Genomic DNA, 57,671 nt, shown 5'->3' on the forward strand with positions numbered 1-57,671 from the left:
TGCCGATCCACCGAAGACCGTCGGTCACCGAGCAATCGGTTGAAGGTCCGGGAGCATCCCGGCGGCCCACGCAGGAGGACGAGGCAGCAGCGCCGGCACGCGCCGGCGTTTTTCACGCCCCGGCCGCATCCTGCGCCGGGGCGTTCGTCGTTTTCGGGTGATCACAGACGACACGTCGCATGGCTTTCATTTCAGGAGGTACGCATGGCTAAGGCTGACAAAGCCACCGCCGTCGCCGACATCGCCGAGCAGTTCAGGGAGGCGACCGCCACCCTGATCACCGAGTACCGCGGTCTGACCGTGGCCAACCTGGCCGAGCTGCGCCGCTCGCTGAGCGGGTCGGCCACGTACTCGGTCGCCAAGAACACGCTGATCAAGCGGGCGGCGTCGGAGGCCGGCGTCGAGGGTCTCGACGAATTGTTCGCCGGGCCGACCGCCATCGCGTTCGTCACCGGCGAGCCCGTCGACGCCGCCAAGGCCATCAAGACCTTCGCCAAGGACAACAAGGCGCTGGTCATCAAGGGTGGCTACATGGACGGTCGCGCGTTGACCGTCGCCGAGGTCGAGCGCATCGCCGACCTGGAGTCGCGCGAGGTGCTGCTGGCCAAGCTGGCCGGCGCCATGAAGGGCAACCTCGCCAAGGCGGCCGGCCTGTTCAACGCCCCGGCCTCGCAGGTCGCCCGCCTGGCGGCCGCGCTGCAGGAAAAGAAGGCCGCTGAAGCCCCGGCAGCCCCGGCAGCCCCGGCAGCGACTGCGGCCCCCGAGGCGGCGGAGCCCGCCCCGGAACCAGCTTCGGAAGCGCCCACGGAATCTTCTGAAACCCCGGCCGAAGCCGAATAACCCCAAACCCAAACCAGGAAGGACCCACACACCATGGCGAAAATGTCTACCGACGACCTGCTCGACGCCTTCAAGGAAATGACCCTGTTGGAGCTCTCCGACTTCGTCAAGAAGTTCGAGGAGACCTTCGAGGTCACCGCGGCCGCTCCGGTCGCCGTCGCCGCGGCCGGCCCGGCCGCCGGTGGCGCGCCCGCCGAGGCCGCCGAGGAGCAGTCCGAGTTCGACGTCATCCTCGAGGCCGCCGGCGACAAGAAGATCGGCGTCATCAAGGTGGTCCGCGAGATCGTCTCCGGCCTGGGCCTCAAGGAGGCCAAGGACCTGGTCGACGGCGCGCCCAAGCCGCTGCTGGAGAAGGTGGCCAAGGAGGCCGCCGACGAGGCCAAGACCAAGCTCGAGGCCGCCGGCGCCACCGTCACCGTCAAGTAGCCCGACGTCACGAAACCCCCGGAAGCGACCTTCCGGGGGTTTCGTGCGCTCAGCCCAGCCGCAGGGACCGTTTCGCGCGTTCGGGTGAATCGCCCAGGGCGACAAGCAGATTCGACTTCATCGAGCCGAGCACCGAGCCGACCGCCGCGCCGTCGTCGCCGTAGAAGCCGGCGAGCTCGAGCATGACGAACCCGTGCACCAGCGCCCAGAACTGGGCCGCCGTGCTGACCACCGCGAGGTCGTCGTCGGCGGTGCCGACGGTGATCCGGCCCGCCCGCATCGATCGCTGCACCGCCCGCACGACGTGGGCGAAGCTGGGGATGTCCCGCTCGATCTCGGCGACCGTCAGCGCCAACACGTTGCCCGCCGGCGCGTTGATGCCGTGCGCGCTGGTGCTGCCGAACATCAGCCGATACATGTGCGGGTGCTCGATCGCGTAGCGCCGGTAGGCGGCACCGGTGGCGAACAGGTCCGCGACCGGGTCGGCGGTCTGCGGCACCGTCAGCGCGGCGTCGAACTGGCGCAGGCCTTCCTCGGCCACCTCGGCGATCAGCCCGCGCATCCCGCCGAAATGGGTGTACAGCGCCATCGTCGAGGTTCCCGCCGCGCCGGCGATCTTGCGGGTCTGCAACGCGTCGGGGCCGTGTTCGTGCAGCAGGTCGACCGCGGCGGACAGCATCTCGTCGCGCACATTGCGCTGCGGCTGTGCAACCTCTGCGGTCATCGTTGCCATCTTCCCATCGGCGGCGTACGGTTCCTATAACAACGTCATATCAATGTTATAGGAGCTCGGAGATGACGTCCACGCAAACCGCCGAAGCCCGGAACCCCTATCTCGAGGGCCTGCTGGCGCCGGTGGCCGCCGAGGTCACCGCGACCGACCTGCCGGTCACCGGGCGCATCCCGGAACACCTCGACGGGCGCTACCTGCGCAACGGACCCAACCCCGCCGAAGAGGTCGACCCCGCCACGTATCACTGGTTCAGCGGCGACGGGATGGTGCACGGCGTGGCGCTGAGCGACGGCAAGGCCCGCTGGTACCGCAACCGCTGGGTGCGCAGCCTGTCGCTGTGCGCCGCCCTGGGCGAGCGGGCGCCGGGCCGGCTCGACCCCCGCGCGGGCATGCTGTCGCTGGGTGCCAACACCGACGTCCTCACCCACGCCGGGCGGACCCTGGCGCTGGTCGAGGGCGGGGTGGCCAACTACGAGCTCACCGACGAGCTGGACACCGTCGGGACGTGCGACTTCGACGGCACCCTGGCCGGCGGCTACACCGCCCACCCGCACCGCGACCCGCGCACCGGCGAATTGCACGCCGTCTCTTACTCATTCGCGCGCGGGCGGACCGTGCAGTATTCGGTGATCGACACCCGGGGGCGGGCCCGTCGCACCGTCGACATCGAGGTGTCAGGCTCGCCGATGATGCACGACTTCTCGCTGACCGACAAATACGTTGTGATCTACGACCTGCCGGTGACCTTCGACCCGATCCAGGTGTTGCCGGTGCACATGCCGCGCTGGCTGAGCGCGCCGGCCCGGCTGGCCATGCAGTCGCTGATCGGGCGCGTGCGGCTGCCGAGCCCGGTCACGGTAGCGACCAACCGCAGCCCCAAGCACTCCGACCGGATGCCGTATGCCTGGAACCCGAATTACCCGGCGCGCATCGGGGTGATGCCGCGCGAGGGCGCCAACAAGGACATTCGCTGGTTCGACATCGAACCCTGCTACGTCTACCACCCGCTCAACGCCTACTCCGAGATGCGGGGCGGGGCCGAGGTTTTGGTGCTCGACGTGGTGCGCTACGAGCGGATGTTCGACCGCGACCGGCGCGGTCCCGGCGAGGCCCCGCCCACGCTGGACCGCTGGACCATCAACCTGGCGACTGGGGCCGTGGCCACCGAATGCCGCGACGATGAGCCGCAGGAGTTTCCCCGCATCAACGAGGACCTGCTGGGCGCGCCGCACCGGTTCGGCTACACCGTCGGTGCGTACTTCGCCGGTGGCGCGTCCGCGCTGTACAAGCACGACTACGCGACCGGCGCCCGCGAGGTCGCGCCGCTGGATCCCGACCTTTTGCTCGGCGAGATGTCCTTTGTGCCCAACCCCGGCGCCGCCGAAAAACAAGCAGCCGAGGACGACGGCATTCTGATGGGCTACGGGTATCACCGCGGCCGCGACGAGGGTCAGCTGGTGTTGCTGGACGCGGGGACGCTCGAGGCCGTGGCCACGGTGCATCTGCCGCAGCGGGTGCCGATGGGGTTCCACGGCAACTGGGCGCCCACTGGCTAACGCGCGTCGAATAGTTCGTCGGACCGTCGGAGACGGCCGGATCTCAGGTCAGCCAATTTTTCCCGGCTGTGCCACGCAACCCTGATGCCGCGTAGCAAGCGTGCGCTACAGTGACTCATGCCACACAAAAGGGCAGGTGGCGGGCATGAGCGTCGACGGAAGGATCTCCCATGGGTGTCGCTATTGAGGTGAACGGCCTCACCAAGTCCTTCGGATCGTCGAGAATTTGGGAAGACGTGACCCTGGAGATCCCCGCCGGGGAGGTCAGCGTCCTGCTGGGGCCGTCGGGTACCGGCAAATCGGTGTTCCTGAAGTCCCTGATCGGTCTGCTGCGTCCCGAGCGCGGCTCGGTCGTCATCGACGGCACCGACATCCTGCAGTGTTCGGCCAAGGAGCTCTACGAGATCCGCACGCTCTTCGGCGTCATGTTCCAGGACGGTGCCCTGTTCGGTTCGATGAACCTGTTCGACAACGCCGCCTTCCCGCTGCGCGAGCACACCAAGAAGAAGGAAGGCGAAATCCGTGACATCGTCATGGAGAAGCTGCAGATGGTGGGCCTCGGCGGCGACGAGAAGAAGTTCCCCGGTGAGATCTCCGGCGGTATGCGCAAGCGCGCCAGCCTGGCCCGTGCCCTGGTGATGGACCCGCAGATCATCCTCTGCGACGAGCCCGACTCCGGTCTGGACCCGGTCCGCACCGCCTACCTGAGCCAGCTGATCCTCGACATCAACGCCCAGATCGACGCCACCGTCCTGATCGTCACGCACAACATCAACATCGCCCGGACCGTGCCGGACAACATGGGCATGCTGTTCCGGCGCAAGCTGGTCATGTTCGGCCCCCGCGAGGTGCTGCTGACCAGCGACGAGCCGGTCGTGCGGCAGTTCCTCAACGGCCGCCGCATCGGCCCGATCGGCATGTCCGAGGAGAAGGACGAGGCCACCATGGCCGAGGAGCAGGCCGCCCTCGAGGCCGGTCAGCACGCCGGCGGTGTGGAGGAGATCGAGGGCGTGCCGCCGCAGATCGTCGCGTCGCCCGGAATGCCGGAGCGCAAGGCGGTCGGCCGCCGCCAGGCGCGGGTGCGCGAGATCCTGCACACCCTGCCGCAGAAGGCCCAGGCCGCGATCATCGACGACATGGAGGGCACCCACAAGTACCGGGCGCACGAGGTCGGCGACTAGCGCGCCCGGCCCGAGTTTTCGCGCAAACTCCGCGTTAACTCGGCGGCCCGCCCTCTTGACGACGGGCCGTAAACGGGCCAGTCTGTTGGGCAGCATGTATCCAGCGGAAAGTCGAGATGCCAGCCAGCGCCGATGTCCCTGGATGTGTTGTGCTGGACAGTTGAGGAATGCGCCGCCCTGCGCTATTGTTGGACGTTGCGCTGGCTACCTCCTGCCCACCTCACCCGCCACCTGACACCGTGGTCTAAGCCTGAGCCCCTCCTAGCGGCTTAGTTCTTTAATCGTGCGCGTGAGATACGGACAGTTCGTTCGCCGGCCTAACCGACACAATTCGCGGCGAACGCCACCGGTGGTTCCGGTATTCGTGAGTCGCACGAGGTGCTGGAAGGATGCATCTTGGCTGATTCCCGCCAGAGCAAAACGGATCGCCCAACAAGTTCCTCTAATGGAAGTTCCCTAAACGGCTCCGTGCCCGGAGCGCCCAACCGAGTTTCCTTCGCCAAGCTCCGCGAACCGCTCGAGGTTCCCGGCCTGCTCGACGTGCAGATCGACTCCTTCGAGTGGTTGATCGGCTCGCCGCGCTGGCGCCAGGCCGCCACCGATCGTGGCGAGCCCAGCCCGGTGGGCGGCCTCGAAGAGGTGCTCTACGAGCTCTCGCCGATCGAGGACTTCTCCGGCTCGATGTCGCTGTCGTTCTCCGACCCGCGTTTCGACGAGGTCAAGGCGCCGGTCGACGAGTGCAAAGACAAGGACATGACGTACGCGGCCCCGCTGTTCGTCACGGCCGAGTTCATCAACAACAACACCGGCGAGATCAAGAGCCAGACGGTGTTCATGGGTGACTTCCCGATGATGACCGAAAAGGGCACCTTCATCATCAACGGGACCGAGCGCGTGGTCGTCAGCCAGCTGGTGCGTTCGCCCGGCGTGTACTTCGACGAGACCATCGACAAGTCCACCGAGAAGCTGCTGCACAGCGTCAAGGTGATCCCCAGCCGCGGCGCGTGGCTGGAGTTCGACGTCGACAAGCGCGACACCGTTGGCGTGCGCATCGACCGCAAGCGCCGCCAGCCCGTCACCGTGCTGCTCAAGGCGCTGGGCTGGACCAACGAGCAGATCCACGAGCGGTTCGGCTTCTCCGAGATCATGATGGGCACGCTGGAGAAGGACAACACCGCCGGCACCGACGAGGCGCTGCTGGACATCTACCGCAAGCTGCGCCCGGGCGAGCCGCCGACCAAGGAGTCGGCGCAGACCCTGCTGGAGAACCTGTTCTTCAAGGAGAAGCGCTACGACCTGGCCCGCGTCGGCCGCTACAAGGTCAACAAGAAGCTCGGCCTGCACGCCGGCGAGCCGATCACCAGCTCGACGCTGACCGAGGAAGACGTGGTCGCCACCATCGAGTACCTGGTGCGCCTGCACCATGCCCGGACGGATGGCCAGCCCGCGGTCATGACCGTCCCCGGCGGCATCGAGGTGCCGGTGGAGACCGACGACATCGACCACTTCGGCAACCGGCGGCTGCGCACGGTCGGCGAGTTGATCCAGAACCAGATCCGGGTCGGCATGTCCCGGATGGAGCGCGTCGTCCGCGAGCGGATGACGACCCAGGACGTCGAGGCGATCACGCCGCAGACGCTGATCAACATCCGGCCGGTGGTCGCCGCGATCAAGGAGTTCTTCGGCACCAGCCAGCTCTCCCAGTTCATGGACCAGAACAACCCGCTGTCGGGTCTGACCCACAAGCGCCGCCTGTCGGCGCTGGGCCCCGGCGGTCTGTCCCGTGAGCGGGCCGGGCTGGAGGTCCGCGACGTGCACCCGTCGCACTACGGCCGGATGTGCCCGATCGAGACCCCGGAGGGTCCGAACATCGGTCTGATCGGTTCGCTGTCGGTGTACGCCCGGGTCAACCCGTTCGGGTTCATCGAGACGCCGTACCGCAAGGTGGTCGACGGTGTGGTCACCGACGAGATCCACTACCTGACGGCCGACGAGGAGGACCGCCACGTGGTGGCGCAGGCCAACTCGCCGATCGACGCGAAGGGCCGGTTCGAGGAGTCGCGCGTCCTGGTCCGCCGGAAGGCGGGCGAGGTCGAGTACGTGCCGTCGTCCGAGGTGGACTACATGGACGTGTCGCCGCGCCAGATGGTGTCGGTGGCCACGGCCATGATCCCGTTCCTCGAGCACGACGACGCCAACCGTGCCCTGATGGGCGCCAACATGCAGCGCCAGGCGGTTCCGCTGGTGCGCAGCGAGGCGCCGCTGGTGGGCACCGGGATGGAGCTGCGCGCCGCGATCGACGCCGGCGACGTCGTCGTCGCGGACAAGGCCGGGGTGATCGAGGAGGTCTCCGCCGACTACATCACCGTGATGGCCGACGACGGCACCCGGCACACCTACCGGATGCGTAAGTTCGAGCGCTCCAACCACGGCACCTGCGCCAACCAGTCGCCGATCGTGGACGCCGGGGACCGGGTCGAGGCCGGCCAGGTCATCGCCGACGGCCCGTGCACCGAGAACGGTGAGATGGCGCTGGGCAAGAACCTGCTGGTGGCGATCATGCCGTGGGAGGGCCACAACTACGAGGACGCGATCATCCTGTCCAACCGCCTGGTTGAAGAGGACGTGCTCACCTCGATCCACATCGAGGAGCACGAGATCGACGCGCGCGACACCAAGCTGGGCGCCGAGGAGATCACCCGGGACATCCCGAACGTCTCCGACGAGGTGCTCGCCGACCTCGACGAGCGCGGCATCGTCCGCATCGGCGCCGAGGTGCGCGACGGCGACATCCTGGTCGGCAAGGTCACCCCGAAGGGGGAGACCGAGCTGACCCCGGAGGAGCGGCTGCTGCGGGCGATCTTCGGCGAGAAGGCCCGCGAGGTCCGCGACACCTCGCTGAAGGTGCCGCACGGCGAGTCCGGCAAGGTCATCGGCATCCGGGTGTTCTCCCGCGAGGACGACGACGAGCTGCCGGCCGGTGTCAACGAGCTGGTCCGCGTCTACGTGGCCCAGAAGCGCAAGATCTCCGACGGTGACAAGCTCGCCGGCCGGCACGGCAACAAGGGCGTGATCGGCAAGATCCTGCCCGTCGAGGACATGCCGTTCCTGCCGGACGGCACCCCGGTGGACATCATCCTGAACACGCACGGTGTGCCGCGACGGATGAACATCGGCCAGATCCTGGAGACCCACCTCGGGTGGGTGGCCAAGTCCGGCTGGAACATTCAGGGTTCGCCCGACTGGGCCGCCAACCTGCCCAAGGAGCTGCAGAGCGCGGAGCCGAACGCGATCGTCTCGACGCCGGTGTTCGACGGCGCCCGGGAGGCGGAGCTGCAGGGGCTGCTGTCCTGCACGCTGCCGAACCGGGACAACGAGGTGATGGTCGACGGCGACGGCAAGGCGGTGCTCTTCGACGGCCGCAGCGGTGAGCCGTTCCCGTACCCGGTGACGGTTGGCTTCATGTACATCATGAAGCTGCACCACCTGGTGGACGACAAGATCCACGCCCGCTCCACCGGCCCGTACTCGATGATCACCCAGCAGCCGCTGGGTGGTAAGGCGCAGTTCGGTGGCCAGCGGTTCGGTGAGATGGAGTGCTGGGCCATGCAGGCCTACGGCGCGGCGTACACGCTGCAGGAGCTGTTGACCATCAAGTCCGACGACACGGTCGGCCGGGTCAAGGTGTACGAGGCGATCGTCAAGGGCGAGAACATCCCCGAGCCGGGCATCCCCGAGTCGTTCAAGGTGTTGCTCAAGGAGCTGCAGTCGCTCTGCCTGAACGTCGAGGTGCTCTCGTCGGACGGCGCGGCGATCGAACTGCGCGAAGGCGAGGACGAGGATCTCGAGCGGGCCGCGGCCAACTTGGGAATCAACCTGTCCCGCAACGAATCCGCGTCCGTCGAGGACCTGGCTTAATCACTTTTAGGTATCTAAACCCGCAAGGGGAAAGGGAGTTACGTGCTCGACGTCAACTTCTTCGATGAACTCCGTATCGGCCTGGCCACCGCGGAGGACATCAGGCAATGGTCTTACGGCGAGGTCAAGAAGCCGGAGACGATCAACTACCGCACGCTCAAGCCCGAGAAGGACGGCCTGTTCTGCGAGAAGATCTTCGGACCGACTCGCGACTGGGAGTGCTACTGCGGCAAGTACAAGCGCGTCCGCTTCAAGGGCATCATCTGTGAGCGCTGCGGCGTCGAGGTGACCCGCGCCAAGGTGCGCCGCGAGCGGATGGGCCACATCGAACTGGCCGCGCCCGTCACGCACATCTGGTACTTCAAGGGTGTGCCGAGCCGGCTCGGTTACCTGCTCGACCTCGCCCCGAAGGATCTCGAGAAGATCATCTACTTCGCGGCGTACGTGATCACGTCGGTCGACGACGAGATGCGGCACAACGAGCTGTCCACGCTCGAGGCCGAAATGATGGTGGAGCGCAAGGCCGTTGAGGACCAGCGCGACGCCGACCTGGAGGCCCGCGCGCAGAAGCTGGAGGCCGACCTGGCCGAGCTGGAGGCCGAGGGCGCCAAGGCCGACGCGCGGCGCAAGGTGCGCGACGGCGGCGAGCGCGAGATGCGCCAGCTCCGCGACCGTGCCCAGCGCGAGCTGGACCGGCTGGAGGACATCTGGAGCACCTTCACCAAGCTGGCCCCCAAGCAGCTGATCGTCGACGAGAACCTCTACCGCGAGCTCGTCGACCGCTACGGCGAGTACTTCACCGGCGCCATGGGTGCGGAGTCGATCCAGAAGCTGATCGAGAACTTCGACATCGACGCCGAGGCCGACTCGCTGCGGGACGTTATTCGAAACGGCAAGGGGCAGAAGAAGCTTCGCGCCCTCAAGCGCCTCAAGGTGGTCGCCGCCTTCCAGCAGTCGGGCAACTCGCCGATGGGCATGGTGCTAGACGCCGTCCCGGTGATCCCGCCGGAGCTGCGCCCGATGGTGCAGCTGGACGGTGGCCGGTTCGCCACCAGCGACCTGAACGACCTGTACCGCCGGGTCATCAACCGCAACAACCGCCTCAAGAGGCTGATCGACCTCGGCGCGCCCGAGATCATCGTCAACAACGAGAAGCGGATGCTGCAGGAGTCGGTGGACGCCCTGTTCGACAACGGCCGCCGCGGCCGCCCGGTCACCGGGCCGGGCAACCGCCCGCTGAAGTCGCTGTCGGACCTGTTGAAGGGCAAGCAGGGCCGGTTCCGTCAGAACCTGCTCGGTAAGCGCGTCGACTACTCGGGCCGTTCGGTCATCGTGGTCGGCCCGCAGCTCAAGCTGCACCAGTGCGGCCTGCCCAAGCTGATGGCCCTCGAGCTGTTCAAGCCGTTCGTGATGAAGCGGCTGGTCGACCTCAACCACGCGCAGAACATCAAGAGCGCCAAGCGCATGGTGGAGCGGCAGCGCCCCCAGGTGTGGGACGTCCTCGAAGAGGTCATCGCCGAGCACCCGGTGTTGCTGAACCGCGCACCCACCCTGCACCGGCTGGGCATCCAGGCCTTCGAGCCGATGCTGGTGGAGGGCAAGGCGATTCAGCTGCACCCGCTGGTGTGTGAGGCGTTCAACGCCGACTTCGACGGTGACCAGATGGCCGTGCACCTGCCGCTGAGCGCGGAGGCGCAGGCCGAGGCCCGCATCCTGATGCTGTCCTCGAACAACATCCTGTCGCCGGCCTCCGGCCGGCCGCTGGCCATGCCGCGTCTGGACATGGTGACCGGCCTGTACTACCTGACCACCGAGGTCGACGGTGACAAGGGTGAATTCCAGGCCGCCGCAAAGGATTCCCCGGAGGTGGGCGTGTACTCCTCGCCGGCCGAGGCGATCATGGCCGCCGACCGCGGCGTGCTGTCGGTGCGGGCGAAGATCAAGGTGCGGCTGACGCAGTTGCGTCCGCCCACCGAGATCGAGGCCGAGCTGTTCGGTGCCAACGGCTGGCAGCCGGGCGACGCCTGGATGGCCGAGACCACGCTGGGCCGGGTGCTGTTCAACGAGCTGCTGCCGGTGGGCTACCCGTTCGTGAACAAGCAGATGCACAAGAAGGTGCAGGCCGCGATCATCAACGACCTGGCCGAGCGCTACCCGATGATCGTCGTCGCGCAGACCGTCGACAAGCTCAAGGACGCCGGCTTCTACTGGGCCACCCGCAGCGGTGTCACCGTGTCGATGGCCGACGTGCTGGTCCCGCCGCGCAAGAAGGAGATCCTCGACCAGTACGAGGAGCGGGCCGAGAAGGTCGAAAAGCAGTTCCAGCGAGGCGCTTTGAACCACGACGAGCGCAACGAGGCACTGGTGGAGATCTGGAAGGAAGCCACCGACGAGGTCGGTCAGGCGCTGCGGGAGCACTACCCCAGCGACAACCCGATCATCACGATCGTCGACTCGGGTGCCACGGGTAACTTCACCCAGACCCGAACGCTGGCCGGCATGAAGGGCCTGGTGACCAACCCGAAGGGTGAGTTCATCCCGCGTCCGGTCAAGTCGTCGTTCCGCGAGGGCCTGACCGTGCTGGAGTACTTCATCAACACGCACGGCGCCCGAAAGGGCTTGGCGGACACCGCGTTGCGCACCGCCGACTCGGGTTACCTGACCCGTCGTCTGGTGGACGTGAGCCAGGACGTCATCGTCCGCGAGCACGACTGCGAGACCGAGCGCGGCATCATCGTCGAGCTCGCCGAGCGTCAGGCCGACGGCACCCTGATTCGCGACCCGTACATCGAAACCTCGGCGTACGCGCGGACTTTGGGCACCGACGCGGTCGACGAGGCCGGCAACGTCGTCGTCGCGCGCGGCGAGGACCTGGGCGACCCGGAGATCGACGCCCTGCTGGCGGCCGGCATCACGCAGGTCAAGGTGCGCTCGGTGCTGACGTGCACCACGGGCACCGGCGTGTGCGCGACCTGTTACGGCCGCTCGATGGCGACCGGCAAGCTGGTCGACATCGGCGAGGCGGTCGGCATCGTCGCGGCCCAGTCCATCGGTGAGCCCGGCACGCAGCTGACCATGCGTACCTTCCACCAGGGTGGTGTCGGTGAGGACATCACCGGCGGTCTGCCCCGGGTCCAGGAGCTGTTCGAGGCCCGCGTCCCGCGCGGCAAGGCGCCGATCGCCGACGTCACCGGGCGGGTGCAGCTGGAGGAGGGTGAGCGCTTCTACAAGATCACCATCGTTCCTGACGACGGGAGCGAGGAGGTCGTGTACGACAAGCTCTCCAAGCGCCAGCGGCTGCGGGTGTTCAAGCACGACGACGGCTCGGAGCGGGTGCTGTCCGACGGCGACCACGTCGAGGTGGGCCAGCAGCTGATGGAGGGCTCGGCCGACCCGCACGAGGTGCTGCGCGTGCAGGGCCCCCGCGAGGTGCAGATCCACCTGGTCCGCGAGGTCCAGGAGGTCTACCGCGCCCAGGGTGTGTCGATCCACGACAAGCACATCGAGGTGATCGTCCGCCAGATGCTGCGCCGCGTCACCATCATCGACTCGGGCTCGACGGAGTTCCTGCCCGGCTCGCTGATCGACCGTGCGGAGTTCGAGGCGGAGAACCGTCGGGTGGTGGCCGAGGGCGGCGAGCCCGCCGCCGGCCGCCCGGTGCTGATGGGTATCACGAAGGCGTCGCTGGCCACGGACTCGTGGCTGAGTGCGGCGTCGTTCCAGGAGACCACGCGAGTGCTGACCGATGCGGCGATCAACTGCCGCAGCGACAAGCTCAACGGTCTGAAGGAGAACGTGATCATCGGAAAGCTGATCCCGGCGGGTACCGGTATCAACCGCTACCGCAACATCCAGGTGCAGCCGACCGAGGAGGCCCGGGCCGCCGCGTACACGATCCCGTCCTACGAGGATCAGTACTACAGCCCGGACTTCGGCCAAGCCACCGGTGCCGCGGTGCCGCTGGACGATTACGGGTACAGCGACTACCGCTAGTCGAGTCAAGAGAAGAGCCCTCGCCTCGTGCGGGGGCTTTTTTCTATGGCGAGCTGGGCCCACGCGTCAGCTGGGGAACGCAGAATCGCACGATCGAAGGTCCTGCAGTGCGATTCTCTGTCCGCTCGCCGCACTAGACTGGCCGCGTGCTCATCGGTTCACACGTCCACAACGACGACCCGCTGGCCGCCGCGCAGGCGGACGGCGCCGACGTGGTGCAGTTCTTCCTCGGCAACCCGCAGAGCTGGAAGAAGCCGAAGCCCCGCGACGACGCCGGCACGCTCAAGGCGTCGGCCGTTCCGCTCTACGTCCACGCGCCGTACCTCATCAACGTGGCATCGGCGAACAACCGGATCCGCATCCCGTCGCGCAAGATCCTGCAGGACACCTGCGACGCGGCCGCGGAGATCAACGCGACGGCCGTCATCGTGCACGGCGGCCACGCCGACGACGACGACATGGAGGCCGGCTTCGAGCGGTGGGTCAAGGCGCTGGACTACCTCGAAACCGACGTGCCGGTGTACCTGGAGAACACCGCCGGGGGCGACCACGCGATGGCGCGCTATTTCGACACCATCGGCAAGCTGTGGGATCACATCGGCGACAAGGGGATTGGCTTCTGCCTGGACACCTGCCACGCGTGGGCCGCGGGTGAGGCGCTGATCGACGCGGTCGACCGGATCAGGGCGCTGACCGGACGCATCGACCTGGTGCACTGCAACGACTCGAGGGATGCGGCGGGCTCGGGCGCCGACCGGCACGCCAACTTCGGCACCGGCCAGATCGACCCCGAGCTGCTCGTCGCGGTGGTCAAGGCCGCCGACGCGCCGGTGATCTGCGAGACCGCCGACGAGGGCCGCAAGGACGACATCGCATTCCTGCGGGAAAAAACCAGCGGCTGAGTCGCGACCCGTGTTCGGCAGGCTCGCAACCCTTCTCGGGGTGGTCCTCCTGATCGCGGGTTGTTCGGCGGCGCCGCCCTCGGGCTTCGTCCAGGGCACCAGCCTGCACCACATCAACGCGGGCGGGCACGACCGCAGCTACCGGCTCTACGAGCCCGCCGGGGCGCCGGCGTCCGCTGCGCTCGTCGTCGTGCTGCACGGCTACTCCGGGAGCGCTCGGCAGGTCGAAAGGGATTACGGCTGGGACGAATTGGCCGATTCGGCCAAGTTCGTGGTCGCCTACCCGGATGGGCTGGAACGGGCCTGGAACGTCGACGGGGAGGGCTGCTGTGGGCGGCCGGGGCGCGAGGGCGTCGACGACGTCGCCTTCATCCGCGCGGCCGTCGCCGACATCGCCAAGAACGTCGGCACCGATCCGGCCCGGGTTTACGTCACCGGCATGAGCAACGGGGGCATCATGTCCTACACGCTGGCGTGCGCCACCGACGTCTTCGCCGCGATCGGTCCGGTCGCGGGCACCCAGCTGACCGGCTGCCCGAGCCCGCGCCCGGCGTCGATCATGCACATCCACGGCACGGCGGATCGGCTGGTGCCCTACGCGGGCGGGCAGGGCTTCAGCGTCATCAACGGCCCGTCGGTGCCCAGCGTGAACACGTTCTGGCGCAACGTGGATCAATGTGGCAGCCCCGCCACCACCACCGACGGCCCGATCACCACGCTGACGGCGGGATGCTCGGGCAACCGCGGCGTCACGCTGATCACGATCGATCAGGGCGGCCACGAATGGCCCCCGTTCGCCACCCGGACACTGTGGGACTTCTTCAGCGCACACCCGCGGTGACGTTCTGTTACACCTCTTGTGCGACTGTCGCAAAAATGTAACATGAGGGGCATGTCGGATACGCATGTCGTCACCAACCAGGTCCCACCGCTGGAGAACTACAACCCCGCGACCTCGGCGGTCCTCGCCGACGCCCTGATCCGCGAGGGTGGGGAGTGGGGTCTGGAGGAGGTGAACCAGGTCGGCGCGATCGCCGGCGGCCGCGAAGCCCAGCGGTGGGGCGAGCTCGCCGACCGCAACCGGCCCATCCTGCACACCCACGACAAATACGGTCACCGGGTCGACGAGGTGGAATACGACCCGGCCTATCACGAGCTGATGCGCACGGCGATCGCCAACGGCATCCACGCCGCGCCGTGGGCCGACGAGCGGCCGGGTGCGCATGTGGTGCGGGCCGCCAAAATGTCGGTCTGGAATGTCGAGCCCGGCCACACCTGCCCGATCTCGATGACCTACGCCGTCGTCCCCGCCCTGCGCTACAACCCCGAACTCGCGGCGATCTACGAGCCGCTGCTGACCAGCCGCGAATACGATCCCGAGCTCAAGCCGGCCGCCACCAAGCGCGGCATCACCGCCGGCATGTCGATGACCGAGAAGCAGGGCGGCTCCGACGTGCGGGCCGGAACCACGCAGGCGACCCCCAACGGTGATGGCAGCTACAGCCTGACGGGCCACAAGTGGTTCACCTCCGCGCCGATGTGCGACATCTTCTTGGTTCTGGCGCAGGCCCCGGGCGGCCTGTCCTGCTTCCTGCTGCCGCGGGTGCTGCCCGACGGCACCCGCAACCGGATGTTTTTGCAGCGGCTCAAGGACAAGCTCGGCAACCATGCCAACGCCTCCAGCGAGGTCGAATATGACGGTGCGACAGCGTGGTTGGTGGGCGAGGAGGGCCGCGGGGTGCCGACCATCATCGAGATGGTCAACCTCACCCGGCTGGACTGCACCCTGGGCAGTGCCACCAGCATGCGCACCGGCCTGACCCGCGCCATTCACCACGCCCAGCACCGAAAGGCGTTCGGCGCCTACCTCATCGACCAGCCGCTGATGCGTAACGTGCTGGCCGACCTGGCCGTCGAGGCCGAGGCCGCAACCATCGTCGCGATGCGGATGGCCGGGGCCACTGACAAGGCGCTGCGCGGTGACGACCGGGAGGCGCTGCTGCGCCGGATCGGCCTGGCCGCCAGCAAGTACTGGGTCTGCAAGCGCGCCACCCCGCACGCCGCCGAGGCGCTGGAATGCCTGGGCGGCAACGGTTACGTCGAGGACTCGGGCATGCCGCGGCTGTTCCGTGAGGCGCCGCTGATGGGCATCTGGGAGGGCTCGGGCAACGTCAGCGCGCTGGACACGTTGCGCGCCATGGCAACTCGCCCGGAATGCGTCGAGGTGCTGTTCGCCGAACTGGCCGAGAGTGCGGGCGCGGACCCGCGGCTGGGCGCGCACGTCGAGCGGTTGCGCAGCGACCTGGCCGACCTGGACACCATCGCGCAGCGCGCCCGCAAGGTCGCCGAGGACATCAGCCTGGCGCTGCAGGGGTCGCTGCTGGTGCGCCACGGTCACCCCGCCGTCGCCGAGGCCTTCCTGACCACCCGGATCGACCACCAGTGGGGCGGGGCCTACGGGACCATGCCCGCCGGGCTGGACCTGGCTCCCATTCTCGAGCGTGCTCTAGTAAAGGGATGACCTGCGCCGGCGACGATGCAGTGGGGGCTCCTCCAGCCGCGTAGCGGCGAGGGGGACGGAGCGATGAGGAGGAGTGGCGCCATTGACTCACGCGATCAGGCCGGTCGACTTCGACAACCTGAAGACGATGACCTACGAGGTCACCGACCGGGTTGCCCGGATCACGTTCAACCGGCCGGAGAAGGGCAACGCGATCGTCGCGGACACCCCGCTGGAGCTCTCGGCGCTGGTGGAGCGCGCCGACCTGGATCCAGCCGTGCACGTCATCCTGGTGTCCGGGCGCGGTGAGGGGTTCTGCGCGGGCTTCGACCTGAGCGCCTACGCCGATCGCACCGGCTCGGCGGGTGGGACGGGCGCCTACGCGGGCACCGTGCTCAGCGGAAAAACCCAGGCGGTCAACCACTTACCCGATCAGCCGTGGGACCCGATGATCGACTACCAGATGATGAGCCGGTTCGTCCGCGGCTTCTCCAGCCTGATGCACGCCGACAAGCCGACGGTGGTCAAGATCCACGGCTACTGCGTGGCCGGCGGCACCGACATCGCGCTGCACGCCGACCAGGTGATCGCCGCCGCCGACGCCAAGATCGGCTACCCGCCGACGCGGGTGTGGGGCGTCCCGGCGGCAGGGCTGTGGGCGCACCGGCTCGGCGACCAGCGCGCCAAGCGCCTGCTGTTCACCGGCGACTGCATCACCGGCGCGCAAGCCGCGGAATGGGGGCTGGCGGTCGAGGCGCCGGACCCGGCCGACCTCGACGAGCGCACCGAGCGGCTGGTGCAACGGATCGCGGCGGTGCCCGTCAACCAGCTGATCATGGTGAAGCTCGCGCTGAATTCGGCTCTGCTGCAACAGGGTGTGGCCACCAGCCGGATGGTCAGCACGGTTTTCGACGGCGTCGCCCGGCACACGCCGGAGGGGCACGCCTTCGTCGCCGACGCGACCGAACACGGCTTTCGCGAGGCGGTCCGGCATCGCGACGAACCCTTCGGCGACCACGGCCGCCGCGCGTCGCAGGTGTAGCCCATGGCCACCATGACGGCCCGGTCGGTGGTGCTCAGTGTGCTGCTCGGGGCTCACCCGGCGCACGCCCGCGCCAGCGAATTGGTCCGCCTGACGGCCGATTTCGGCATCAAGGAGACGACGCTGCGGGTGGCGCTGACCCGCATGGTCGGCGCCGGCGACCTGATCCGCTCGGCCGACGGCTACCGGCTGTCCGATCGCCTGCTGGCCCGGCAGCGGCGCCAGGACGACGCCATCGACCCGCGGGTGCGCCCCTGGAGCGGGGAGTGGGTCACGCTCATCGTCACCAGCGTGGGCGGCGACGCGCGCACCCGCGCGGCGTTGCGGACGGCCATGCACGGCAAGCGCTTCGGCGAACTGCGCGAAGGCGTGTGGATGCGGCCCGACAACCTCGAGCTCGAGCTGGACCCCGAGATCGACGCCCGGGTCCGGGTCCTGCGGGCCCGCGACGACAACGCCGCCGAGCTGGCCGCCCAGCTATGGGACCTGCCCGGTTGGGCCCGGGCCGGCCACCGGCTGCTCGATGAGATGGCCGCCGCAAGGGACATTCCCGGCCGGTTCGTGGTGGCGGCGGCGACGGTGCGCCACCTGCTCACCGACCCGGTGCTGCCCGACGAACTGCTGCCGGCCGACTGGCCCGGCGCCCGCCTGCGGGCGGCATACCACGACTTCGCCACCGAGCTGCTCGAGCGGCGGGAACCCCTATTTGCGGAGGCAAAATGAACGATCCGGTACGTGTCGAGCGCAATGGCCCCGTGACGACGGTGATCCTGAACCGGCCGTCGGCCCGCAACGCGGTCAACGGTCCCACCGCCGCCGCGTTGTACGCGGCGTTCGACGAATTCGACCGCGACGACACCGCGTCGGTCGCCGTGTTGTGGGGCGAAGGCGGAACCTTTTGCGCCGGCGCGGATTTGAAGGCCTTCGCCACGCCCGAGGCGAATGCCGTGCACCGGACGGGTCCGGGCCCGATGGGGCCGACGCGAATGGTGTTGTCCAAACCCGTGATCGCCGCGGTGAGCGGCTACGCCGTCGCCGGCGGGCTGGAGCTGGCGGTCTGGTGCGACCTGCGGGTGGCCGAACAGGACGCCGTGTTCGGCGTGTTCTGCCGCCGGTGGGGCGTGCCGCTGATCGACGGCGGCACGGTGCGGCTGCCGCGGCTGATCGGACACAGCCGGGCGATGGACATGATCCTCACCGGCCGCGGCGTCAAGGCCGACGAAGCGCTCGCGATGGGGTTGGCCAACCGCGTCGTGCCGACCGGCCAGGCGCGGCAGGCGGCCGAGGAACTGGCGGCGCAGCTGGCCGCGCTGCCACAGCAGTGCCTGCGGTCCGACCGCCTTTCGGCGTTAAACCAATGGGGGGCAACGGAATCCGAGGCGATCGACTTCGAGTTCGCCAGCATCTCCCGCGTCGCCGCCGAAGCGAACGAGGGGGCCGGGCGGTTCGCGGCTGGTGCGGGCCGGCACGGCGCGCCCACGGGCTGACCGGCGTCCTACGGCGCCAGCCGCACCCTGCCGGGCGGCGTGGGTGGCGTGTCACCGCTGGGCGGGCCCGCTGGCGCGGGAGCCACCGTCGGTCCCTGCTGGGGTCCCGGTTGCGGCTCCTGCGCCGGTGCCGGCGCTTGTTGCCGCGGAGACGGTGTAGCTACCGGCGGGGGCGGCGCCAGGATCTGGGCCGTCGGGCCGGGCGATGGGGGAAGTTGCGGCGGGTCCGGCTGCGGGGTTTCCCCCGCGGGAAACGGTCCGGCCCATGTGAGTGACGCCAGCCGAACGCTGACCGTGTGCACCGTCGGTTCGCTCGGGCCGGGCACGCGATTGGCCACGCCCTGCAGCGAAGCGATCTTCGGCTGATTGTTCGGGCAATAGGCCTCGACCGACGCGGAGATGAACCGGGCGATGGTGCGGGCGACGCGGTCGGCGGGGTATTGGCCGCCGCCCGGATTGGCTTTGAAAGCACGTTCCCTCAGGTCGTCGACCACGCCGTCGACCGGCATCCCACCGTCGAGTTGGTGACAGATCCGGTGGGCCGTGCCGATGAGGCTGGGAATGTTGTCCAGCGCAGGGATTCCCTTTTGGTCGAGCAGCGATACGAATTGGTCGTCGGTCGGGTCGGCCGCCGCCGAGTCGTGGGGCAGCATCGCGACGCCGGTCAGCACCACGATCGCCGTGACCAGTGCGCCGGCGCGGTTGGTGGTGCGGGTGAGCATGGCTGGATTCCGTTCTGCCGGGATCATCATATGCCGCAACCGAAACGCCCGCTTCGCAACTGAATGCCCGTGCCGGGGAACGACTGTGGTCAGCCGCCCTTGGTGATCTTGTTGCCCGAACCCAGGTTGTCGACCTTGGGCTCACCGTCCTTGTAGGTGACGGTGTTGTTGAAGCCCACCACGCTGATCCGGGTGTCGACCTTGTCCAAGGTGATCTTGTTGCTCGCCCCGCCGATTGTCACCGTCGCGCAGCTGCCGGTGACGGTGAGGGTGTTGTCCGAACCGCCCACGTTCAGCGACTTGCCACTGGCGCAGTCGAGCGTCGCGGTGGTGCCCATCGATCCGTAGTTGAGCGTGTTGCCGATCTCGACCGACGCGGTGGTGCTGGCGCCGCTCGATCCCGTCGTGGGCGCCGCCGCGCTCGTCGTCGTCGCGCTGCTTTTCGTCGTCGTGGTGGAACCCGAGGGCGGGTTGGCCGTCGAACTGCAGCCGGCAATCAACATCGCCGCGACGGCCGGCGCCACGGCGCACGCGGTCAGCCGCCAGGGGCGGTCAAAGACGTGGGCAGACAATGTTCCTCGATTCCCCTCGGTTGGATGCGGTGTCGGGCTCAGCCGGGCACCTGCTGGAGCCGGTTGGTCATGCCCAGTTCGCGCCCGCGATCCCAAAGGACCGGCGCGCCGTTGTGGTAGAAGACCGTCTGGTTGTAGCCGTAGACGGTGATGTCGTGCGATACCGAATCGGCGACGACCGTGTTGGACGAGCCCATCACCGTCACCGCGTAGCAGTTGCCGAGCGCGGTGATGTTGTTGAAGGAGCCGTTGACCAACAGGGTGGCGTCGTTGCAATCCAGCGTCTGCTCGATGCCCTGCCCGGTGATGTGGGTGTCGCCGTTCTTGGCCTGCGCTACGGGGCTTGGGCTCGCGGCGACGGTGATGACACAGGTAGCCAGCGACCCGGCGACGGTAGTCCAGTTCACTGCGGCCCCCTCCGTGACGGGTGGATCTGCTTGATGAGATTACGTCCATCCGGCCATGGCTGAAATAGTTTCGCCCCCGGCGTCAACTAGAGTCATTAGTTAATCACCCGGATCATCGCTAGCGAAGGGCCCGCCATGGCAGCTCAGCCGGAAACGCCGGCGGCCGGGCGCCCGCGCACGGCGAGGACGGGATCGCGCCCGGCCAAGTTGAGCCGCGACGGCATCATCGATGGCGCGCTCACCTTCTTGGACCGTGAGGGCTGGGACGCCCTGACCATCAACGCGCTGGCGACGCAGCTCGGCACCAAGGGGCCGTCGCTGTACAACCACGTGGACAGCCTGGAGGACCTGCGCCGCGCGGTGCGGATCCGCGTCATCGACGACATCATCACGATGCTGAACCGGGTCGGCGAGGGCCGCGCCCGCGACGACGCGGTCCTGGTGATGGCGGGCGCCTACCGCAGCTACGCCCATCACCACCCCGGCCGGTACTCGGCGTTCACCCGGATGCCGCTGGGCGGCGACGACCCCGAATACACGGCGGCGACCCGCGGCGCGGCCGCGCCGGTGATCGCGGTGCTGTCCTCCTACGGCCTCGACGGCGACGAGGCCTTCTACGCCGCGCTGGAGTTCTGGTCGGCGCTCCACGGCTTCGTGTTGCTGGAGATGACCGGCGTGATGGACGACATCGACACCGACGCGCTGTTCTCCGACATGGTGTTGCGGCTGGCGGCGGGCCTGGAGCGGCGCGTCGCCCACGACGGCGCGATAGGTTAACCGCCGCTTTGACCTGCGAGACGGGCGGCGGGTATTGTGGAGGCTCGTGCCTGGCGGCTTACGGCGCCTAACCGTAAGGAAGTGGATGCCGGGCGAATTCGCATGTCCACGATGCATCGGATCTTCTTCCGGTGCGCGGCGCGTGCGACACACCCGGCCGCGGGGTAGTGCGGACGGGCATAACTGCAGTACGAAGACTTGAGAACAGCTAAAAGACGCCCGACACGAACACAGAAAGCCTCCTAGATGCCAACGATTCAGCAGCTGGTCCGCAAGGGTCGCCGCGACAAGATCGCCAAGGTCAAGACCGCGGCCCTCAAGGGCAGCCCGCAGCGCCGTGGCGTGTGCACCCGCGTGTACACCACCACCCCGAAGAAGCCGAACTCGGCCCTTCGGAAGGTCGCGCGCGTGAAGCTGACGAGTCAGGTCGAGGTCACCGCCTACATCCCGGGCGAGGGCCACAACCTGCAGGAGCACTCGATGGTGCTGGTGCGTGGTGGCCGAGTGAAGGACCTGCCCGGCGTGCGGTACAAGATCATCCGCGGTTCGCTCGACACCCAGGGTGTCAAGAACCGCAAGCAGGCTCGCAGCCGTTACGGCGCCAAGAAGGAGAAGAGCTGATGCCGCGCAAGGGGCCCGCGCCTAAGCGTCCATTGGTCAACGACCCGGTCTACGGGTCGCAGCTGGTCACCCAGCTGGTGAACAAAGTCCTGCTGGACGGGAAGAAATCGCTGGCCGAACGCATTGTTTATGGTGCGCTCGAGAATGCCCGGGAGAAGACCGGTACCGACCCCGTGATCACGCTCAAGCGTGCTCTCGACAACGTCAAGCCCGCGCTCGAGGTGCGGAGTCGCCGCGTGGGTGGTGCGACGTATCAGGTTCCGGTCGAGGTGCGACCGGACCGCTCGGTGACCCTGGCCTTGCGCTGGCTGGTCAGCTTCTCCAAGCAGCGTCGCGAGAAGACCATGGTCGAGCGGCTGGCGAACGAGATCCTGGACGCCAGCAACGGCCTGGGTGCCGCCGTCAAGCGGCGTGAGGACACCCACAAGATGGCCGAGGCCAACCGCGCCTTCGCGCACTATCGCTGGTGACAGCCGCCCGCGATGATGCGGGAGGCCAGAAAGACAGCAACCAAGCAATCGAAAGAGTGGGAAGACTTCTGTGGCACAGAAGGACGTGCTGACCGACCTGACCAAGGTCCGCAACATCGGCATCATGGCGCACATCGACGCCGGCAAGACGACGACGACCGAGCGCATCCTCTACTACACCGGTATCAGCTACAAGATCGGTGAGGTGCACGACGGCGCCGCCACCATGGACTGGATGGAGCAGGAGCAGGAGCGGGGGATCACCATCACCTCCGCGGCCACCACCTGCTTCTGGAACGACAACCAGATCAACATCATCGACACCCCCGGCCACGTCGACTTCACCGTCGAGGTGGAGCGCAGCCTGCGCGTGCTCGATGGCGCCGTCGCCGTCTTCGACGGCAAGGAGGGCGTCGAGCCGCAGTCCGAGCAGGTGTGGCGGCAGGCCGACAAGTACGACGTCCCGCGGATCTGCTTCGTCAACAAGATGGACAAGATCGGCGCCGACTTCTACTTCTCGGTGAAGACCATGGAGGACCGGCTGGGCGCCAACGTCATCCCGATCCAGCTGCCCGTCGGCTCCGAGGGTGACTTCGAGGGCGTCGTCGACCTGGTCGAGATGAAGGCCAAGGTCTGGAGCGCCGAGGCGAAGCTCGGCGAGAAGTACGACGTGGTGGACATCCCCGCCGACCTGGCCGAGAAGGCCGACGAGTACCGCACCAAGCTGCTCGAGGCCGTCGCCGAGACGGACGAGGCGCTGCTGGAGAAGTACCTGGGCGGCGAGGAACTCACCGTCGAGGAGATCAAGGGCGCCATCCGCAAGCTGACCATCAGCTCGGAGGCCTACCCGGTGCTGTGCGGCAGCGCGTTCAAGAACAAGGGCGTCCAGCCGATGCTGGACGCGGTCATCGACTACCTGCCCTCGCCGCTGGACGTGCCCCCGGCCGTCGGCCACGCGCCGGGCAAGGAGGACGTCGAGGTCGTCCGCAAGCCGTCGACCGACGAGCCGTTCTCCGCGCTGGCGTTCAAGGTCGCCACCCACCCGTTCTTCGGCAAGCTGACCTACGTCCGGGTGTACTCGGGCAAGGTCGACTCCGGCAGCCAGGTCATCAACTCCACCAAGGGCAAGAAGGAGCGGCTGGGCAAGCTGTTCCAGATGCACTCCAACAAGGAGAACCCGGTGGAGACCGCCTCGGCCGGTCACATCTACGCGGTGATCGGTCTGAAGGACACCACCACCGGTGACACCCTGAGCGACCCGAACGACCAGGTCGTGCTGGAGTCGATGACCTTCCCCGACCCGGTCATCGAGGTGGCCATCGAGCCGAAGACCAAGAGCGACCAGGAGAAGCTGAGCCTCTCGATCCAAAAGCTCGCCGAAGAGGACCCGACGTTCAAGGTGCACCTGGACCAGGAGACCGGCCAGACCGTGATCGGCGGCATGGGCGAACTCCACCTGGACATCCTGGTGGACCGCATGCGCCGCGAGTTCAAGGTCGAGGCCAACGTCGGCAAGCCGCAGGTGGCCTACAAGGAGACCATCAAGCGGGCCGCGAACAATGTCGAGTTCACCCACAAGAAGCAGACGGGTGGCTCGGGCCAGTTCGCGAAGGTGATCATCAACCTCGAGCCGTTCACCGGCGAGGACGGTGCCACCTACGAGTTCGAGAACAAGGTCACCGGTGGCCGCATCCCGCGGGAGTACATCCCGTCGGTGGACGCCGGCGCGCAGGACGCGATGCAGTACGGCGTGCTGGCCGGCTACCCGCTGGTGAACCTGAAGGTCACCCTGCTCGATGGCGCCTTCCACGAGGTGGACTCCTCGGAGATGGCGTTCAAGATCGCCGGTTCGCAGGTCCTGAAAAAGGCTGCCGCGCAAGCACAACCGGTGATTCTCGAACCGATCATGGCCGTCGAGGTCACCACGCCCGAGGATTACATGGGCGATGTGATCGGCGACCTGAACTCCCGCCGTGGCCAGATTCAGGCCATGGAGGAGCGGAGCGGTGCACGCGTCGTCAAGGCGCACGTGCCGCTGTCGGAGATGTTCGGCTACGTCGGCGACCTGAGGTCCAAGACCCAAGGCCGGGCGAACTACTCCATGGTGTTCGACTCGTACGCCGAAGTGCCGGCCAACGTGTCGAAGGAGATCATCGCGAAGGCGACGGGTCAGTAAGAATCCCCTCGGAGTAATCTTGCCGGGTCATTGCAAAGCCTTGGGCGCGGCACAACTGAAAACACCAACACTGCTTTAACAAGCACCAACAGTCCAGGAGGACAACGAAGTGGCGAAGGCGAAGTTCGAGCGGACGAAGCCGCACGTCAACATTGGGACCATCGGTCACGTTGACCACGGCAAGACGACGCTGACCGCGGCTATCACCAAGGTTCTGCACGACAAGTTCCCGGACCTGAACGAGTCCCGCGCGTTCGACCAGATCGACAACGCGCCCGAGGAGCGTCAGCGCGGTATCACCATCAACATCTCCCACGTGGAGTACCAGACCGACAAGCGTCACTACGCGCACGTCGACGCCCCGGGTCACGCCGACTACATCAAGAACATGATCACCGGTGCCGCCCAGATGGACGGCGCGATCCTGGTGGTCGCGGCCACCGACGGCCCGATGCCGCAGACTCGCGAGCACGTGCTGCTGGCGCGTCAGGTCGGCGTGCCCTACATCCTGGTCGCGCTGAACAAGGCGGACATGGTCGACGACGAGGAGCTCTTGGAGCTCGTCGAGATGGAGGTCCGCGAGCTGCTGGCCGCCCAGGAGTTCGACGAGGACGCCCCCGTCGTTCGGGTCTCGGCGCTCAAGGCGCTCGAGGGCGACGCCACCTGGGTCAAGTCCGTCGAGGAACTGATGGAGGCCGTCGACGAGTCGATCCCGGACCCGGTCCGCGAGACCGACAAGCCGTTCCTGATGCCGGTCGAGGACGTCTTCACGATCACCGGTCGTGGCACCGTGGTCACCGGTCGTGTCGAGCGCGGCGTGATCAACGTGAACGAGGAAGTCGAGATCGTCGGCATCAAGCCGGCCAGCACCAAGACGACGGTCACCGGTGTGGAGATGTTCCGCAAGCTGCTGGACCAGGGCCAGGCCGGCGACAACGTCGGGTTGCTGCTGCGTGGTATCAAGCGCGAGGACGTCGAGCGTGGCCAGGTCGTGGTTAAGCCCGGCACCACCACGCCGCACACCGAGTTCGAGGGCAGCGTCTACATCCTGTCCAAGGACGAGGGCGGTCGGCACACGCCGTTCTTCAACAACTACCGCCCGCAGTTCTACTTCCGCACCACGGACGTGACCGGTGTGGTGACGCTGCCGGAGGGCACCGAAATGGTGATGCCCGGTGACAACACCAACATCTCGGTCAAGCTGATCCAGCCCGTGGCCATGGACGAAGGCCTGCGGTTCGCGATCCGCGAGGGTGGCCGCACCGTCGGCGCCGGCCGGGTCGTCAAGATCATCAAGTAGGTCCAGCTAGCCATAGGGCCCGGACTGCCGTTCTCGGCAATCCGGGCTTTATGCGTTTTACCGGGTCCGACCGGGACGGCTCCGCTAGGATTCCCCGATAAGGGAGTCGGGGGAGCTGACCGGGAGGTTCCGATGTCCTTCGTATTCGCGACGCCCGAGTATGTGGCCGCCGCCGCGTCCGATCTGGCCAGGATCGGGTGGACGATCACGTCGGCGAACTCGATGGCGGCGGGCGCGACGTCGACCGTCCTCGCCCCGGGCGCGGACGAGGTGTCGGCCAGCATCGCGACGCTGTTCGACGCCCACTCGCAGGTGTACCAGGCGCTGAGCGCGCAAGCCGCGGTGTTTCACAACCAGTTCGTCGAGCTGATGAACGGCGGCGCGGCGCACTACCTGGCCACCGAGGCCGCCAACGCGTCGCCGCTGCAGTCCGCCGCGGCGCCCGCGTCGATGGCTGCGCAGCTGCCGGCGGCGACGGCCGCGGGCGGTTCGGCGCCCGGCGTTCCGGCCGCGCCCCTGATGTCGGCGGTCGCGCCGGCTTCCGCGATCGCGGGCGTGCAGGCCCCGGCCGCCCCCGCGGCCACCGCGGGGCCGGCGGCGCTGGCCCCGGCCACCGCGGCCACGCCGGTGCGGATGGTCACGCCCGCCTACACCCCGGCCACCGCGCAGCCCGCGGCGCCGGCGCCGTCCACGGTCAGCCCGCTCGCGACGACACCGGCGCAGGTGGAGACGCCGCAGGCCGCCGCGGCCCCGGCGATGCCGGTATCGACCGGCGGCACGCCGGTGAAGGTGGTGTCCGCCCATTCGGCCCCCACCTCGGCGCCGGCCGGATCGTCGGCGCGTCCGGCGCCGGCCGTGATTCCCAAGGTGGACTAGCGCGCCGCCGGTTTGCGTGTATGGCGCGCGCGGCGACCCCGTGAGAGCTAACCTGACACGAAAATTCCCAGCAAGGGTAAGGAGACTCTCGTGTTGGCGCGCTACCTGAAGGCACAGTTGGTGGTTTTGCTGTGCGGTGGCCTGGTCGGGCCGATTTTCTTGGTGGTCTACTTCACCCTCGGGTTCGGCAGCCTGCTGCAGTGGATGTTCTATGCCGGTCTGTTCATCACCGTGGCCGACGTGCTGGTCGCGCTCGCGTTGGCCAACTACGGCGCGAAGTCGTCGGCTAAGAACGCGGTGCTCGAGCAGAGCGGCGTGCTCGCGCTGGCCCAGATCACCGGGGTCACCGAGACGGGGACCTGGATCAACAACCAGCAGGTGGTGAAGGTGCACCTGCACATCTCCGGGCCCGGTTTCCTGCCGTTCGACAGCGAGGACCGGGTGATCGCCAGCGTGACCCGGCTCGGCAACCTGTCCGCCCGCAAGTTGGTGGTGCTGGTCAACCCCACCACCAATGAGTACCGGATCGACTGGGAGCGAAGCGCTTTGGTCAACGGCCTGGTGCCCGCGCAGTTCACCGTCGCCGAAGACAACAAGACCTACGACCTCAGCGGGCAGGCCGGCCCCCTGATGGAGATCCTGCAGATCCTCAAGGCCAACAACGTTCCGCTCAACCGGATGGTGGACATCCGGTCGAACCCGGTGCTGCGCCAGCAGATCCAGGCCGTGGTGCGCCGCGCGGCCGAACAGCAGGCGCCGGCCCCGCAACCGGCCACCGCCGGCGGACCGGCGCCGGTGGTCACGCCCCCGCAGCCGTCGGTCGCCCAGCGGCTGCAGGAGCTCGAGACGCTGCGCGCCAGTGGCGCGCTGACCGACCAGGAGTACGCCAGCCGGCGGGCCCAGATCATCTCCGAAATCTGACCGCCGGGCGAGTTAGAACAGGTTTCAGTTTCGCTGCTAGCCTGACTGCGTGGCTGGATCACTGCAGGGACGCGTCGCGTTCATCACCGGCGCCGCCCGCGCCCAGGGCCGTTCGCACGCCGTGCGGCTGGCCGCCGAGGGCGCCGACATCATCGCGCTCGACATCTGCGCGCCGGCGTCGAAGAGCCTGACCTACACGCCGGCCACGCCGGAGGATCTCGCCGAGACGGTCCGGCTGGTGGAGGCGCAGGGCCGCAAGGTGCTGGCCCGCGAAGCGGACGTCCGCGACGACGCCGCGCTGCGCCAACTCGTGGCCGACGGCGTCGAACAATTCGGCCGGCTCGACATCGTGGTGGCCAACGCCGGCGTCTTGAGCTGGGGCCGGGTGTGGGAGCTCACCGACGAGCAGTGGGACACCGTGATCGGGGTGAACCTCACCGGCACCTGGCGCACGCTGCGCGCCACCGTGCCCGCGATGATCGAAGCCGGCAACGGCGGCTCGATCGTGGTGGTGAGCTCGTCGGCGGGCCTGAAGGCCACCCCCGGCAACGGACACTATTCGGCCAGCAAGCACGGGCTCACCGCGCTGACCAACACCCTGGCCATCGAGCTCGGCGAATACAACATCCGGGTCAACTCCATCCACCCCTACTCCGTCGACACCCCGATGATCGAGCCGGAGGCGATGATGGAGATATTCGCCCGCCACCCCGGCTTCGTGCACAGCTTTCCCCCAATGCCGTTGCAGCCCAACGGCTTCATGTCTCCGGACGAGGTGGCCGACGTCGTGGCGTGGCTGGCCGGCGACGGGTCGGGCACGGTGACCGGCACCCAGATCCCGGTGGACAAGGGCGCGTTGAAGTACTGATCGGTCATCGTGGTATGAACTGCACGTGACCGCTAGCAAAGGAATCGTGATCGTCGGCGGGGGGCTGGCCGCCGCCCGGACCGCCGAGCAGCTGCGCCGATCGGGGTTCGAAGGCCGCGTCACGATCGTCAGCGACGAGGTGCACGTGCCCTACGATCGCCCGCCGCTGTCGAAAGAGGTGCTGCGCAAAGAGGTCGACGACGTGGCCCTCAAACCGCGGGAGTGGTACGACGAGAACGACATCACCCTGCGCCTGGGCGCGGCGGCCACCGGCCTGGACACCGCGGCGCGGACGGTGACGCTGGCCGACGGCTCGGTGATCGGCTACGACGAACTCGTCATCGCCACCGGCTTGGTGCCGCGGCGCATCCCGGCGCTGCCGGACCTCGACGGCATCCGGGTGTTGCGGTCGTTCGACGAATCGATGGCGCTGCGTGAGCACGCGTCCGCCGCGCAGCGCGCCGTCATCGTCGGCGCCGGATTCATCGGCTGCGAGGTGGCGGCCAGCCTGCGCAGCCTCGGGGTGAACGTCGTGTTGGTCGAGCCGCAGCCGACGCCCCTGGCGTCGGTGCTCGGCGAGCGAATCGGCGAGCTGGTGGCGCGCCTGCACCGCGAGGAGGGGGTGGACGTCCGCCTCGGTGTCGGGGTGGCCGAGGTGCGCGGCGACGGGCGGGTGGACACCGTCGTGCTGAGCGACGGCACCGAGCTGGCGGCCGACCTGGTGGTCATCGGCATCGGGTCGCACCCGGCGACCGGCTGGCTCGAGGGCAGCGGCGTCGAGATCGACAACGGCGTGCTCTGCGACGAGGCCGGACGGACCAGCGCGCCCAACGTATGGGCGCTCGGCGACGTCGCATCGTGGCGCGATGCGACGGGACACCAAGCGCGCGTGGAACATTGGAGCAACGTCGCCGACCAGACCCGCGTCGTGGTGCCCGCGATGCTGGGGCAGGAGCCACCGGCGGCCGTGGTCGTGCCGTACTTCTGGAGCGACCAGTACGACGTCAAGATCCAGTGCCTCGGCGAGCCCGAGGCCACCGACACCGTCCACCTCGTCGAAGACGACGGCCGCAAGTTCCTGGCCTACTACGAGCGGGACGGGGTGCTGGTCGGTGTGGTCGGCGGCGGGATGCCCGGCAAGGTCATGAAGGCCCGCGGCAAGATCGCGGCCGGCGCGCCCATCTCCGACGTGCTGGGCTGACCCGCACGAGAGTCATTGCGCGGCGGGGTGTTTCGTCCCGCCGTTCACCACCAGTGCACCGGCGGGCCGTGCGGATGGCATTCCCCCAGGATCTCCAGCTCGCCGCCCGGCCAGCGCCGCGCCCGCACCAGGAACCGGATCGGGGCGTCCGGCCCCTCGCGCGCCGGCTCCAGCGTCAGGTGCACGAACGGCGATCGCTCGTCGGCCCGCTCGCCCAGCGCGCCGACGCGGGCGCGGACCGCATCGCGCTCCTCGCCGGACAGGTACTGCCAGGTGATCGAATGCCACAGCACCGTCAGCGCGCCCGCGGCCGGCGTCAGGACGGCGACCGCGTCGGCGGCCGTCTGGCGCTGCAGCCGGGCCGGCACCCGCCGCGCCACCTCGATCGCGCCGCGCAGCCGCTCGAGCCGGGCGGTCTGGTCGGGCCAGACGTAGCTCAGCACGGTGAGCTCCCCGTCGGCTCCGGTCACGTCGATGGGCGCGATGTCGAAGCCGCTGCGCTCGACGATCTCCACCCCGCCGCCCGGCGGCAGCGCGCCGCGCCACGCGTCGTGGATCGTCACCGGCGAATCGTCCGGTCCCCACTGGCCGTCGGCGAATCGATAGCGGTAGTGGTCGGCGCGCAGGTTCAGCCCCGCGCTCGACCCGATCTCGAAAAGCCTTACCGGCAAACCCGATTCACCGTTGATGCGCAACAGCGCGCCGATCAGCGCGGCGGACCGGCCGACCTCGTTGGTCTGCGGTGGTTGCCGCAGCGCCGCCCGCAGCGCCTCGGAGTGTTCGGCCGCCGCGCCCTCGATCTCGGGCCACGCCGCTACGGCGTCCCAGCTGCCGCCGGTGCTGGGATACCACCTTCGTAATTGCCGGGCGCGGCCGTCGAGCACCAACCGGTGCAGCCCGCCGAGCAGCCGCAGCGGCACGGCGAGGCGCGAGGCGGCGTCCTCGTGCCCGGACAGGATCGCGGCGAAGACGCCGCCGGCCTCGACGTCGGCGGCCACCAGCTCGAAAAGTTCGCCGTACATCGGGGAGCCCGAGCCGGCGCAGAACCGGCCCTGCGCGCGCAGGGTGTGCAGCAGGTGATCCGCGGTCACCGATCCAGCCCGTCCAGCCCGGCGCCGACCACGTCGAAGGCGTTGCCCAGCGCGATGGGCAACGGGACGGACTCGTCGCCGAGCCAGTGCTCGTAGGCCGACAGCGCCACCCCGAGCATGGTCCAGGCGGCGGTCTGGGGCACCAGGTCGGTGGTCTTGCGGTCCAGCCGGCGGGCCACGAAACCGGCGATCACCTCGCGCCAGCCGGCGTACATGGTCATCGAATACGCCTGCAGTTCGGCGGTTTGCAGGATGACCCGCATCCGCTGCCGGTGCCGCGCGGTCTCCGACTCGTCAAAGGTGTTGAACGCCAACAGTGCATCGCGCAGCGCCTGGCCCAGCGGCACCCGCGGGTCGACGGCGTCCAGCAGGTCGCGCAGGTGCGCGAGGTGGGTGTCGAAGTCGCCCCACGGGATCGCGTTCTTGGAGGCGTAGTAGCGGAACAGCGTGCGCCGCGAGATGCCGGCGGCCTGGGCGACGTCGTCGACGCTCACGTCGGCGAAACCGCGCGCGCCGAACAGCTCGATCGCGACGTCGGTGATGTGGTGCGGCGTGGTCGAGCGGCGACGGCCCACCCGCGGCTGCGGCACCATGAGACCCGCCCTTCCATTTCGGCACTCGATGCCATATTCTGACGAAGCTTGTGACTCGAACCCCATCGTTGTCAAGAACCGACGAAAGGCAATGACCCATGGACCACGAAACCGAGACCGAGGCCCAGCTCGTCGCCGAGACCCTGGTTGAAGAGGTGTCCATCGACGGCATGTGCGGGGTCTACTGAACCGCGTGTTCGACCCCGGCCGCGGCTGGCGGTTGCACCCGCAGGTGGCGGTTCGACCCGAACCATTCGGGGCGTTGCTCTACCACTTCGGCACTCGCAAGCTGTCCTTTCTGAAGAACCGCACCATTCTCACCGTGGTGCGGTCGCTCGCCGACCATCCCGACGTCCACTCGGCCTGCCGCGCGGCGGGTGTGGACGACTCGGACGAGGCCCCCTACTTGCACGCGCTGGGCGTGTTGGCCGATTCGAAGATGCTGGTACCCCAGGAGGTCCCATGACAGCCACCGTCCCGCGGCTCATCGAGCAGTTCGAGAGCGGGCTCGACGCGCCCATCTGCCTGACGTGGGAGCTCACGTACGCGTGCAACCTGGCGTGCGTGCACTGCCTTTCGTCGTCGGGCAAACGGGATCCGCGGGAGCTGTCCACCCGGCAATGCATGGACATCATTGACGAGCTGGAACGCATGCAAGTGTTCTACGTCAACATCGGCGGCGGCGAGCCCACCGTGCGCCCCGACTTCTGGGAGCTGGTCGACTACGCGACCGCGCACCACGTCGGGGTGAAGTTCTCCACCAACGGGGTCCGCATCACCGAAGAGGTCGCCGCCCGGTTGGCCGCCAGCGACTACGTCGACGTCCAGATCTCGCTGGACGGCGCCACCGCGGAGGTCAACGATGCGGTGCGCGGCCCCGGATCGTTCGCCATGGCGGTGCGCGCGCTGGAGAACCTTGCCAATGCGGGCTTTGCGGACGCGAAGATCTCCGTCGTGGTCACCCGCCACAACGTCGACCAGCTCGACGAATTCGCCGCGCTGGCAAGCCGTTACGGCGCCACCCTGCGGATCACCCGGCTGCGTCCGTCGGGGCGCGGCGCGGACGTCTGGGACGACCTGCACCCCACCGCCGCCCAGCAGGTCCAGCTCTACGACTGGCTGGTGGCCAAGGGGGAACGGGTGCTCACCGGCGACTCCTTCTTCCACCTGGCGCCGCTCGGCTCCTCCGGCGCGCTGGCCGGTTTGAACATGTGCGGCGCGGGCCGGGTGGTCTGCCTGATCGACCCCGTGGGGGACGTGTACGCGTGCCCATTCGCCATTCACGACCGCTTCCTGGCCGGAAATGTGTTGTCCGACGGGGGATTCGACAACGTCTGGAAGAATGCGCCGCTGTTCCGCGAGCTGCGCGAACCGCAGTCCGCGGGGGCGTGCGGCAGCTGCGGCCACTACGACGCCTGCCGGGGCGGCTGCATGGCGGCGAAGTTCTTCACCGGCCTGCCGATGGACGGGCCGGATCCCGAGTGCGTGCAGGGGCACAGCGCCCCGGCGCTGGCCCGCCGGCGGGAGACGCCGCGGCCCCGGGCCGACCACTCCCGCGGACAACGGGTTCGCCAGCCGGTGCCCCTGACACTGTCCGTGCGGCCACCCGACGCGCCCCCGGCGCGCCTGTGCAACGAAAGCCCCGTATAGCTCATGGCCGGCCAATGGTTTGAAACCGTCGCCATCGCCCAGCAGCGCGCGAAGCGGCGGCTGCCGAAATCCGTCTACTCGGCGCTGCTCGCCGGCAGCGAAAAGGGCGTCACCGTCTCCGACAACGTCGCGGCGTTCGGTGAACTCGGATTCGCCCCCCACGTCGTCGGCGCGCAGGAGAAGCGCGACCTCTCGACTACCGTTCTGGGACAAGATATTTCGATGCCGGTGCTGATTTCGCCGACCGGCGTCCAGGCAGTCGATCCGGACGGCGAGGTCGCCGTCGCGCGGGCCGCGGCGGCACGGGGAACGGCGATGGGCCTGTCCTCTTTCGCCAGCAAACCGATCGAGGAGGTCGTCGCCGCCAACCCCAAGATCTTCTTCCAGGTGTACTGGCTGGGCGGGCGCGACGCGATCGCCGAGCGGGTGGAACGGGCGCGCCAGGCCGGCGCGGTGGGTCTGATCGTCACCACCGACTGGTCGTTCTCGCACGGGCGCGACTGGGGCAGCCCCCAGATTCCCGAAGCGATGAACCTGCGGACGGTCCTGCGGCAGTCTCCGGAAGCGGTCTTCAAGCCCCGCTGGCTGTGGAAGTACGGCAAGACGCTACGCCCGCCGGATTTGCGGGTGCCCAACCAGGGGCGCCGCGGCGAGCCCGGCCCACCCTTTTTCGCCGCCTACGGCGAGTGGATGGGTACGCCGCCCCCGACGTGGGAAGACATCGCCTGGCTGCGTGAACTGTGGGGCGGGCCGTTCATGCTCAAGGGCGTGATGCGCGTGGACGACGCGAAAAGGGCTGTGGACGCCGGGGTTTCGGCGATCTCGGTGTCCAACCACGGGGGCAACAACCTGGACGGCACGCCGGCGTCGATTCGCGCCCTGCCCGCGGTGGCCGCCGCGGTCGGCGATCAGGTCGAGGTGCTGCTCGACGGCGGCATCCGCCGGGGAAGCGATGTGGTCAAGGCCGTGGCGCTGGGGGCACGCGCGGTGATGATCGGGCGCGCGTACCTGTGGGGCCTGGCCGCCGCCGGGCAGGCGGGCGTGGAGAACGTGCTCGACATCCTGCGCGGGGGCATCGACTCGGCGCTGATGGGCCTGGGCCACGCGAGCGTGCACGAGCTCGGTCCGGACGACATCCTGGTGCCCCCCGGCTTCACCCGGGCGCTGGGTGTGCCGTCCGCCTGAGCAGCCGATAGTCGTCCGGGAGACGGGGTCGTCGGCGATGATTGACGGCCACGCAAACGGTGGTACTGGCGAGGTGCCCGTGACGAACGAGCACGAAGATCGAACGCCCGATGAACCAGCCAGAAAAAAATCGTTTTCACCAGACAACAATTGGTGCACGCCAGGTGAATTCGTCCTACCATCACCGAGTGCCCGTACTCGGCGAATTAGCGGTGGCTACGTCAAGCCAGCTAGCGGGCACCTCGCCGTCGCTGCTCATCCCGCTCGGGTCGACCGAGCAGCACGGTCCGCACCTGCCGCTGGACACCGACACGCGGATCGCAACCGCGGTCGCCCGCGGGGCGCGGGCCGGCCTCGACCGCGAGTGGCTGGTGGCACCCGCCATCGCCTACGGGGCCAGCGGCGAACACCAAAGCTTTGCCGGCACGATCTCCATCGGCACGGAGGCCCTGACGACGTTGCTGGTGGAATACGGCCGGTCGGCGGCGGGCTGGGCCCGGCGCCTCGTCTTCGTCAACGGCCACGGCGGCAACACCGCCGCGCTGGCGGCCGCGGTGACCGGGCTGCGGGCCGAGGGACGCGACGCCGCCTGGTGCCCATGCCTGTCGGGCGGCGGTGATGCCCACGCCGGGCACACCGAAACCTCGCTGTTGCTGCACATCTCGCCGGGCGACGTGCTGACCGACCGGTGGCTCGCCGGAAACCCGGCGCCGCTGCCCGAATTGCTCCCGTCGCTGCGCCGCGGGGGAGTCGCGGCCGTCAGCCCCGTGGGCGTCCTGGGAGACCCGACCACCGCGACCGCCGCCGAGGGTGAGCGCATCCTCGCCGAGATGGTCGAGGGCTGTGTCCGTCGGGTGGACCGGTGGTCACCCGGGCGCGACGGGATGCTGACATGAGCCATCCCCGGCTGCCCGACGGGTTCGCCGTCCAGGTCGATCGCCGCGTGCGGGTGCTCGGCGACGGCTCGGCGCTGCTCGGGGGGTCGCCGACCCGGCTGCTCAAGCTGGCGCCGGCCGCCCAGGACATGCTGTGCGACGGCCGGCTGAAGGTCCGCGACGACGTCAGCGCGCAGCTGGCCCGCACCTTGCTGGACGCCACGGTGGCGCATCCGCGGCCCGCGGGCGGGCCCTCGCACCGCGACGTGACCGTCGTAATCCCCGTGCGGGACAACCTTTCTGGCGTGCGGCGCCTGGTCAGCTCGCTGCGCGGCTTGCGGGTCATCGTGGTCGACGACGGATCCTTCCCGCCGATCGAACCGGAGGACTTCGTCGGCGCGCACTGCGACGTCGAGGTGCTGCGGCACTCGCGCAGCAGGGGACCGGCCGCCGCCCGCAACACGGGACTGGCCGCGTGCGGCACCGACTATGTCGCCTTCCTCGACTCCGATGTCGCGCCGCGACGCGGGTGGCTGGAGGCGCTGCTGGGCCACTTCTGCGACCCGACGGTCGCGCTGGCCGCGCCGCGCATCGTGGGTTTGTCGCACAGTGAGAACGTCGTCGCGCGCTACGAGGCGGTGCACTCGTCGCTCGACCTCGGCGAGCGCGAAGCGCCCGTGCTACCCCACAGCACGGTCTCCTACGTGCCCAGCGCGGCGATCATCTGCCGCTGCTCGGCGCTGCGCGCGGTCGGCGGCTTCGACGAGACCCTGCAATCGGGCGAGGACGTCGACCTGTGTTGGCGGCTCATCGAAGCCGGCGCCCGGCTGCGTTACGAGCCCGTCGCGCTGGTCGCCCACGACCACCGCACCGAACTGCGGGATTGGCTCGCGCGCAAGGCTTTCTATGGCGGCTCGGCGGCCCCGCTGTCGGTCCGCCACCCCGACAAGACCGCGCCGGTGGTGATCTCCGGCTGGGCGCTGATGACCTGGATCCTGGTGGCGTTCGGGACCAGCCTGTCCCAGCTGGCGTCCGTCGCCATCGCCCTGCTGACCGGTCGCCGAATCGCCAGGGCGATGCGCGGCGCCGAGACCTCGATCACCGACGTGGTGGTGATCGCCACCCGCGGCCTGTGGTCGGCGGCGCTGCAGCTGGCGTCGGCGCTGTGCCGGCATTACTGGCCGCTGGCGCTGGTCGCCGCCACGCTGTCGCGACATTTCCGCCGTGTCGTGCTGGTCGCGGCCGTCATGGACGGCGTGGTCGACTGGCTGCGCCGTCGGGACGCCATGGGTGACGATGCCGAGCCGATCGGGCTGCTGACCTACCTGTTGCTCAAGCGCGTCGACGACCTGGCGTACGGCCTCGGGTTGTGGTGGGGTGTGCTGCGGGAGCGCAACCTGCGCGCGCTCAAGCCGCAGATTCGCAGCTAGCCGCCACCTTGACCCCCGCCGCCCCGCACAGCGACGTGCTGATCGTCGGTGCCGGCAGCGCTGGATCGGTTGTTGCCGAACGCCTTTCCAGCGACCCCGGTTGCGCGGTGACCGTCATCGAGGCCGGGCCCGCCCTCGATGACCCGCAATTGCTCGCGCAAACCGGCAACGGGCTGCAGCTGCCGATAGGCGTGGGCAGCCCCTTGGTGCGGCGCTATGAGACCAGCCTGACCGACCGGCCCACCCGGCGGCACCCGATCGTGCGCGGGGCGACGCTCGGCGGGTCGGGCGCGGTCAACGGCGGCTACTTCTGCCGGGGATTGCAGCGCGACTTCGATCGGCTGTCGCTGCCCGGCTGGTCGTGGCCCGAGGTCCTCGACAGCTTCCGCGCCATCGAGACCGACCTGGACTTCAGCGGCCCCGCCCACGGTGCCGACGGCCCGATCAAGGTGCGCCGTACCCACGAAATGGCCGGCACCACCGAGCGTTTCATCGACGCCGCGCGGCGCGCGGGGTTCGACTGGATCGATGACCTCAACGACGTTGGGCCCGGGCCGGTTTCGGGGCTGGGCGCGGTGCCGCTCAACATCGTCGACGGCGTGCGCACCGGATCCGGCGCCGGCTACCTGCTGCCGGCCCTGGGCCGACGGAACCTGACGCTGCACGCGCGGACCAGCGCGGTGGGCCTGCGGTTCGCCGGCACCACCGCGGTGGGTGTCGACGCGATCGGCCCGCACGGGCGCATGACCATGACCGCCGACCGGATCGTCCTGTGCGCCGGGGCCATTCAAACGGCGCAGCTGCTCATGCTCTCCGGCGTCGGCGTCGAGGACGGGTTGCGGGCGGTCGGCATCGGAGTGCGGGCGCCCCTTCCGGTGGGCGCGTCGTTCAGCGATCACCCCGAGTGGGTGTTGCCCACCGACTGGGCGGTGGCTCCCGGCCGGCCGGTGCTCGAGGTCGTGCTCAGCACCGCCGACGATCTCGAGATCAGGCCCTACACGGGCGGATTCGTCGCGATGACCGGCGACGGCACGGCCGGGCACACCGACTGGCCCCACATCGGGGTGGCGTTGATGCAGCCGCGGGCCCGCGGGCGCATCACGCTGGCTTCCGCCGATCCCGCCGCGGCGCCCCGCATCGAGCATCGCTACGACAGCGAGCCCGACGACGTCGCGGCGCTACGCCGGGCAGCGGAGATGGTCCGCGAATTGGCATCCAGCGCAACCCATGTCGGGGCCCCGTCCTGGTCCACGTCCCAACACCTCTGTGGCACGGCGCCGATGGGCCCGGAAAGCGACCCGCGGGCCGTCGTCGATCATCGCTGCCGCGTGCACGGCATCGAAAACCTGTGGGTGATCGACGGCTCGATCCTGCCCACCATCACCAGCCGCGGGCCGCACGCCACCATCGTGATGCTCGGGCACCGGGCCGCCGACTTCGTTCGGTGAATGAGGGGGGCGGCCCCATGGGTGAGGCATGGGGCGCGCCCCCGAGTGGCGATTGTTCATGCGATCCACGTAGATGGCCACGACAGTGGCAGTGCGCGCGCGAGTGTGCATCGCGCCGGCAATGCGTCGCAATATTCGTGGACGGCACGGCCGCCGTAAGACCTCCCTTCGTGACACCTGAAAGCGTTGGCCGGCTGGATATCACGCCCGTACCGGAGGCGAACGCTCTCGCGTCCATACCGCGGCGACCGGCCATGCCGGCCCGCCCACGCTCGTAACGGGAATCAACACCACATCCACCTCGCCGTAACAGAGATGACCTGTACCTGTCGATATATATTTCTGATACCAGAATCGGCGGGCGGTTTCAAGCACCCGCGGCCGCTCACCGCTCCTTGAAGGTGCTGCCTGACAACGGCATTGGACTCAGCGGGCGCGGCGGGCCAGCAGGCCCCGCACCGGCCGCAGCTGCCGCCCGTCGCGGCCGGGCGCCCAGATCCCGATCAGCACCGCGGCGACGGCGACGATCACGGCCATCGCGACGGTGGACGCGTGCATGGCCGCCAGGAACGCGGTCTTGCTGAGGTCGGCCAGCTCGCGGCCCGGGGCCCCGATCCTGCCGGCCACCTCGACGGCCTTGGCCAACGAGTCGGTGGCCGGGCCGCGCACGGGCGCGGGAAAGTCCGCCAGCTTCGGGGCGAGCTCGTGCGAATACCGGCCCGCCAGAATCGAACCGGCCACCGCGATCCCCAGCGCGCCGCCCATCTCCCGGGATGTGTCGTTCACCGCGGAGGCGACGCCCTGTTTCTCGTCCGGCACCGCCCCCATGATCGCCGAGGTGGTCGGCGCCGTGCAGATCCCGATGCCGGTGGCCAATATCAGTGTCGGCCAGGCGAATTGCAAATAGGAGGTGTGCAGGTTCAGCAGGCACATGCACGCGAACCCGACCGCCATCAGCAGGGTGCCGACGAACAGCACCAGCCGCAGGCCCAACTTGGGCACGTACCAGAACGACAGCGCCGAGAAAATGGCCAGCGGAACCATGAACGGGCCGAAGGCGACCGCCGTCGCCAGCGCCGAGTAGCCCATGATCTGCTGCACGTATTGCATGCCGATGTAGAAGAACCCGAACGTCGCGCCGAACAGGATGACGATCGCGGCGACGCCGGTGGCGAAATTCGGGTCGGCGAACAACCGGACATCCAGCAGGGGCTGCCCGCTGCGCCCGGCGAGCCGCAACTCGACGGCGCCGAACGCGGCCGCGAGGACCGCCCCCGCGACAAGCCCGCCCCAGATCAGCGGGTCATCCCAGCCGCGGGTCGGCGCCTCCAGGATCGCGGCCACCGCGATCGCCACCGCGGCGCCGATCAGCACCGCGCCCAGCGAATCGATCCGCGGGGCGCCGCCGTCGCGGGACGAGGACACGGTGCACGCCAGCGCGAAGATCACCAGTCCGGCCGCGCCCAGCGACCAGAAGATCGCGTGCCAATCCCAGAAGCGCAGCAGCAGGCCGGAACCGATCATTCCCAGCACGCCGCCGGACCCGGCGGTGCCGGCCCAGATGCCGACCGCCTTGGTGCGCTCGTCCTTCGGGTAGGCCACGGTCAGCAGCGACAGCGTCGCCGGCATCACGAAGGCCGCGCCGATCCCGGCGACCGCGCGGCCGGCGATGATCTGGGCCGGGCTGTGTAGCAGTGCGGGCGCCATCGAGCCCAGGGCGAAGACCACCAGCCCGAGCAGCAGGGCGCCCCGCCTGCCGTAGCGGTCGCCGATCGCTCCGGCGGGCAACAGCAGGCACGCCAGCGCCACGGTGTATCCGTCGACGATCCAATTCAGCTGCGACTGGGTGGCCGAGGTGGCCACCGCGAGGTCTCCCAGCGCGGTGTTCAGCGCCGTCATCGACGCGACCACCAGCGCGACCCCCATGCAGGCGACGGCCAGCGTCCAGTTCCGGGCGCGGGGGCTACCCCCGATGCTGACTACATCAGTACGCTGGTCAGGCCGGACCAGGGTTTCGACCATGTGATGCGCCTCCCACGGTGGCGTTCGGAAGATTCGAGACCGACAGTCTTGTAGGTAGACCGATAGTCTCGTTCCCAAACAGGGAGGTGGGTCACAATTACCGGCAGCACCACCGATCCACGCCCGGCCCGCTCGCGGGCCCGCCTGCTCGAGGCCGCCGCGGCGTTGCTGAGTTCCGGGGGGCCCAGCGCGGTGACCGTCGACGCGGTCACCCGCACCGCCAACGTGGCCAGGGCCACGCTGTATCGCCACTTCCCGAGCGGAAACGACTTGCTGGCAGCGGCTTTCAACAGCCTCATCCCGCCGTCACCCACGCCGCCGGCCGAGGGTTCGCTGCGTGATCGCCTGATCGCGGTGGTGCTGGCCCAGGCCGAGTCGGTGGCGCAGGCGCCGGCGCTGATGACGGCCATGTCGTGGTTGTCCATGGGTCGGGTCCTGGACGAGATGCCGGAACCCCGCGACTGCGCCGCGAACACCACGGCGATCACCACCCTGCGCGAGCGCATCGCCCAGCAGTACGCGGCCCCGTTCGACGCCATTTTCGACAGCCCCGAGGCCGCCGAACTGGGCGAAGTGGACCGGTCCCGGGCCATCGCACTGCTCATCGGGCCCCTGGTGCTGGGGCGCCTGTCGACGCTTCCCGACTTCGATTACCGCGAGTGCGCGCTCGCCGCCGTCGACGGTTTCCTCTATGTACAGCGCGCCCACAACCGGGCGGCCGCGGCGAGGGTCGAACCGGCGGGCGCCTGAGGCCCCAAAGGCCCAGGTCGGCGGCCATCGCCCGGGATTTGGCCAAACCCATGATCTAGGGCATACTGTTCAGGTTGCCTTGGGCCGGGTTTGCGCCTGGTCGGGCATACGACCAGCGCCCAAAACGGGCGCGTCCGGTCCCATCCTTGGAGCGCGACTTTTCGGCCGCGGTCCAGGCTGCGTGAGGGTGACACACCCGACCGCGGGGGCCGGTGGACCACGACAGGTAAACAGCGGCGCAGTATCCGGCGCGACGCTCGATCGGCCCGGGATTGGCACGGGCCCGATCAGCGCGCTGGGAGCACCAGGTCCGGACACGGATTTTTGTAAGTGGAGTGAGGGTAGGAGAAGCGTGGCGGGACAGAAGATCCGCATCAGGCTCAAGGCCTACGACCATGAGGCCATCGACGCATCGGCGCGCAAAATCGTCGAGACCGTCGTCCGCACGGGTGCCAGTGTCGTAGGTCCGGTGCCGCTGCCGACTGAGAAGAACGTGTATTGCGTCATCCGCTCTCCGCATAAGTACAAGGACTCGCGGGAGCACTTCGAGATGCGTACTCACAAGCGGCTGATCGACATCCTCGACCCGACGCCGAAGACCGTCGACGCGCTGATGCGCATCGACCTTCCGGCCAGTGTCGACGTCAACATCCAGTAGGAGATCCAGAGCTCATGGCAAGAAAAGGCATTCTGGGTACCAAGCTGGGCATGACGCAGGTGTTCGACGAGAACAACCGGGTCGTGCCGGTGACGGTGGTCAAGGCCGGGCCCAACGTGGTCACCCGCATCCGCACTCCCGAGCGTGACGGTTACAGCGCCGTCCAGCTGGCCTACGGCGAGATCAGCCCGCGCAAGGTGAACAAGCCGGTGACCGGTCAATACAGCGCCGCGGGCGTGAACCCGCGCCGGCACCTGGCCGAGTTGCGGCTCGACGACGAGGCCGCCGCAAGCGAATACGAGGTCGGCCAGGAGCTGACCGCGGAGATCTTCGCCGACGGCGCCTACGTCGACGTCACCGGCACCTCCAAGGGCAAGGGCTTCGCCGGCACCATGAAGCGCCATGGCTTCCGCGGCCAGGGCGCCAGCCACGGTGCGCAGGCGGTGCACCGCCGGCCGGGTTCGATCGGTGGCTGCGCCACCCCGGCGCGCGTCTTCAAGGGCACGCGGATGGCCGGCCGGATGGGTAACGACCGGGTGACCGTCCAGAACCTGGTGGTGCACAAGGTCGATACCGAGAACGGCGTGCTGCTGATCAAGGGCGCGGTCCCCGGCCGCACCGGCGGACTCGTGGTGGTCCGCAGCGCGATCAAACGAGGTGAGAAGTAATGGCTGACTCGAAGGCCTTGAAGATCGACGTCAAGACGCCGGACGGCAAGGTCGAGGGCTCCGTCGAGCTGCCGGCCGAATTGTTCGACGCCCCGGCCAATATCGCCCTGATGCACCAGGTGGTCACCGCGCAGCGCGCGGCGGCTCGCCAGGGGACGCACTCGACCAAGACCCGCGGCGAGGTCAGTGGCGGTGGGCGGAAGCCGTACCGCCAGAAGGGAACCGGTCGTGCCCGCCAGGGTTCGACGCGGGCCCCGCAGTTCACCGGCGGTGGCGTCGTGCACGGCCCCAAGCCGCGCGACTACTCGCAGCGCACCCCGAAGAAGATGATCGTCGCGGCGTTGCGCGGCGCGTTGTCGGACCGGGCGCGCAACGGCCGCATCCACGCGGTCACCGAGCTGGTGTCGGGTCAGACCCCGTCCACCAAGAACGCCAGGGCGTTCCTGGGCACGCTGACCGACCGCAAGAACGTGCTGATCGTGATCGGCCGCAGCGACGAGGCCGGCGCCAAGAGCGTGCGCAACCTGCCCGGTGTGCACATCCTGACGCCCGACCAGCTCAACACCTATGACGTGTTGCGCTCCGACGACGTGGTGTTCAGCGTCGAGGCCCTCAACGCCTACATCAAGGGCAATCCGGCTAGCACCGAGGAGGTTTCGGCGTAGATGGCGACCATCACCGACCCCCGCGACATCATCCTGGCCCCGGTCATCTCGGAGAAGTCCTACGGCCTGCTGGATGAGAACGTGTACACCTTTGTGGTGCACCCCGATTCGAACAAGACGCAGATCAAGATCGCCATCGAGAAGATCTTCGCCGTCAAGGTCGCATCGGTGAACACCGCGAACCGGCAGGGCAAGCGCAAGCGCACCAGGACCGGATACGGCAAGCGCAAGGGCACCAAGCGGGCCATCGTCACGCTGGCGCCGGGCAGCAAGCCGATCGACCTGTTCGGGGCACCGGCGTAGCGAGAGAAAGACTTGATTAGACATGGCAATTCGTAAGTACAAGCCGACGAGCCCAGGCCGCCGCGGCTCCAGCGTGTCCGACTTCGCCGAGGTCACCCGGTCGGAGCCGGAGAAGTCGCTGGTGCGTCCGCTGCACGGTCATGGTGGCCGTAACGCGCACGGCCGCATCACCACCCGGCACAAGGGCGGCGGCCACAAGCGCGCCTACCGGGTGATCGACTTCCGCCGCAACGACAAGGACGGGGTCAACGCCAAGGTCGCGCACATCGAGTACGACCCGAACCGGACCGCCAACATCGCGCTGCTGCACTACCTGGACGGCGAAAAGCGTTACATCATCGCGCCGCAAGGGCTTTCGCAGGGCGACGTGGTGGAGTCGGGCGCGAACGCCGACATCAAGCCGGGCAACAACCTGCCGCTGCGCAACATCCCGGCCGGTACCGTCATCCACGCCGTGGAGCTGCGGCCGGGCGGTGGCGCCAAGCTCGCGCGCTCCGCCGGCTCGAGCATCCAGCTGCTCGGCAAGGAGGGCACCTACGCGTCGCTGCGCATGCCCAGCGGTGAGATCCGCCGCGTCGACGTGCGCTGCCGCGCCACGGTCGGCGAGGTGGGCAACGCCGAGCAGGCGAACATCAACTGGGGCAAGGCCGGCCGGATGCGATGGAAGGGCAAGCGCCCCTCGGTCCGTGGTGTGGTCATGAACCCGGTGGACCACCCGCACGGTGGTGGTGAGGGTAAGACCTCCGGTGGTCGGCACCCGGTGAGCCCGTGGGGCAAGCCGGAGGGTCGCACCCGCCACCCGAACAAGGCCAGCAACAAACTCATCGTCCGGCGCCGGCGCACCGGCAAGAAGCACGGTCGCTAGGAACTCGAGGAGTAGCCAACCATGCCACGCAGCCTGAAGAAGGGCCCGTTCGTCGACGACCACCTGCTGAAGAAGGTGGACGTGCAGAACGAGAAGAACACCAAGCAGGTCATCAAGACCTGGTCCCGGCGTTCGACGATCATCCCGGACTTCATCGGCCACACCTTCGCCGTCCACGACGGGCGCAAGCACGTCCCGGTGTTCGTCACCGAGGCGATGGTCGGTCACAAGCTTGGTGAATTCGCCCCTACGCGCACCTTCAAGGGACACATCAAGGACGACCGGAAGGCCAAACGGCGATGACCACAACTGAATTCCCGTCGGCGGTCGCCAAAGCGCGGTTCGTGCGGGTGTCACCGACCAAGGCGCGCCGGGTGATCGACCTGGTGCGCGGACGGTCCGTGTCCGACGCGCTGGACATCCTGCGCTGGGCGCCGCAGGCCGCCAGCGAGCCGGTGGCCAAGGTGATCGCCAGCGCCGCGGCCAACGCGCAGAACAACAACGGGCTGGACCCGGCCACCCTGGTGGTCGCGACCGTCTACGCCGACGAAGGACCGACCGCCAAACGCATCCGCCCGCGCGCGCAGGGTCGCGCCTTCCGGATCCGCAAGCGCACCAGCCACATCACCGTCGTGGTGGAGAGCCGGCCGGCCAAGGACCAGCGTTCGGCGAAGTCGACGAGGGCCCGCCGCGCCGAGGCCAGCAAGGCCGCCGCCAAGGCGCCCGCGAAGAAGGCCCCGGCCAAGAAGGCCGCAACTGGTTCGGCTGCCAAGAAGGCACCCGCCAAGAAAGCCGCGGCGAAGTCCGCCCCGGCGAAGAAAGCTACGTCTGAGACCTCGGAAGCGAAGGGAGGCTCAGACTAGTGGGCCAGAAGATCAATCCGCACGGCTTCCGGCTGGGCATCACCACCGACTGGAAATCCCGCTGGTACGCCGACAAGCAGTACGCCGACTACGTCAAGGAAGACGTCGCGATCCGCAAGCTGCTGTCCACCGGTCTGGAGCGCGCCGGCATCGCCGACGTGGAGATCGAGCGCACCCGCGACCGGGTGCGGGTCGACATCCACACCGCGCGGCCCGGCATCGTCATCGGCCGCCGCGGCACCGAGGCGGACCGCATCCGCGCGGACCTGGAAAAGCTGACCGGCAAGCAGGTTCAGCTGAACATCCTGGAAGTCCGCAACCCCGAGTCGCAGGCCCAGCTGGTGGCCCAGGGCGTGGCCGAGCAGCTGAGCAACCGCGTGGCGTTCCGCCGCGCCATGCGCAAGGCCATCCAGTCGGCGATGCGCCAGCCCAACGTCAAGGGCATCCGGGTTCAGTGCTCCGGCCGTCTCGGCGGTGCGGAGATGAGCCGCTCGGAGTTCTACCGCGAGGGCCGGGTGCCCCTGCACACGCTGCGCGCCGACATCGACTACGGCCTGTACGAGGCGAAGACCACCTTCGGCCGGATCGGTGTGAAGGTGTGGATCTACAAGGGCGACATCGTCGGTGGGAAGCGCGAATTGGCGGCCTCGGGAGTGGGCGCCCCGGCGGGCGCCGACCGTCCGCGCCGCGAGCGCCCGTCGGGCACGCGCCCCCGGCGCAGCGGCGCGTCGGGCACCACGGCGACCAGCACCGAGGCCGGTCGCGCCGCCGCGGGTGCCGAGGAGCAGGCGGCGGCGGCCGAGTCCGCGCCCGCCGCAGAACCGCAGAGCACGGAGAGCTGAATCATGTTGATTCCCCGCAGGGTTAAACACCGCAAGCAACACCACCCCCGCCAGCGCGGCATCGCCAGCGGCGGAACGGCGGTGAACTTCGGTGACTACGGCATCCAGGCCCTGGAGCACGCCTACGTCACCAACCGGCAGATCGAGTCCGCGCGTATCGCGATCAACCGCCACATCAAGCGTGGCGGCAAGGTGTGGATCAACGTCTTCCCGGACCGCCCGCTGACCAAGAAGCCCGCCGAAACCCGGATGGGTTCCGGTAAGGGTTCGCCCGAGTGGTGGGTGGTCAACGTCAAGCCGGGCCGCGTGCTGTTCGAGCTGAGCTACCCCAACGAGCAGGTGGCCCGGGCGGCGCTCACCCGCGCAATCCACAAGCTGCCGATCAAGGCACGCATCGTCACCCGAGAGGATCAGTTCTGATGGCAGTGGGAATTTCGCCTGGCGAACTGCGTGAGCTCACCGAAGAGGAGCTGACCGAGCGTCTGCGCGAGTCGAAGGAGGAGCTGTTCAACCTGCGCTTCCAGATGGCGACCGGGCAGCTCACCAACAACCGCCGGCTGCGCACGGTGCGTCAGGAGATCGCACGCGTCTACACCGTGCTGCGCGAACGAGAACTGGGCCTGGCTTCCGGGCCCGACGGTAAGGAATCGTGATGGCAGAAGCGAAGAAGGCTGCACCGAAGGCCGCCGCGAAGGACGCCGGCGCGAAGGAGAAGGGCGCCAAGCACACGCCGGCCAATCCGAAGGTGCGTGGCCGCCGCAAGGTGCGCATCGGTTACGTGGTCAGCGACAAGATGCAGAAGACGATCGTGGTCGAGCTGGAGGACCGCGTGCGTCACCCGCTGTACGGCAAGATCATCCGCACCACCAAGAAGGTGAAGGCGCACGACGAGAACAGCACCGCGGGCATCGGCGACCGCGTCTCCCTGATGGAGACGCGTCCGACGTCGGCGACCAAGCGGTGGCGCCTCGTGGAAATCCTGGAGAAGGCCAAGTAGCCCCGAAGCCACATCGAAACGCCCGAGACCTTACGGTCTCGGGCGTTTTGCTTTGCCCCCGGGAGCGGCACGGCGAAAAAAGATCGGGAAATTCCCGGCGGCGCTACGCTCGGCGCATGTCGACTGACTCGCGAGGCTTTCAAGGCAAGATCGAGCTGGATATCCGGGACTCCGAGCCGGACTGGGGCCCGTACGCCGCGCCCACCGCACCGCAGAACTCGCCGAACATCCTCTACCTGGTTTGGGACGACACCGGCATCGCCACCTGGGACTGTTTCGGCGGCCTGGTCGAGATGCCCGCCATGACCCGCATCGCCGAGCGCGGTGTGCGGCTGTCGCAGTTCCACACCACGGCGCTGTGCTCGCCGACCCGCGCGTCGCTGCTGACCGGCCGCAACGCCACCACCGTCGGCATGGCCACCATCGAAGAGTTCACCGACGCGTTCCCCAACGCCAACGGCCGCATCCCGTTCGACACCGCGCTGCTCTCCGAGGTGCTCGCCGAGCGCGGCTACAACACCTACTGCGTCGGCAAGTGGCACCTGACTCCGCTCGAAGAGTCCAATCTGGCGTCCACCAAACGACATTGGCCGACCTCGCGCGGATTCGAACGGTTCTACGGTTTCCTGGGCGGCGAGACCGACCAGTGGTATCCGGACCTGGTGTACGACAACCATCCCGTCAACCCGCCCGGCACGCCGGAGGACGGTTACCACCTGTCGAAGGACCTCGCCGACAAGACCATCGAATTCATCCGCGACGCCAAGGTGATCGCGCCGGACAAGCCGTGGTTTTCCTACGTGTGTCCGGGCGCCGGGCACGCGCCGCACCACGTCTTCAAAGAATGGGCGGACCGCTACGCCGGCCGCTTCGACATGGGCTACGAGGCCTACCGCGAAATCGTGCTGGAAAACCAGAAGTCGATGGGCATCGTCCCGCCGGAGACGCAGCTGTCGCCGGTCAACCCGTACGCGGACGTCAAGGGTCCGCAGGGCGAGCCCTGGCCGCTGCAGGACACCGTGCGGCCCTGGGACTCGCTGAACGACGACGAGAAGAGGCTGTTCGCCCGGATGGCCGAGGTGTTCGCCGGCTTCCTCAGCTACACCGACGCCCAAATCGGCCGAATACTGGACTATTTGGCGGAGTCCGGCCAGCTGGACAACACCCTGATCGTGGTGATTTCCGACAACGGCGCCAGCGGGGAGGGCGGCCCGAACGGCTCGGTGAACGAGGGCAAGTTCTTCAACGGCTACATCGACACCGTGGAAGAAAGCATGAAGCTGTTCGACCACCTGGGCGGGCCGGAGACGTACAACCATTACCCCATCGGCTGGGCGATGGCCTTCAACACCCCCTACAAGCTGTACAAGCGGTACGCGTCGCACGAGGGCGGCATCGCCGATACGGCGATCGTGTCGTGGCCCAACGGAATTGCGGCGCACGGCGAGGTTCGGGACAACTACGTCAACGTCTGCGACATCACGCCGACGGTCTACGACCTGCTGGGCATGACGCCGCCCGAGACCGTCCGGGGGATTGCGCAGAAGCCGTTGGACGGCGTGAGTTTCAAAGCGGCCCTTGACGATCCGAGCGCCGACACCGGTAAGCAGACCCAGTTCTACTCCATGCTCGGCACCCGGGGGATCTGGCACCAGGGCTGGTTCGCCAACACCATCCACGCGGCGACGCCGGCCGGCTGGTCGCATTTCGACGCCGACCGCTGGGAGCTGTTCCACATCGAGGCCGACCGCAGCCAATGCCACGACCTGGCCGCCGAACACCCGGACAAACTCGAGGAGCTCAAGGCGCTGTGGTTCTCCGAAGCCGCCAAATACAACGGCCTGCCGCTGTCGGATCTGAACATCATGGAGACGCTGACGCGGGTCCGCCCGTACCTCGTCGGTGAGCGGTCCAGCTACGTCTACTACCCCGACTGCGCGGACGTGAGCATCGGCGCGGCCGCCGAAATCCAGGGCAGGTCGTTCTCGGTACTGGCCGAGGTGACCGTCGATACCACCGGCGCGGAAGGCGTGCTGTTCAAACAAGGCGGGGCCCACGGCGGGCATGTGCTGTTCATCCAGGACGGACGCCTGCACTACGTCTACAACTTCCTCGGCGAGCGGCAGCAGGAGGTCTCCTCGTCGGGCGCGGTGCCGCTGGGCAGGCACCTGTTCGGTGCGAGCTACACGCGGACCGGAACCGTGCCGAACAGCCACACGCCGCTCGGCGACTTGACGTTGTTCATCGACGACGACGTCGTCGGCACCCTCGCGGACGTGCAAACCCATCCCGGTACGTTCGGGCTCGCGGGCGCCGGCATCACCGTCGGGCGCAACGGCGGCTCCGGGGTGTCCAGCCGCTACAAGGCGCCGTTCACCTTCACCGGCGGCACCATCGCTCAGGTCACCGTCGACCTGTCCGGCCGGCCCTACGTCGACGTGGAAGCCGAAATTGCGCTTGCCTTTTCGCGCGACTGAAGCCCTGGCGCTGTGCGTGTTGGCGCTCCCGGCGGTGGGGTGCGAGAAGACCACCGCCGGCAACGCCATCGGTGGGACCGCCTCGTCGACGACCTCGACCACGCGGTTGTCCGACCCCGCCGAGCCGGTGCCCGGCGTCGAAACCACGCTGCCCGACCACATTCCACCCAACGCGCTGGTCTGCTTCCCGCCGCCGCCCGCCAGCGGCTCCATGACCAAGGCCTCGGTGGCGGACCCGGTGGCGCCCGTGCTCACGGTCGCGTTGCCGGACGGCTGGAGCTCGGCACCGGGCAGCGGTGACGTCGCGCTGACGTCGACCGGCCCCGATGGCATGTCGCTGCGCGTCAGCATCACCCGCACGGACCTAGAGCCCGGCGGGGCGTTTCTGCGCTACGCCACCGACTTGCGAACGGCGAAGCCGACAGTGAAGGTCACCGTCACCGCGGCCCAGTTCTGCGGCTACAGCAGCCAGCTGCTCAGCGGCACCGACAGCGGGCCTGCTGCAACCGAATTCGCCGACCGCATCACCCACGTCTGGACGAACACCCAGGCGTACCTGGTGGTCGTTCACCTGGAGGGGCCCGGCAAAGCGCCCGGATTCGACGCGGCCAAAGCCACGGTCATGCAGCAATTCGCCGTCATTATCCCCTGAAAAACCGTTGTCCCTGCGCTAGCATCTGGCGCGTGATGCCAAAATGACCGCCGGGACCCCGGCGCCTCCCGCGCCGCCGGCGCCGACCGGCTCCCGGGGCCGGCAAATCGCGATAGCTTTCGGCATTGTCGTGGCCGTCATCGTCATCTACGTCCTGTCGCTGATCGCCGTTCATCTGTTGGCAAAGTCGGCACCCCCGTTGCCCCCGGTGGACTTCAGCAAGCTCGAGGCCGAGGACAGCGTGGTGCAGGTGCACCTCGAGAAGCTGGACACCGTCGCCAATCGCTTGACGGTGAATGTGCTTGTCTACCCCAAGGATTCGCTGTACGACAAGAACTTCGGCGTGCTGACGACGGACGCGGCCGTGCGGCTGTACCCGGAGAACGATCTGGGCGACCTGCAGTACCCGGTAGGAAAGGCGCCGGCGCAAGTCAGCACCGGGCTGGTGGCCCACGGCGACCCCGGCAACTGGCCGTTCGACTCCTACAAGACGGAAGTCATCGCGGCCGACGTGTTCACCGGCACCGGCCAGAACCGCGAAAAGGCGCCCGCCCGCGTGGAAGTGACCGGAAAGCTGGACGGCTGGGACGCGACCGTGACCCGGGTCCACGACCCCGAGGACGCCAACCCCGACATTCAGGACAACGTGATCATCACGTTGCACAGGGCCAAGGGCCCGCTGATCTTCGACCTGGGCATCTGCCTGGTGCTCATCGCCCTGCCCGTGCTGGCGTTGTGGGTGGCCATCCCGGTGGCGCTGGGCAGGACGTCGTTCCTGCCGCCCATGACGACGTGGTACGGCGCGATGCTGTTCGCCATCGTCCCGCTGCGCAACATCTTGCCGGGGAGCCCACCGTACGGGTCGTGGATCGACCAGGCCGTCGTGCTCTGGGTCCTGATCGGTCTGGTCAGCGCGATGGCCCTCTTCCTGTACGGCTGGTGGCGGCAACGCGACCGCAGGCGTGGGCACAAGGCTTAGCCGCTACTCCGAATTCGTCAGTCCCGCAGCGCTGATCGAGTCGACGGCGCTCGAGACCCGCGACTGGAAGTCCGGCGAGAGCGGGATGTAGCCGTTGCGGGCGAGGTCGACCTGGCCGGGACCGATCGCGGCCTGCAGGAAGGCCTTGACCGCCTTGGCCGTTTCGGGGTCCGCGTATTTGGAGCAGACGATCTCGTAGGTGGCCAACACGATCGGGTACACGTCGGGCTGGGCGGGGTTGTAGAACGACGAGATGTCGAGCACCAGGTCGTTGCCGCTGCCGATGATCTTGGCGCCGGTGATGGTCTTGCCGACGGTGTCGGTGCCGATGCGCACCGGCCGCAGCGACCTGCGGCTCGCCGGGGTCTTGATCTCGGCGGCGTAAAGCCCTTGCTGCAGAGCGAAAGACAGCTCGTTGTAACTGATCGCGCCCTCGGTGGACTTCACCAGCGCCGCGGTGCCGTTGTTGCCCGCTGCGCCGGTGCCGACGCCGCCGTTGAACGCCTTGCCCGCGCCCTTGTTCCAGGCCCCGCCGGAGGCGGCCTGCAGGTAGGACTGGAAGTTGTCCGTCGTCCCCGACGCGTCGCTGCGGTAGACGACCCGGATGTCTTCGGCCGGCATGGACGCGTTGAGCGCGGTGAGGGCCGGGTCGTCCCAGCGGGTGATGGTGCCGTCGAAGATCTTGGCGATCGTCGACGCGTCGAGCACCAACGAGTCGACCGAGCCGAGGTTGTAGGTGATGGCAAGCGGCCCGAATACCACGGGCAGGTTCCAGGCGTCGGCGCCGCCGCAGCGTTGCTTGGCCGCGGCGTATTGGTTTCCGGCCAGCGGCGTGTCCGACCCGCCGAAATCCGTTTTGCCGGCGAGGAAGTCGCTGATCCCCGCGCCCGATCCGTTAGCGGTGTAATTGAGGGTCTGGCCGGCGCACACCTTGCCGTATGCCGCGACGAACTTCGTCATGGCGTTGGCCTGTGCGGTCGAGCCGCTGGCCGTCAGGGCCTGCTTGCCGCCGCAGTCCACCTTGGCGCCGGCGGCATACGCCAGGGTGGGGTGGGGGTCGGTGCTGCATGCCGAGACCGCGACGGTCGCCGCGGCGAGCAGGCCGATGGCGATCGCCGGTGGGGTGCGCTTCACGTTGCTTGGCTCCTGGGGACTGCGGGTTCGCGCAGACGGTGTACGTGCCACCCGGCGGCGACGGCGAGCGCTGGGGCGCTGGCCCCGTTTCGACACACGTCGAGACTTACCGCGACCGCGCCTGCCAAGCAAACAAACATCGGGTGAACTGACATGGACGCCGGCGTGCGTGCCGGGCCGACGAATCGCGCCAGCGGCGATTCGCTATCCAGCGGCCTCCCGCCGGCTATGTTGCGGCAACCTACCTGATAGCTCGCATATTGCTCTTCTGGCGCGCGAACGCAAAGAGTTCGCTACCATCCGTCTCGTGCCGCCCAAGCGGGCGCACCGGTCGATCCCGATGGAGGCTGAAGATGACCCACACGGCGCCGCAACAACAGCCCACCCCGCCAACGCCTCCGCCTGCCGCTACAGCGACGGCGCCACCCGAGACTCCGCCGAAAAAGCCCAGGCGACGCCTCTTCATCGGGCTCGCTGCCCTGCTCGGCTTCGTAGTGGTCTATTCGCTGACGCTGTTCGGCTTCCACCTGCTGGCCCGGTCGGGGGAGCCGCTCAAGCCGCCGGACTTGAACGCGACGAGCGACACCATCGTGTTGGTCCGGCTCGAGAAGCTGGACACCGTCGCCAATCGCCTGACGGTGAAAGTGCTTGTCATTCCGGAAGACTCGATGTTCGACAAACGCCTTGACGTGCTGAAGACCGACACCGCGGTCCGCATGGATCCGCCCAACGACCTGGGTGACCTGCAATACCCGGCGGGCAAGTCGCCGGCGCAGGTCGCCACCACGATCGAGGCGCACGGGGACCCCAACAACTGGCCGTTCGACTCCTACCGCACCGACACGCTCTCCGCCGACGTCCTCGTCGGGCAGGGCGACGCGCGCCAATACATCCCGGCCCGCGTCGAGGTCACCGGGGCGCTGGACGGGTGGGACGTGAGCGTCCAGCGCGTCGGCGAAGCCAGCCAGGAGTCGGAACGGCCGGACAACGTGGTGATCACGCTGCACCGGGCCAAGGGGCCGCTGATCTTCGACCTCGGCATCTGCCTGGTCCTGTTCGCCCTGCCGGCACTGGCCTTCGCGGTGGCCATCCAAATCGCTTTGGGCAAGCGCAAGTTCGTGCCGCCGTTCGTGACGTGGTTCGCCGCGATGCTGTTCGCCGTCATACCGATCCGCAACTTCCTTCCCGGTTCGCCACCGCCCGGGGCGTGGATCGACCAGGCGCTGGTGATCTGGGTGCTGCTCGCGCTGGTCGGCGCGATGGGGTTGTACATGTTGACGTGGTACCGGCAGTCCGACTGAGGTGCTCGTACCCTGAACGGGTGCTCACCGAGCTGGTCGATCTACCGGGCGGATCGTTCCGCATGGGGTCGACCAGCTTCTACCCCGAAGAGGCGCCGATCCACACCGTGACCGTTGCCGCCTTCGCGATGGAGCGGCACCCGGTGACCAACGCGCAGTTCGCCGAATTCGTTTCCGACACAGGCTATCTGACGGTCGCAGAGCAGCCGATCGACCCGGCGCTGTACCCGGGTGCCGATCCGGCGGACCTGTGTCCGGGCGCCATGGTCTTTGCGCCCACGCCGGGCCCGGTCGACCTGCGGGACTGGCGGCAATGGTGGCGCTGGGTCCCGGGTGCGAGCTGGCGACACCCGTTCGGCCCGGACAGCGATCTCACCGGTCGGGCCGATCACCCGGTGGTGCAGGTGGCCTACCCCGACGCGGCCGCCTACGCGCGCTGGGCCGGCCGGCGGTTGCCCACCGAGGCCGAGTGGGAGTACGCGGCCCGCGGCGGGAGCGCCGCGACGTACGCGTGGGGGGACGAGCCGAATCCCGACGGGCGGTTGATGGCCAACACCTGGCAGGGCCGGTTCCCGTATCGCAACGACGGAGCGCTCGGCTGGGTGGGCACCTCGCCGGTTGGGACGTTTCCCCCCAACGGATTCGGTCTGCTGGACATGATCGGCAATGTTTGGGAGTGGACCGCCACCGAGTTCGCCGCGCACCACCGCCTCGACGGGCCGCCGAAGGCCTGTTGCGCCCCGGTGGGTCCCGCGGATCCGACCGTCAGCCAGACGCTGAAGGGTGGCTCGCACCTGTGTGCGCCGGAGTACTGCCATCGGTATCGCCCGGCCGCCCGGTCTCCGCAATCTCAGGACACCGCGACCACCCACATCGGGTTTCGCTGCGTCGCACAGCAAACCGGGTCCGCGCCCGGGGGCGTCTCGCGAAGTCGAAGCGACTAGCGGGTTACCGTCGCATGACCGGGGGGTGACGGGGCTTTGGTCGGGGCGCGGGGCCTTCGCGAGTTCGCTAGCATCTGACCACGTGTGGCCCTCGACGCGTCCCGAATCTGCACCGGCTTCCCGATGACCGCCGAGGCCCCCGCCGCGCCCGCGCCGCCGCCCCCGTCGGACTCCCCGCCGCCGTCCGCGCCGCCGTCCGGCAAACACATGGCGAAGCGGCCGCGCATCGTGATCGGGGTGGCCGTCCTGGCGGTTGTCGTGACGGCCTACATGCTGTCCCTGTTCGGGGTCCACTGGCTCGAGCGGTCGGAGGGCCCGCTCCCGCCGCTGGACCTCAGCCAGGGCGGCGGCGACGCGACCATCGTGCAACTGCAGGTCGAGGAGCTCAAGCCGGTCGCGAAGCACCTCGCGGTGAATGTGCTTGTCTATCCGGGGATTTCGGCGTACGACAACCGATTCGACGTGCTGGGCACCGACGTCGCCGTGCGCCTGTACCCCACCAGCGACCTGGGGGACCTGCATTACCCGAGGGGCAAGGCGCCGGCGCAGCTCAGCACGACGGTCGTTGCGCACGGCGACCCCGGTAACTGGCCGTTCGACTCCTATAAGACCGAGCCGATCTCCGCCGACGCGTTCGTCGGGTCGGGGGACAACCTGAAAAAGGTGCCCGCGCGGGTCGAGGTGACCGGGGAGCTGGACGGCTGGGACATCACGGTCAACCGCGTCCACGACCCCGGGGCGCTGCCGACGCAGCGCGGCACCGACAACGGCAACGTCGTCATCACGCTGAAGAGGGCCAAGGGCCCGCTGATCTTCGACCTGGGCATCTGCCTGGTGCTGATCAGCCTGCCCACCCTGGCGCTGCTGGTGGCCATCCCGATGGCGTTGGGCCGGAGGAAGTTCTTGCCGCCGTTCGCGACCTGGTACGCCGCGAACCTGTTCGCCATCGTCCCGCTGCGCAACATCCTGCCCGGCGCTCCGCCGCCCGGTTCGTGGATCGACCAGGCGATCGTGCAGTGGGTGTTGATCGCGCTCGTGACGGCGATGAGCCTGTACATCTTCGCCTGGGTCCGGCAGGGGGATTAGCCGGGCCGCTTTTGTCGGAGCCCCGTGGCATACTCGAACACATGTTCGATTCGAAGGTGTCGCCCGAGGTGATCGCGCGCCTCGACGAGCACTTCGAGCGGCGGTATCAATCGAAGACGGCCGAATCGTCCGGGTTCCTCGCCACCGCGCGAGAATGCGCCCGGAGCGAGAATCGGGCGGCGGCCGGGCAGTTGGCGGCGATCGGGAACCTGTTCGCCTACCGGTTGTCCCGGGGCGGGGAGTGTGCGGACTGGGCGGTGGACACCGAGGCGGCGGTGGCCGCCGAGGTGGCCGCGGAGCTGCGGATCGGCCTGGGGTTGGCGGCCAGCCGGGTGCGCTACGCCCGCGCGTTGCGCGAGCGGCTGCCCAGGTTCGCCGAGGTCTTCGCCGCCGGGGACATCGATTTCCGGATGGTGCAAACCATGGTGTACCGGACCGATCTGATCACCGACCCCAACGTGATGGCCCGCGTGGACGAGCAGTTGGCCGCCCGGGTGGCGCGCTGGCCGTCGATGACCCCGGCGCGCCTGGGCGCCCAGGTGGACAAGATCGTCGCGAGAGCCGACGCCGATGCGGTGCGCCGGCGTCGCGAGCGCGCCGCGGGGCGCGAGGTGTGGATCGGCGAGATGGGGGACGGGCTGGCCCGCCTCGAGGGCGTGCTGTTAAGCCCGGACGCCCACGCCCTGGACGCGCGGCTGTCCGCGTTGGCGGCCAGCGTGTGCGGCGACGATCCCCGCACGCGTGAGCAGCGCCGCGCCGACGCGCTGGCGGCGCTGGCCGCCGGGGCCGACCGGCTGGGATGCCGGTGCGGGCGACCGGATTGTGCCGCCGGCGCCCGGGCGCCGGCCGGGCCGGTGGTGATCCATGTGATCGCCGAGCAGGCCACCCTCGACGGCCACGGCGCGGCGCCGGCCTGCGAACTGCGGGCGGACGGGCTGATCCCGCCGGAGTTGATCGCCGAGCTGGCCGCCTCGGCCAAGCTGGTGCCGCTGGTCCATCCCGGGGATGCGCCGCCCGAGCCCGGTTATGTGCCCTCGCAGGCACTGGCCGATTTCGTGCGCTGCCGGGATCTGACCTGCCGCTGGCCGGGCTGTGATTGCCCGGCGGTGGCCTGCGACATCGACCACACCGTTCCCCACGCCGCCGGTGGGCCCACCCACGCGAGCAACCTCAAGTGCTACTGCCGCGCGCATCATTTGGTGAAGACGTTTTGGGGCTGGCGCGAAAAGCAGCTGCCCGACGGCACCCTGATCCTGACCTCCCCGGCCGGGCGCACCTACGTCACCACACCGGGCAGCGCGCTGTTGTTCCCCAGCCTGTGCGCGGCCACCGGGGCGATCGCGGCTCCCGAAGCCGACCCGCCGCAGGACTACTGCGCCGAACGCGCCGCGATGATGCCCCGTCGACGCCGCACCCGCGGCCAGGACCGCGCCTACCGGGTCGCCACCGAGCGCAGATTCAACCGCGACGACCGGATGGCCCGAAACGCCGCGGCCCCCAGCTACTTCGGACCCGCCCCACCACCCGAACCCGACGACGACCCAGCACCTTTCTAACTCGAGGCGACGACAAATAGGCGCCACTCGCCGGGCACACCCTTGAGTTCATGCGCGCCCCGGTCATCGAACTGCAGGCCTGATCCGATCACCAGGTCGCGCAGGGTGCTGGACACCAGCACCTCGTTCGGTCCCGCCAGGGCACTCACCCGCGCGCCGATATGCACGGCGATTCCGCCGATGTCGTCACCGCGGACCTCGCACTCGCCGGTGTGCAGCCCGGCGCGTACCTCAATGCCCAACGCTTGCAACGCGTCACGGATCGCCATGGCGCAGCGGATCGCTCGCTGAGGACCGTCGAACATTGCCAGAAAACCGTCGCCCGATGTGTTGACCTCGCGACCCCGAAACCGAGAAAGCTGCGATCTCACGACGGCGTCGTGCGCATCAAGCAGCGCATGCCAGTCACGGTCACCCATCTCTGCCGCGCGGCGCGTCGAATCCACAATGTCGGTGAACAGCACAGTCGCGAGAACCCGGTCGTCCGGCACCTCGGGCTGTTCTCCCGTAAGGAATTCGGCGATCTCCTGGAACGAATCCCGCCACGGTTCCACCCAGTGGTACAAGTTGCGCCCCGGCAGCTCAACGTATTTCGCATCGGATATGTGATCAGCGACGTACTTGCCCCACGCGGGCGGGACCATCACGTCGTCGGCGTGCTGGAGCACGAGAGTTGGCACGCGGATGGTCGGGAGCACCGCCCGCACGTCTACCTCGGTCAATAGAGGCATTAAGAGAGCGTAGGTTCGTGGGCTCGCGGCAAGCCGGTCATGTCGCGCAACCGCGGCGCTGATCTCCTCGTTCCATGGCATGTCGGGATTGATCGAAAGCCAGTATTCACCCCTTCCCCACATGGCTGTCAGGGCAGCGCGGATTTCGTCGGAATCGATGCCATCAGTCCGTTCAGCAACCGGATTGGCGAAGCCCTCCAGCACCACGAGCGCGGTGGTCCGAGCCGGATATGTTGCAGCGAATGCGCGCCCGGCGCTAACGCGCCAGGCCCGGTGAGGAGCACTGCTTCACGGCTTTCGAGATCGTCGAGCACCGCAGTGATGCTGTCAGCCCATTGCTCCAGGGTCGGTAGCGCGGCCGGCTCGACAGGGTCGGACACTCCGCTGCCCGGCTGGTCGAAGAAGATCACTCGACCC

Annotated in this window: 55 protein-coding genes and 1 pseudogene (1 of these 56 running past the window's edge); 47 read left to right on the plus strand and 9 right to left on the minus strand. The window is 68.5% G+C overall.

All coding sequences use genetic code 11. The features are described 5' to 3' along the window. Positions 1-204 precede the first annotated feature (204 nt). Both rplJ and rplL read left to right on the plus strand, forming a co-directional pair. Positions 205-840, plus strand: a complete 636-nt coding sequence (gene rplJ / locus WU80_RS01000) for a 50S ribosomal protein L10 (protein WP_055401242.1) — start codon at positions 205-207, stop codon at positions 838-840. A 33-nt stretch (positions 841-873) separates the two neighbouring features. Then, a complete protein-coding gene (rplL, locus tag WU80_RS01005; RefSeq protein ID WP_055401244.1) occupies positions 874-1,266 on the plus strand; it encodes a 50S ribosomal protein L7/L12 in 393 nt (130 codons plus the stop codon). A gap of 49 nt (positions 1,267-1,315) precedes the next feature. Here rplL and WU80_RS01010 read toward each other — a convergent pair whose 3' ends face one another. Beyond that, positions 1,316-1,990, minus strand: coding sequence for a TetR/AcrR family transcriptional regulator (locus tag WU80_RS01010; protein WP_055401272.1), 675 nt, complete (start codon positions 1,988-1,990; stop codon positions 1,316-1,318). A 71-nt stretch (positions 1,991-2,061) separates the two neighbouring features. On the opposite strand from WU80_RS01010, the gene WU80_RS01015 reads away from it, so the two are divergent. From WU80_RS01015 to WU80_RS01060, 10 genes are all read left to right on the plus strand, one after another. Further along, positions 2,062-3,555 (plus strand): carotenoid oxygenase family protein, encoded by a 1,494-nt coding sequence (locus tag WU80_RS01015; RefSeq protein WP_055401246.1) that lies wholly within the window; start codon positions 2,062-2,064, stop codon positions 3,553-3,555. A gap of 170 nt (positions 3,556-3,725) precedes the next feature. Then, on the plus strand, positions 3,726-4,736 hold the full coding sequence (locus WU80_RS01020) for an ABC transporter ATP-binding protein (protein ID WP_055401248.1): 1,011 nt from the start codon (positions 3,726-3,728) through the stop codon (positions 4,734-4,736). Positions 4,737-5,132: 396 nt separating this feature from the next. After that, the gene (locus WU80_RS01025; RefSeq protein WP_156349473.1) at positions 5,133-8,654 is read left to right on the plus strand and encodes a DNA-directed RNA polymerase subunit beta; all 3,522 of its coding nucleotides are present in this window, start codon (positions 5,133-5,135) and stop codon (positions 8,652-8,654) included. A gap of 42 nt (positions 8,655-8,696) precedes the next feature. Continuing rightward, positions 8,697-12,647 carry a DNA-directed RNA polymerase subunit beta' gene (locus WU80_RS01030; protein ID WP_055401252.1) on the plus strand — a complete coding sequence of 1,317 codons (3,951 nt, stop codon included), beginning with the start codon at positions 8,697-8,699 and terminating at the stop codon, positions 12,645-12,647. Positions 12,648-12,793: 146 nt separating this feature from the next. Beyond that, on the plus strand, positions 12,794-13,549 hold the full coding sequence (locus WU80_RS01035; protein WP_055401253.1) for a deoxyribonuclease IV: 756 nt from the start codon (positions 12,794-12,796) through the stop codon (positions 13,547-13,549). A 10-nt stretch (positions 13,550-13,559) separates the two neighbouring features. Beyond that, on the plus strand, positions 13,560-14,390 hold the full coding sequence (locus WU80_RS01040; protein ID WP_055405714.1) for a PHB depolymerase family esterase: 831 nt from the start codon (positions 13,560-13,562) through the stop codon (positions 14,388-14,390). A 51-nt stretch (positions 14,391-14,441) separates the two neighbouring features. Continuing rightward, complete coding sequence (locus WU80_RS01045) at positions 14,442-16,070, plus strand: acyl-CoA dehydrogenase family protein (protein ID WP_055405343.1); 1,629 nt, start codon at positions 14,442-14,444, stop codon at positions 16,068-16,070. Between the two features lie 82 nt (positions 16,071-16,152). Beyond that, the gene (locus WU80_RS01050; RefSeq protein WP_055405342.1) at positions 16,153-17,091 is read left to right on the plus strand and encodes a crotonase/enoyl-CoA hydratase family protein; all 939 of its coding nucleotides are present in this window, start codon (positions 16,153-16,155) and stop codon (positions 17,089-17,091) included. Positions 17,092-17,094: 3 nt separating this feature from the next. Beyond that, positions 17,095-17,814, plus strand: coding sequence for a PaaX family transcriptional regulator C-terminal domain-containing protein (locus WU80_RS01055; protein ID WP_055405341.1), 720 nt, complete (start codon positions 17,095-17,097; stop codon positions 17,812-17,814). Next, positions 17,811-18,578 carry a crotonase/enoyl-CoA hydratase family protein gene (locus WU80_RS01060; RefSeq protein ID WP_055405340.1) on the plus strand — a complete coding sequence of 256 codons (768 nt, stop codon included), beginning with the start codon at positions 17,811-17,813 and terminating at the stop codon, positions 18,576-18,578. Before WU80_RS01055 ends, WU80_RS01060 begins: the two co-directional genes overlap by 4 nt. 8 nt (positions 18,579-18,586) lie before the next feature. Here the strand turns inward: WU80_RS01060 and WU80_RS01065 are convergent, their stop codons facing one another. The 3 genes from WU80_RS01065 to WU80_RS01075 form a co-directional block, all read right to left on the minus strand. Next, on the minus strand, positions 18,587-19,300 hold the full coding sequence (locus WU80_RS01065; RefSeq protein WP_055405339.1) for a DUF732 domain-containing protein: 714 nt from the start codon (positions 19,298-19,300) through the stop codon (positions 18,587-18,589). Positions 19,301-19,389: 89 nt separating this feature from the next. Beyond that, on the minus strand, positions 19,390-19,803 hold the full coding sequence (locus WU80_RS01070) for a DUF3060 domain-containing protein (RefSeq protein ID WP_082459992.1): 414 nt from the start codon (positions 19,801-19,803) through the stop codon (positions 19,390-19,392). Positions 19,804-19,910: 107 nt separating this feature from the next. Continuing rightward, the gene (locus tag WU80_RS01075; RefSeq protein ID WP_055405337.1) at positions 19,911-20,279 is read right to left on the minus strand and encodes a DUF3060 domain-containing protein; all 369 of its coding nucleotides are present in this window, start codon (positions 20,277-20,279) and stop codon (positions 19,911-19,913) included. Positions 20,280-20,414: 135 nt separating this feature from the next. Between WU80_RS01075 and WU80_RS01080 the strand changes: the two genes are divergently transcribed. From WU80_RS01080 to WU80_RS01120, 9 genes are all read left to right on the plus strand, one after another. Beyond that, a complete protein-coding gene (locus tag WU80_RS01080) occupies positions 20,415-21,056 on the plus strand; it encodes a TetR/AcrR family transcriptional regulator (protein WP_055405336.1) in 642 nt (213 codons plus the stop codon). Between the two features lie 246 nt (positions 21,057-21,302). Beyond that, positions 21,303-21,677 carry a 30S ribosomal protein S12 gene (gene rpsL / locus WU80_RS01085; protein ID WP_007167812.1) on the plus strand — a complete coding sequence of 125 codons (375 nt, stop codon included), beginning with the start codon at positions 21,303-21,305 and terminating at the stop codon, positions 21,675-21,677. Next, the gene (gene rpsG / locus WU80_RS01090) at positions 21,677-22,147 is read left to right on the plus strand and encodes a 30S ribosomal protein S7 (RefSeq protein WP_055405335.1); all 471 of its coding nucleotides are present in this window, start codon (positions 21,677-21,679) and stop codon (positions 22,145-22,147) included. The genes rpsL and rpsG overlap by 1 nt, the downstream gene beginning before the upstream one ends. A gap of 70 nt (positions 22,148-22,217) precedes the next feature. Further along, positions 22,218-24,323 carry an elongation factor G gene (gene fusA / locus WU80_RS01095; RefSeq protein WP_082462561.1) on the plus strand — a complete coding sequence of 702 codons (2,106 nt, stop codon included), beginning with the start codon at positions 22,218-22,220 and terminating at the stop codon, positions 24,321-24,323. A 109-nt stretch (positions 24,324-24,432) separates the two neighbouring features. After that, positions 24,433-25,623: an elongation factor Tu gene (gene tuf / locus WU80_RS01100; protein WP_055401916.1), complete on the plus strand. Its 1,191-nt coding sequence runs from the start codon at positions 24,433-24,435 to the stop codon at positions 25,621-25,623. A gap of 132 nt (positions 25,624-25,755) precedes the next feature. Next, positions 25,756-26,499 (plus strand): PE family protein, encoded by a 744-nt coding sequence (locus WU80_RS25180; protein WP_082459800.1) that lies wholly within the window; start codon positions 25,756-25,758, stop codon positions 26,497-26,499. Positions 26,500-26,589: 90 nt separating this feature from the next. Next, on the plus strand, positions 26,590-27,420 hold the full coding sequence (locus tag WU80_RS01110) for an SHOCT domain-containing protein (RefSeq protein ID WP_055401914.1): 831 nt from the start codon (positions 26,590-26,592) through the stop codon (positions 27,418-27,420). A 49-nt stretch (positions 27,421-27,469) separates the two neighbouring features. Next, positions 27,470-28,288: a mycofactocin-coupled SDR family oxidoreductase gene (locus WU80_RS01115; RefSeq protein ID WP_055401912.1), complete on the plus strand. Its 819-nt coding sequence runs from the start codon at positions 27,470-27,472 to the stop codon at positions 28,286-28,288. Between the two features lie 19 nt (positions 28,289-28,307). Next, complete coding sequence (locus WU80_RS01120; protein WP_055401909.1) at positions 28,308-29,489, plus strand: NAD(P)/FAD-dependent oxidoreductase; 1,182 nt, start codon at positions 28,308-28,310, stop codon at positions 29,487-29,489. Positions 29,490-29,533: 44 nt separating this feature from the next. Here WU80_RS01120 and WU80_RS01125 read toward each other — a convergent pair whose 3' ends face one another. Both WU80_RS01125 and mftR read right to left on the minus strand, forming a co-directional pair. Beyond that, positions 29,534-30,580, minus strand: coding sequence for a DUF2332 domain-containing protein (locus tag WU80_RS01125; RefSeq protein WP_055401907.1), 1,047 nt, complete (start codon positions 30,578-30,580; stop codon positions 29,534-29,536). Beyond that, a complete protein-coding gene (gene mftR / locus WU80_RS01130; RefSeq protein ID WP_055401905.1) occupies positions 30,577-31,173 on the minus strand; it encodes a mycofactocin system transcriptional regulator in 597 nt (198 codons plus the stop codon). Before mftR ends, WU80_RS01125 begins: the two co-directional genes overlap by 4 nt. A 98-nt stretch (positions 31,174-31,271) precedes the next feature. Here mftR and mftA point away from each other — a divergent pair, with 98 nt between their 5' ends. The 7 genes from mftA (at position 31,272) to mftG (ending at position 37,761) form a co-directional block, all read left to right on the plus strand. Further along, complete coding sequence (gene mftA, locus WU80_RS01135; protein WP_055401903.1) at positions 31,272-31,361, plus strand: mycofactocin precursor MftA; 90 nt, start codon at positions 31,272-31,274, stop codon at positions 31,359-31,361. Continuing rightward, positions 31,346-31,639 (plus strand): mycofactocin biosynthesis chaperone MftB, encoded by a 294-nt coding sequence (mftB, locus tag WU80_RS01140; protein ID WP_055401901.1) that lies wholly within the window; start codon positions 31,346-31,348, stop codon positions 31,637-31,639. The genes mftA and mftB overlap by 16 nt, the downstream gene beginning before the upstream one ends. Beyond that, positions 31,636-32,823, plus strand: a complete 1,188-nt coding sequence (mftC, locus tag WU80_RS01145) for a mycofactocin radical SAM maturase (protein WP_055401898.1) — start codon at positions 31,636-31,638, stop codon at positions 32,821-32,823. The genes mftB and mftC overlap by 4 nt, the downstream gene beginning before the upstream one ends. A 3-nt stretch (positions 32,824-32,826) precedes the next feature. After that, entirely contained in the window at positions 32,827-34,008 is a 1,182-nt protein-coding gene (mftD, locus tag WU80_RS01150; protein WP_055401896.1) for a pre-mycofactocin synthase MftD, read from the plus strand. 164 nt (positions 34,009-34,172) lie between these two features. Then, positions 34,173-34,904, plus strand: a complete 732-nt coding sequence (gene mftE, locus WU80_RS01155) for a mycofactocin biosynthesis peptidyl-dipeptidase MftE (RefSeq protein ID WP_055401894.1) — start codon at positions 34,173-34,175, stop codon at positions 34,902-34,904. After that, on the plus strand, positions 34,901-36,313 hold the full coding sequence (mftF, locus tag WU80_RS01160; protein WP_055401892.1) for a mycofactocin biosynthesis glycosyltransferase MftF: 1,413 nt from the start codon (positions 34,901-34,903) through the stop codon (positions 36,311-36,313). Before mftE ends, mftF begins: the two co-directional genes overlap by 4 nt. An 8-nt stretch (positions 36,314-36,321) precedes the next feature. Beyond that, complete coding sequence (gene mftG / locus WU80_RS01165; protein ID WP_055401890.1) at positions 36,322-37,761, plus strand: mycofactocin system GMC family oxidoreductase MftG; 1,440 nt, start codon at positions 36,322-36,324, stop codon at positions 37,759-37,761. Between the two features lie 426 nt (positions 37,762-38,187). On the opposite strand, the gene WU80_RS01170 is transcribed toward mftG, so the two are convergent. Next, positions 38,188-39,783: an MFS transporter gene (locus tag WU80_RS01170; RefSeq protein WP_055401888.1), complete on the minus strand. Its 1,596-nt coding sequence runs from the start codon at positions 39,781-39,783 to the stop codon at positions 38,188-38,190. A gap of 192 nt (positions 39,784-39,975) precedes the next feature. On the opposite strand from WU80_RS01170, the gene WU80_RS01175 reads away from it, so the two are divergent. The 15 genes from WU80_RS01175 to WU80_RS01245 all read left to right on the plus strand — a co-directional run bounded on the left by WU80_RS01175 (position 39,976) and on the right by WU80_RS01245 (position 50,502). Then, a complete protein-coding gene (locus WU80_RS01175) occupies positions 39,976-40,533 on the plus strand; it encodes a TetR/AcrR family transcriptional regulator (RefSeq protein ID WP_231633706.1) in 558 nt (185 codons plus the stop codon). Between the two features lie 352 nt (positions 40,534-40,885). Beyond that, on the plus strand, positions 40,886-41,191 hold the full coding sequence (rpsJ, locus tag WU80_RS01180) for a 30S ribosomal protein S10 (RefSeq protein WP_003873519.1): 306 nt from the start codon (positions 40,886-40,888) through the stop codon (positions 41,189-41,191). 14 nt (positions 41,192-41,205) lie between these two features. After that, positions 41,206-41,859 carry a 50S ribosomal protein L3 gene (gene rplC, locus WU80_RS01185; protein WP_055401884.1) on the plus strand — a complete coding sequence of 218 codons (654 nt, stop codon included), beginning with the start codon at positions 41,206-41,208 and terminating at the stop codon, positions 41,857-41,859. Continuing rightward, the gene (rplD, locus tag WU80_RS01190) at positions 41,859-42,524 is read left to right on the plus strand and encodes a 50S ribosomal protein L4 (RefSeq protein ID WP_055401880.1); all 666 of its coding nucleotides are present in this window, start codon (positions 41,859-41,861) and stop codon (positions 42,522-42,524) included. The genes rplC and rplD overlap by 1 nt, the downstream gene beginning before the upstream one ends. Next, positions 42,525-42,827, plus strand: coding sequence for a 50S ribosomal protein L23 (gene rplW, locus WU80_RS01195; protein ID WP_055401878.1), 303 nt, complete (start codon positions 42,525-42,527; stop codon positions 42,825-42,827). Between the two features lie 22 nt (positions 42,828-42,849). Next, positions 42,850-43,692, plus strand: a complete 843-nt coding sequence (rplB, locus tag WU80_RS01200; RefSeq protein WP_055401875.1) for a 50S ribosomal protein L2 — start codon at positions 42,850-42,852, stop codon at positions 43,690-43,692. 21 nt (positions 43,693-43,713) lie between these two features. Next, positions 43,714-43,995 carry a 30S ribosomal protein S19 gene (gene rpsS, locus WU80_RS01205; RefSeq protein WP_010908582.1) on the plus strand — a complete coding sequence of 94 codons (282 nt, stop codon included), beginning with the start codon at positions 43,714-43,716 and terminating at the stop codon, positions 43,993-43,995. Then, positions 43,992-44,555, plus strand: coding sequence for a 50S ribosomal protein L22 (gene rplV, locus WU80_RS01210; protein WP_055401873.1), 564 nt, complete (start codon positions 43,992-43,994; stop codon positions 44,553-44,555). Before rpsS ends, rplV begins: the two co-directional genes overlap by 4 nt. Beyond that, on the plus strand, positions 44,555-45,397 hold the full coding sequence (gene rpsC / locus WU80_RS01215) for a 30S ribosomal protein S3 (RefSeq protein ID WP_055401871.1): 843 nt from the start codon (positions 44,555-44,557) through the stop codon (positions 45,395-45,397). Before rplV ends, rpsC begins: the two co-directional genes overlap by 1 nt. 3 nt (positions 45,398-45,400) lie before the next feature. Then, positions 45,401-45,817: a 50S ribosomal protein L16 gene (rplP, locus tag WU80_RS01220; protein ID WP_007167840.1), complete on the plus strand. Its 417-nt coding sequence runs from the start codon at positions 45,401-45,403 to the stop codon at positions 45,815-45,817. Continuing rightward, a complete protein-coding gene (rpmC, locus tag WU80_RS01225; RefSeq protein WP_055401869.1) occupies positions 45,817-46,050 on the plus strand; it encodes a 50S ribosomal protein L29 in 234 nt (77 codons plus the stop codon). Before rplP ends, rpmC begins: the two co-directional genes overlap by 1 nt. Beyond that, the gene (gene rpsQ, locus WU80_RS01230) at positions 46,050-46,394 is read left to right on the plus strand and encodes a 30S ribosomal protein S17 (RefSeq protein WP_055401867.1); all 345 of its coding nucleotides are present in this window, start codon (positions 46,050-46,052) and stop codon (positions 46,392-46,394) included. The genes rpmC and rpsQ overlap by 1 nt, the downstream gene beginning before the upstream one ends. 116 nt (positions 46,395-46,510) lie before the next feature. Then, the gene (locus tag WU80_RS01235; RefSeq protein ID WP_055401865.1) at positions 46,511-48,871 is read left to right on the plus strand and encodes an arylsulfatase; all 2,361 of its coding nucleotides are present in this window, start codon (positions 46,511-46,513) and stop codon (positions 48,869-48,871) included. 16 nt (positions 48,872-48,887) lie between these two features. Further along, entirely contained in the window at positions 48,888-49,523 is a 636-nt protein-coding gene (locus WU80_RS26020) for a hypothetical protein (protein ID WP_231633707.1), read from the plus strand. 43 nt (positions 49,524-49,566) lie between these two features. Further along, on the plus strand, positions 49,567-50,502 hold the full coding sequence (locus WU80_RS01245; protein WP_055401863.1) for a DUF4436 domain-containing protein: 936 nt from the start codon (positions 49,567-49,569) through the stop codon (positions 50,500-50,502). 3 nt (positions 50,503-50,505) lie between these two features. On the opposite strand, the gene pstS is transcribed toward WU80_RS01245, so the two are convergent. After that, entirely contained in the window at positions 50,506-51,636 is a 1,131-nt protein-coding gene (gene pstS / locus WU80_RS01250; RefSeq protein ID WP_055401861.1) for a phosphate ABC transporter substrate-binding protein PstS, read from the minus strand. Between the two features lie 353 nt (positions 51,637-51,989). Here pstS and WU80_RS01255 point away from each other — a divergent pair, with 353 nt between their 5' ends. The 4 genes from WU80_RS01255 to WU80_RS01270 all read left to right on the plus strand — a co-directional run bounded on the left by WU80_RS01255 (position 51,990) and on the right by WU80_RS01270 (position 56,523). Further along, positions 51,990-52,937 carry a DUF4436 domain-containing protein gene (locus WU80_RS01255; protein ID WP_055401859.1) on the plus strand — a complete coding sequence of 316 codons (948 nt, stop codon included), beginning with the start codon at positions 51,990-51,992 and terminating at the stop codon, positions 52,935-52,937. 20 nt (positions 52,938-52,957) lie between these two features. Continuing rightward, positions 52,958-53,881: a formylglycine-generating enzyme family protein gene (locus WU80_RS01260; protein WP_055401857.1), complete on the plus strand. Its 924-nt coding sequence runs from the start codon at positions 52,958-52,960 to the stop codon at positions 53,879-53,881. A 207-nt stretch (positions 53,882-54,088) separates the two neighbouring features. Further along, positions 54,089-54,967, plus strand: a complete 879-nt coding sequence (locus WU80_RS01265) for a DUF4436 domain-containing protein (RefSeq protein WP_055401929.1) — start codon at positions 54,089-54,091, stop codon at positions 54,965-54,967. Between the two features lie 41 nt (positions 54,968-55,008). After that, positions 55,009-56,523, plus strand: coding sequence for an HNH endonuclease signature motif containing protein (locus tag WU80_RS01270; protein WP_055401855.1), 1,515 nt, complete (start codon positions 55,009-55,011; stop codon positions 56,521-56,523). Here WU80_RS01270 and WU80_RS01275 read toward each other — a convergent pair. Further along, a pseudogene (locus WU80_RS01275) lies at positions 56,520-57,671 on the minus strand (adenylate/guanylate cyclase domain-containing protein); it runs 167 nt beyond the window's last position. The gene WU80_RS01270 and the pseudogene WU80_RS01275 sit on opposite strands and share 4 nt — an antisense overlap.

Origin of the sequence: Mycobacterium sp. UM_11 (genome assembly GCF_001414075.1) — a bacterium.
Taxonomy (GTDB): Bacteria; Actinomycetota; Actinomycetes; order Mycobacteriales; family Mycobacteriaceae; genus Mycobacterium.

Excerpts from the sequence above, each read along its gene's own strand:
- rplJ (WP_055401242.1), top strand. The coding sequence starts at position 205 with ATGGCTAAGGCTGACAAAGCCACCGCCGTCGCCGACATCGCCGAGCAG.
- rplL (WP_055401244.1), top strand. The coding sequence starts at position 874 with ATGGCGAAAATGTCTACCGACGACCTGCTCGACGCCTTCAAGGAAATG.
- WU80_RS01010 (WP_055401272.1), bottom strand. The coding sequence starts at position 1,990 with ATGACCGCAGAGGTTGCACAGCCGCAGCGCAATGTGCGCGACGAGATG.
- WU80_RS01015 (WP_055401246.1), top strand. The coding sequence starts at position 2,062 with ATGACGTCCACGCAAACCGCCGAAGCCCGGAACCCCTATCTCGAGGGC.
- WU80_RS01020 (WP_055401248.1), top strand. The coding sequence starts at position 3,726 with ATGGGTGTCGCTATTGAGGTGAACGGCCTCACCAAGTCCTTCGGATCG.
- WU80_RS01045 (WP_055405343.1), top strand. The coding sequence starts at position 14,442 with ATGTCGGATACGCATGTCGTCACCAACCAGGTCCCACCGCTGGAGAAC.
- WU80_RS01055 (WP_055405341.1), top strand. The coding sequence starts at position 17,095 with ATGGCCACCATGACGGCCCGGTCGGTGGTGCTCAGTGTGCTGCTCGGG.
- WU80_RS01060 (WP_055405340.1), top strand. The coding sequence starts at position 17,811 with ATGAACGATCCGGTACGTGTCGAGCGCAATGGCCCCGTGACGACGGTG.
- WU80_RS01065 (WP_055405339.1), bottom strand. The coding sequence starts at position 19,300 with ATGCTCACCCGCACCACCAACCGCGCCGGCGCACTGGTCACGGCGATC.
- WU80_RS01070 (WP_082459992.1), bottom strand. The coding sequence starts at position 19,803 with ATGTTGATTGCCGGCTGCAGTTCGACGGCCAACCCGCCCTCGGGTTCC.
- WU80_RS01080 (WP_055405336.1), top strand. The coding sequence starts at position 20,415 with ATGGCAGCTCAGCCGGAAACGCCGGCGGCCGGGCGCCCGCGCACGGCG.
- rpsL (WP_007167812.1), top strand. The coding sequence starts at position 21,303 with ATGCCAACGATTCAGCAGCTGGTCCGCAAGGGTCGCCGCGACAAGATC.
- rpsG (WP_055405335.1), top strand. The coding sequence starts at position 21,677 with ATGCCGCGCAAGGGGCCCGCGCCTAAGCGTCCATTGGTCAACGACCCG.
- WU80_RS25180 (WP_082459800.1), top strand. The coding sequence starts at position 25,756 with ATGTCCTTCGTATTCGCGACGCCCGAGTATGTGGCCGCCGCCGCGTCC.
- mftR (WP_055401905.1), bottom strand. The coding sequence starts at position 31,173 with ATGGTGCCGCAGCCGCGGGTGGGCCGTCGCCGCTCGACCACGCCGCAC.
- mftA (WP_055401903.1), top strand. The coding sequence starts at position 31,272 with ATGGACCACGAAACCGAGACCGAGGCCCAGCTCGTCGCCGAGACCCTG.
- mftC (WP_055401898.1), top strand. The coding sequence starts at position 31,636 with ATGACAGCCACCGTCCCGCGGCTCATCGAGCAGTTCGAGAGCGGGCTC.
- mftD (WP_055401896.1), top strand. The coding sequence starts at position 32,827 with ATGGCCGGCCAATGGTTTGAAACCGTCGCCATCGCCCAGCAGCGCGCG.
- mftF (WP_055401892.1), top strand. The coding sequence starts at position 34,901 with ATGAGCCATCCCCGGCTGCCCGACGGGTTCGCCGTCCAGGTCGATCGC.
- WU80_RS01170 (WP_055401888.1), bottom strand. The coding sequence starts at position 39,783 with ATGGTCGAAACCCTGGTCCGGCCTGACCAGCGTACTGATGTAGTCAGC.
- rplC (WP_055401884.1), top strand. The coding sequence starts at position 41,206 with ATGGCAAGAAAAGGCATTCTGGGTACCAAGCTGGGCATGACGCAGGTG.
- rplD (WP_055401880.1), top strand. The coding sequence starts at position 41,859 with ATGGCTGACTCGAAGGCCTTGAAGATCGACGTCAAGACGCCGGACGGC.
- rplW (WP_055401878.1), top strand. The coding sequence starts at position 42,525 with ATGGCGACCATCACCGACCCCCGCGACATCATCCTGGCCCCGGTCATC.
- rplB (WP_055401875.1), top strand. The coding sequence starts at position 42,850 with ATGGCAATTCGTAAGTACAAGCCGACGAGCCCAGGCCGCCGCGGCTCC.
- rpsS (WP_010908582.1), top strand. The coding sequence starts at position 43,714 with ATGCCACGCAGCCTGAAGAAGGGCCCGTTCGTCGACGACCACCTGCTG.
- rplV (WP_055401873.1), top strand. The coding sequence starts at position 43,992 with ATGACCACAACTGAATTCCCGTCGGCGGTCGCCAAAGCGCGGTTCGTG.
- rplP (WP_007167840.1), top strand. The coding sequence starts at position 45,401 with ATGTTGATTCCCCGCAGGGTTAAACACCGCAAGCAACACCACCCCCGC.
- rpmC (WP_055401869.1), top strand. The coding sequence starts at position 45,817 with ATGGCAGTGGGAATTTCGCCTGGCGAACTGCGTGAGCTCACCGAAGAG.
- rpsQ (WP_055401867.1), top strand. The coding sequence starts at position 46,050 with ATGGCAGAAGCGAAGAAGGCTGCACCGAAGGCCGCCGCGAAGGACGCC.
- WU80_RS01235 (WP_055401865.1), top strand. The coding sequence starts at position 46,511 with ATGTCGACTGACTCGCGAGGCTTTCAAGGCAAGATCGAGCTGGATATC.
- WU80_RS01245 (WP_055401863.1), top strand. The coding sequence starts at position 49,567 with ATGACCGCCGGGACCCCGGCGCCTCCCGCGCCGCCGGCGCCGACCGGC.
- WU80_RS01255 (WP_055401859.1), top strand. The coding sequence starts at position 51,990 with ATGACCCACACGGCGCCGCAACAACAGCCCACCCCGCCAACGCCTCCG.
- WU80_RS01265 (WP_055401929.1), top strand. The coding sequence starts at position 54,089 with ATGGCGAAGCGGCCGCGCATCGTGATCGGGGTGGCCGTCCTGGCGGTT.
- WU80_RS01270 (WP_055401855.1), top strand. The coding sequence starts at position 55,009 with ATGTTCGATTCGAAGGTGTCGCCCGAGGTGATCGCGCGCCTCGACGAG.